This window comes from Hahella sp. NS-SX17 (assembly GCF_057367735.1).
In genome coordinates this window covers 6,522,501-6,579,226 of the sequence record NZ_CM170632.1, presented here as the reverse complement: position 1 = coordinate 6,579,226, position 56,726 = coordinate 6,522,501, and the positions used below count along the sequence as shown (strand labels likewise).

The following is a 56,726-nucleotide window of genomic DNA, read 5'->3' as shown; positions in this document are numbered from 1 at the left end:
TTGGTGAAACCCAAAGCCGCCAGCCTTGCCTCGTTGATGGACAGCACGCGGGCAAGGCCTGAGTAATAAATCGGGGCTGTTAAGTTTAGTCGGAGTTCCCGGCGTAATGAGGGTGGCGAGACTGCGCCTCGGGCGTTCGCGCTGCGCCGGGTCCAGAAACAGATTTTTTGTATACAGTTTAGAGGTTTAGACGCAATGGCGGAGAGACTGAGCAATAACTTTCAGTTCCTCGATGTGGGACGGCAAGATCCTGAAAAGGTTCCGGTTGGGCGTCGTAAGAAGCAGTTTAGAGAAATCTACAAGCCCTTTAAGGAAGAGGAAGTCAAAAACCAGGCGCACCGCTGTCTGGAGTGCGGCAACCCCTATTGCGAATGGAAATGCCCAGTGCATAACTACATTCCCAATTGGCTAAAGCTGGCGTCGGAAGGCAACATCATGGCGGCGGTTGAGCTCAGCCATCAGACTAATACGCTCCCTGAAGTCTGTGGCCGGGTATGCCCGCAAGACAGATTATGCGAAGGCGCCTGTACGCTGAATGATGGTTTCGGCGCCGTGACGATCGGCTCGACCGAGAAATATATTACAGATACGGCGCTGGCGTTGGGCTGGAAGCCGGATATGTCCAAGGTGGCCATGACCGAGAAACGGGTCGCCATTATCGGCGCGGGTCCCGCCGGTTTGGGATGTGCAGATGTCTTGATCCGCAGTGGCGTGAAACCTGTCGTGTTCGACCGCTACCCGGAAATTGGCGGGTTGCTGACCTTCGGTATTCCAGAGTTCAAACTGGAAAAAGAGGTTATGGTCCGCCGCCGTAAGCTGTTTGAAGAGATGGGCATCGAGTTCCGTCTGAACACAGATGTAGGGAAAGATGTGGCGTTTGCGGATTTGTTGAATGAATTCGACGCCGTCTTCCTGGGAATGGGAACCTACAACTATATGAAAGGTGGCTTCCCCGGCGAGGAATTGCCTGGCGTTTATGACGCGCTGCCGTATCTGATATCCAACGTCAACCGTTGCCTGGGGTATGAAAAAGCGCCGGAAGACTTTGTCGACATGCAGGGCAAGCGAGTTGTCGTCCTCGGCGGCGGCGACACCGCAATGGACTGTAACCGGACGGCGATTCGTCAAAAGGCTAAATCAGTAACCTGCGCTTATCGTCGTGATGAGGCCAACATGCCCGGTTCACGTAAGGAAGTCGCCAACGCGAAAGAAGAGGGCGTCAAGTTCCTGTTCAACCGTCAGCCCGTGGCCATCATCGGCGATGAGCGGGTAGAGGGCGTGAAAGTGGTGCAAACTCGCCTGGGCGAGCCGGACGAAAATGGTCGTCGTCGTCCTGAAGTGGTGGCGGGAAGCGAAGAGATACTGCCTGCGGACGCAGTGCTGATCGCATTTGGTTTCCGTCCCAGCCCTTCACCCTGGTTCCAGGAGTTTGGCATTGATGTCGATAACGGCGGACGAGTCATCGCGCCGGAACAGCAGCAATACAAATTCCAGACGACTAACCCGAAAGTGTTCTCCGGCGGAGACATGGTGCGCGGCTCCGACCTGGTGGTCACGGCTATCTGGGAAGGCAGACAGGCGGGAGAAGGCATTCTCGATTATCTGGAAGTATGACGCTGTGAAGTGATTGATTAACAATCAAAAAGCTTCAGACGTATGAAAAGGCATGGTTTTCCATGCCTTTTTTGTTGGGGGCGAACGTGGTATATGTGCTGCTCTCAAATTCTGGAACCCTGGAGACGTCATGTCAGAACTGAAGAATGATCGATTTTTACGCGCGTTAATGAGACAGCCGGTGGACGTGACGCCGGTGTGGATGATGCGCCAGGCCGGACGTTACTTGCCTGAATATCGGGCTTCCAGGGCTCGTGCAGGCAGCTTCATGGACCTGTGTAAAAATGCGGAATTCGCCTGTGAAGTCACGCTTCAGCCACTGGAGCGTTTTGAGCTTGATGCGGCGATTCTTTTCTCTGACATTCTCACTATTCCTGACGCGATGGGGCTGGGCCTGTACTTCGAAACTGGAGAAGGCCCCCGCTTCAAAAAGACGGTAAGAACGGAAGCGGACGTCAACGCGCTGCATATGCCAGACGCGGACACGGATCTCGGCTATGTCATGAACGCCGTGCGCACCATTCGCCGGGAGTTGAACGGCCGCGTCCCCCTGATCGGCTTTTCCGGCAGCCCTTGGACTTTGGCTACTTATATGGTGGAAGGCGGTTCAAGCAAGGACTTCCGTGAAATCAAAAAGCTCGCATACGGACAACCGGAGTTGCTGCATTTGTTGCTGGATAAACTGGCGGATTCCGTAGCGGATTACCTGAACGCGCAAATTCGTGCGGGCGCGCAGGCTGTGCAGATTTTTGATACCTGGGGCGGGGCTCTGACTGCCGCGGGATACCTTGAATTTTCGCTGGCTTATATGAAAAAGATCGTGTCGAAGCTGCAGCGTGAGGCGGACGGGCGTCCTGTACCGGTGATTCTGTTCACCAAAAATGGCGGCCAATGGCTGGAGCATATTGCCGATGCAGGCGCTGACGCGCTAGGGCTCGACTGGACGACGGAAATCAGTGAGGCCAGAAGACGTGTGGGCGACCGGGTTGCTTTGCAAGGCAATATGGACCCGGCTGCATTATATGCGCCTCCCGCTGCGATTCGGGATCAGGTTTCGCGCATTCTGGCGAGCTTTGGTTCTGGCGAGGGGCATGTCTTTAATCTGGGGCACGGGATCACGCCGGATGTGGACCCAGAACACGCGAAAGTCTTTATCGACGCCGTCCATGAGTTGAGCGCGCCTTATCATCAGAATGCCTGATTGCGATTGGCGTTAATGGAGTATTTGTAGGAATGGCGAAGAAACAGACCAGTTACGTCTGCACGGAATGTGGCGCGGATTACCGCAAATGGATGGGGCAGTGTATTCAATGCGGAGCCTGGAATACGGTCAGCGAATTCCGTGAAAGCCGGGTGCCTGTCAAGAGCGCCGCCCGCAGCGGATTTACTGGGCAGCGGGCGCAATTACAGTCTCTGGAAGAGGTTGAACTGGTCGATCTTCCCCGCACATCCACTCTGAGTCCCGAGTTTGACCGCGTGCTTGGAGGCGGTATTGTTCCCGGATCGGTCGTGCTGATCGGCGGTCATCCCGGCGCAGGCAAAAGTACTCTGCTGCTGCAGACGACCTGTCGACTGGCGGAGCGACACAAGATTCTTTACGTCACTGGCGAAGAATCCATTCAGCAGATCGCCATGCGCGCACGCCGCCTGCAGCTTAACAGTCACGGTATGCAGGTGATGTCGGAGACGGATGTTGAAAGCGTCCTCGACACTGCGCGAGAACAAAAGCCGAACATACTCGTTATTGACAGTATTCAAGTCATGCACGTCGCCGAGCTGCAATCTGCGCCGGGCAGCGTCGCTCAGGTGCGGGAAGCGGCTGCGGCGTTGACCCGCTTCGCCAAGCAGTCCGGCGTTGCGTTGCTGATAGTCGGGCATGTCACCAAAGACGGCTCTCTCGCAGGCCCTAAAGTGCTGGAGCATATGATCGACGCCTCCATCATGCTGGAAGGTAACGAAGACAGCCGTTTCCGGACATTACGCGCGATCAAGAACCGTTTTGGCGCCGTGAATGAATTAGGCGTCTTCGCGATGATGGAGACGGGGCTAAAAGACGTTAAAAACCCCAGCGCTATTTTTCTTAATCGCGAGGGTCACACCGCTGCGGGCAGTATTGTGACCGTCGCCTGGGAGGGCACCCGACCATTGCTGGTGGAAATTCAGGCGCTGGTGGATCAAGGCTTCGGCGCGGCCCCCAGACGTTTAGCGATAGGTTCCGACCCCCAGCGTCTGGCTCTGCTGTTGGCGGTTTTACATCGTCACGGGGGCTTGCACGTGGGGGATCAGGATGTGTTCATTAACGTGGTGGGTGGTGTGAAAATCGCTGAAACCAGTGCGGATTTAGCGGTATTGATGGCGATATCCTCAAGCTTTAAGGATCGCGCGGCGCCGAGCGATTGGGTGGTGTTTGGCGAGGTGGGTCTGTCAGGAGAAATCCGGCCGGTCAGCAGTGGGCAGGAGCGTATTGTCGAAGCGGCCAAACATGGCTTCACCAAGGCGATTGTGCCAAAGTCGAATGCGCCCAAGAAAGCGCCGGAGGGCATGCAGGTGATAGGCGTATCCCGTTTGCAGGAGGCGCTTGAACTGCTTTAGCCTGTGCGCCCGCTAGACCGTTTCAATTAGCGCGGCGAGCTCTCTTTCCAGCAATGCGGAACTGCCTAGATTCAACTCTACCAGGCGTCTCAATGTTGAGGCGCTGTCCAGGTCCATGTGCTCGCAGGAAAAACCCAGATGGCCTTTTTCCGCATGGCGCATATGCCCGTTAAAGCTGATCAAGTGTTCCGCGTCCAAGTTGACGCGAAGTTCAAACGGGGAGCGAGTGTCTGCTTCTCCCCAGTCTGCGGGCTCATGCACCAGTGCGCCGCGAAAAGAGATATCCAGTAACTGACTGACCCAGCTGCGGTTGTTTTGTTGAATGGTCACCTCCGCATCAAATGATATACGCTGAAAGCGGCGGCGATCTGAAGAGGACGTTGGCGACATAGTTTTTTATTCCCTGTAGCGATACCTAAACTATAGTCGCTACATGGGAGAACTTCACGTTGAGAGGGGAGGACGGGGCGTTGACCCCGTCCGGAAAGAAAGGCTATCAGGCCAGGCGCTTATATTTCATGCGCTGAGGCACGGCGGCGCTCTCGCCGACGCGTTTCTTGTAGTCTTCGTCGTATTCGGAGAAGTTGCCTTCGAACCAGACCACTTCACTATCGCCTTCGAAAGCCAGGATGTGGGTGGCGATACGGTCGAGGAACCAGCGATCGTGCGAGATGACAATCGCGCAACCAGGGAAAGCCAGCAAGGCCTCCTCAAGCGCTCGTAAGGTCTCTACGTCGAGATCGTTGGTCGGTTCGTCGAGCAGTAATACGTTGCCGCCTTGTTTTAGCAGCTTGGCCAGGAATAAGCGGTTGCGTTCACCGCCGGAAAGTTCCTTGACTCGTTTTTGCTGCTCGCCGCCGCGGAAATTGAAGCGGGACAGATAGGCGCGGGAAGGAGTGCGATAAGAGCCGACTTCAATCATATCCTGACCGTCGCTGACTTCTTCCCATACTGTTTTACTGTCATCCAGCTCCCGCATTTGTCCAACGTAAGAAAGCTGTACGGTGTCGCCAAGGCGGATAGCGCCAGACTCTGGTTGCTCCATGCCTGCGATCAGCTTGAATAACGTAGACTTACCTGCGCCGTTGCCGCCGATGACGCCGACAATGCTGCCTGGAGGCACATTGAAGTTAAGGTTATCGAACAGCAGTTTGTCGCCGAAGCGTTTCTTGACGTCATTAACTTCAATGACGATATCCCCCAAACGTGGTCCGGGCGGAATGTAAATCTCGTTGGTCTCGTTACGGGACTGAAAGTCCTGTGACGACAGCTCCTCAAAGCGGGCCAGACGCGCTTTACTCTTGGCGTGGCGGCCTTTGGGGTTGCTGCGCACCCAGTCCAGTTCTGATTTGATGGTTTTCTGGCGAGCGGCTTCAGTTCTTTCTTCCTGCTCCAGGCGTTTTTCCTTGGCTTCCAGCCACTGGCTGTAGTTGCCTTCGAAGGGGATGCCGCGACCGCGGTCCAGCTCCAGTATCCAGCCGGCGACATTGTCGAGGAAGTAACGGTCGTGGGTAATCGCTACGACAGTGCCAGGATATTCATGAAGGAAGCGTTCCAGCCAGGCGACGCTTTCTGCGTCCAAATGGTTGGTCGGTTCGTCCAGCAGCAGCATGTCTGGCTTGGATAGCAGTAGTTTGCAAAGCGCTACGCGGCGGCGCTCGCCTCCTGACAGGGTGCTCACTTTGGCGTCCCAGGGCGGAAGGCGCAATGCATCGGCGGCGACTTCCAGCGTGCGCTCCAGATTGTGGCCATCGGTGGTTTGCAGTAGCGCCTCCAGCTTGGCCTGCTCTGCGGCCAAAGCATCGAAATCGGCGTCTGGCTCCGCGTAGGCGGCGTATACTTCGTCCAGTCGCGTCATGGCGTTCTTGATTTCTGCGACGGCCTCTTCGACGTTGCCGCGCACATCCTTGCTTTCATCCAGCTGTGGTTCCTGTGGCAGGTAGCCGACATTTATTCCGGGTTGTGGACGGGCTTCGCCGATAATGTCGGTATCTACGCCAGCCATAATGCGAAGCAGGGTGGACTTACCTGAGCCGTTCAGACCCAGTACGCCGATTTTAGCGCCAGGGAAAAAGCTGAGGGAGATGTCTTTAAGAATTTCTCGTTTCGGAGGGACTACCTTGCCCACCCGATTCATGGTGTACACGTACTGTGCCATGAGATTGAAACCTATGCCTTTGATTTGATAATGAAAACGAAAGCGTTTGCCCGCGTTAAGCTGTTTTGGAAATAGTTCTGCGACTCCATCGGTCCTAACGAGTGACGGCTGGAAACTACGTGGGCCTGTCTGGACATTGGCGTAAAGTCCGGCCGCAAGCGTCTGGGCGAATGGAATGGTACTGTGAATGGCCGTTTAAGTTAGCTGAAATCGTTGACTTTGGCAAACAGCGAGCGTTTTTGCGGAGGCTTTGCTCCGCCTTACCGGAAGCGCGGTAAAATGGGGTGAAGAGCAGGGGATAATCGATTAAAATAGCGGCTTTTCTCACCGCCGTACGCTGACTTCACGAAACTACGGTACTCACTTCCTAGAGATAGAGGCGACAGATGTTTACGCGTGACATGACCATCGCAAGTTTTGATCCTGATCTTTGGACCGCCATGCAAGGTGAAACCCAGCGTCAGGAAGAGCACATAGAACTGATTGCATCTGAAAACTACACTAGTCCACGCGTTATGGAAGCCCAGGGCTCCGCGCTTACTAACAAGTATGCGGAAGGTTATCCCAACAAGCGCTATTACGGCGGTTGCGAATATGTTGACGTAGTTGAGCAGTTGGCTATCGACCGCGCCAAAGAGTTGTTCGGGGCCGACTACGCCAACGTGCAGCCTCACTCCGGCTCCCAGGCGAACGCAGCGGTATACATGGCCCTGTGTAAGCCTGGCGATGTGATCCTCGGCATGAGCCTGGCTCATGGCGGCCACTTGACGCATGGCGCATCCGTCAGCTTTTCCGGTCGTATTTATAAAGCGGTGCAGTACGGTTTGAACCCGGAGACTGGTGAAATTGATTACGAAGAAGTCGCCAAACTGGCGCGTGAGAACAAGCCCAAGATGATTGTGGCGGGCTTCTCCGCCTACTCGCGAGTGATTGATTGGGGACGTTTTCGTGCTATTGCGGACGAAGTCGGCGCTTATTTATTTGTCGATATGGCCCATATCGCAGGCTTAGTTGCAGCGGGCGTCTATCCCAGCCCCGTGCAAATTGCTGACGTCACTACGACCACTACACACAAAACTTTGGGCGGTCCCCGCGGCGGTCTGATTCTCGCCAAAGCCAACGAAGAACTGGAAAAGAAGCTTAACTTCGCAGTATTCCCGGAAAGCCAGGGTGGCCCTTTGATGCATGTTATCGCTGCGAAAGCGGTTTGCTTCAAAGAAGCGATGACTGGCGAATTCAAGCAGTATCAGGCGCAAGTAGTTAAAAACGCCCGGGTTATGGCGGACACTTTTATTCAGCGCGGATATGACATTGTTTCCGGTGGTACGGACGACCATTTGTTCCTGGTTGACCTGATCAAGAAAGATATCACCGGAAAAGACGCAGATGCGGCATTGGGGCGCGCCAACATCACAGTGAATAAAAACGCGGTGCCTAATGATCCTCGCTCTCCATTCGTCACTAGCGGCTTACGCATCGGTACGCCTGCTATCACCCGTCGCGGCATGGGCGAAGCGGAAGCAAAAGAGCTGACTGGCTGGATCTGCGACGTTCTGGACGATATCGAAAACGAAGAGACTATCCAGCGCGTCAAGCAGCAAGTGCTGGAGGTGTGCAAAAAGTTCCCGGTATACAAAGGATAAATAAAGCGCTCCCTGCGGGGAGCATTTGCTTTTCTGGACACAGGAATTTGGTGATTTATGCATTGCCCGTTTTGCAGCGCTGCGGACACAAAGGTGATTGATTCCCGTTTGGTCGCCGATGGCAGCCAAGTGCGCCGCCGCCGCGAGTGCGTCTCTTGCTCCGAGCGCTTTACCACCTACGAAGCGGCGGAGCTGGTTATGCCCAGAATCGTGAAACAAGACGGCACCCGCGAACCCTTTGACGAAGATAAGCTGCGGGCGGGCTTTCTGAAAGCGCTGGAGAAGCGTCCGGTGAGCATGGAGGAAATTGAAGCGGCTGTGGATCGCATTAAATTCCGCCTGCGCGCCACCGGGGAGCGGGAGCTTAACTCCCGAGTGATAGGCGAAGAGGTGATGTCTGAATTGCGCGAGCTGGACCAGGTCGCTTTCGTACGTTTCGCCTCTGTCTATCGTCGCTTCCAGGATCTCGACGAGTTCCGCGCCGAAATCGATAAGCTTTCTCGGGATGCCGCCGGTTCTCCCCTGGTATCAGAAAAAGCCGCCAATAAAGACGACGTTCCTACCAAATAATGACCATTTCCACACAAGACTATGCTTATATGGCTCGCGCTTTGCGGTTGGCTGAGCGCGGGCTTTATACAACGGACCCTAATCCCAGAGTAGGCTGCGTTTTGGTGAAGGATGGAAGGATCGTTGGCGAAGGTTGGCACCAGCGTGCAGGAGAGGGGCACGCGGAAGTTAACGCTTTACGTGCGGCTGGCGAGACGGCGAGAGGCGCTGACTGTTACGTTACGCTGGAGCCATGCAGCCATTACGGGCGCACGCCTCCCTGCGCCGAAGCCCTGGCTAAAGCCGGTGTGCGTCGAGTCGTTGCGGCGATGGATGACCCTAACCCCAATGTTGCAGGTAGAGGATTAGCGATTCTGCGAGAAGCCGGCATTGAGGCTGAGTCGGGGTGTATGGCGGTGGAGGCGAATGAGCTCAATATTGGTTTTTTTCAACGCATGCGCGAAGGCCGTCCCTGGGTGCGAGTAAAAATCGCAAGCAGCTTGGATGGAAAGACGGCGCTGCACAATGGCGCCAGCAAATGGATTACTGGCGATGCGGCGAGAGAGGACGTGCAAAAATTACGCGCACGCAGCTCGGCGGTCGTTACGGGTATCGGCACGGTTATCGCTGATAACCCATCTCTTAATGTTCGAGGCCAGGAGCTTGAGCGAAGCAGTAATGGTAAGTTGAGGCAGCCCATTCGCGTTGTGTTGGATTCTCAACTACGGTTTCCCGCCGAGGCCAATATGCTCGGATTACCCGGAAAAATATTACTGGTTACGAGCATAGATGTCTCTGAAGGTTGGCTTGTTCAGCGGCAGAACGGCAAGGCTGAGTTTGAGGTATTGAAACTCATTGGCGAGAACGGGCGTATTGATCTGTCTGCATTGCTTTCCGCTTTGGCCGCCAGAGAATGCAACGAAGTGTTGGTTGAAGCGGGCGCCAGTCTGGCGGGCGCTTTTGTCGCACAAGGGCTCGCCGACGAGATATGGACTTATATGGCCCCGAAGTTGATGGGGGAGGGGCGCTCCGCATTCGTTTTGCCGCGCTATGATCAAATGGATCAAGTCATATCTTTGAAATTGAACGAGGTCCGTCAGGTTGGCGACGATGTGCGCATGATCTGGAGGAAGGGGTGACATGTTTACCGGGTTAGTTGAAGAAGTCGGCGTTGTGAACGCAATCCGCCAACAGGGCGGTGATTGGATGCTGGAAGTTAACGCCTCCGGTAGCTTCATGGAAGAGGTGCGCTTGGGCGATAGTATTGCCGTTAATGGCGTTTGCCTGACTGTGACGGCAATGAGCGGAAAAGGGTTTCGTGCAGATGTGTCGCGGGAAACATCTGCGCACACATCCATTGCTGCATGGCGTGCGGGAATTAAAGTGAATCTGGAAAAAGCGTTGCAGTTAAGCGCGCGGCTAGGCGGCCACTTGGTTTCTGGGCATGTTGACGGCGTCGGCGAGTTGACCTCAAAAGAAGAGGATGCGCGCTCGCTGCGTTTGGCGATTCGGGTTCCTGAAGCAATATTACGTTATGTTGCGGCCAAGGGCTCTATCACTGTCGATGGGGTTAGCCTAACCGTCAATGAGATTGCCGGCTCTGTGATGAGTCTGAATATCGTTCCGCACACAGCCCAGGCGACGACTTTGGGCGAATTGAAAACCGGCGGTTTGGTGCATCTGGAAGTGGATCTGCTGGCCCGTTACACCGAGCGATTATTGTTTTGCGCTTCTGCTGATAGGAGCGATGCGAAGACGTCTACAATAAGTAAAGAATTTCTGGCGCAACACGGCTTTTATAAATCATAGAAGTTGCAGGCGCTGGTGCAGATGTGAGTACGATATTTGAGGCGGAGTATGCAGCTTAACAGCGTAGAAGAACTGATTCAGGATATCCGTCAGGGCAAAATGGTCATTCTGATGGATGATGAGGATCGCGAAAATGAGGGTGATCTCATTATGGCGGCGGAAATGGTGCGTCCGGAAGACATCAACTTCATGGCTAAGCACGCCCGTGGCTTGATTTGTCTCCCAATGACCCGGGAGCGTTGCCAGTATCTTGGCTTGAATCCTATGGTGAACGCCAACAATGCGCAATTCGCCACGGCGTTCACCGTGTCCATTGAGGCGGCGGAAGGCGTTACTACCGGTATTTCCGCTGCAGATCGCGCGCATACCATTCGTGTCGCGGTGGGGCGTAACACCAAACCGTCGGACTTAGTGCAGCCGGGCCATATTTTCCCCCTTACGGCTCAGCCTGGAGGCGTGCTGAGTCGGGCCGGGCATACTGAAGCGGGCTGTGATTTGGCGCGCCTGGCTGGGTGCGAGCCAGCAGCAGTGATCGTCGAGATTATGAATGAAGACGGCACTATGGCGCGCCGCCCGGAACTGGAGGAGTTTGCGCGTGAGCATGGTCTCAAAATCGGTACTATTGCAGACCTGATACACTACCGCGCCACAACCGAGCAGACCATTGAGCGTCTGGAGGAAAACGAGTTGCCGACAGAATACGGCGATTTCAAGTTGGTGACATATAAAGACACGATTCAGGAAAACATCCATTTAGCGCTGGTTATGGGCGAGCCGAGTCCCGATAAGCCTGTGCTGGTCCGGGTGCACTTTGCCGATGTATTAAAAGATTTATTCGGCGCCATACGCCCGGGCTCAGAGAGCTGGCCTATTGGTAAAGCGCTGGCGAAAGTCGCGGAAGAAGGCGAGGGCGTTGTTATTCTGTTGGATAGTGAAAGCGGCGAACAGGATATCAGTGAGAGAGTTCACGATTTCTTTAAGCCCAAGAAGAAGCGGTCGGGCAATGTTTCTCCGGTTTCTGGGGCGTATCTGACTATAGGTACGGGGTCTCAGATATTAAGGGATCTTGGCGTTGGCAAAATGCGTGTCATGAGCGCGCCAATGAAGTTTAGCGCGTTGTCCGGTTTCGACCTTGAAGTGGTGGAGTACGTTCCCTTCTGTGGCGAAAGTGTGTCAGCGAATTAGAGTTAAGTTTGGAGAGTAAATATGACAGTCAAGGTGGTAGAAGGCGATTTCTTGCAAGGTGCGTCTGCAAAGTACGCCATAGTTGTAGGAAGATTTAACAGCTTTGTGGTGGAGAGTCTGCTGGAAGGCGCTTTGGACGCCCTGCGCCGCCATGGTGTTGCGGAAAGTCAAATCACCATTTATAGAGCGCCGGGAGCCTTCGAAATTCCTTTGCTGGCTCAGCAGGTTGCAACCCGCACCAAGCCTGATGCAGTGATAGCTTTGGGCGCGGTGATTCGTGGCGGTACGCCTCACTTTGAATATGTTGCTGGAGAGTGCGCCAAAGGGCTGGGTCAGGTTTCCCTGCAGGCGGGTATTCCTGTCGCATTCGGTGTATTAACTGTCGACAGTATTGAGCAAGCCATCGAGCGGTCAGGCACCAAGGCTGGCAACAAAGGAGCGGAAGCCGCGCTGTCAGCGTTGGAAATGGTTGGACTACTACAGCAGGTAGGTGAATAAGTGAGCGAACAACCGTCTTCAGGACGCCCCATGTCCAAGGCGATGGAAAAGCGTCGCGCCGCCCGTAAACTGGCGTTGCAGGCGCTTTACCAATGGCGCGTCGCCGGCGCCTCCATATCTCAGATCGAAGCGGAGTTCGCTGTGGATAATGATCTGCAACAAGTGGACAGGGATTTGTTCAAGGCGGTTTTGTATGGCGTGCCTTCCAGCGTAAGCGAACTTGACGCATTATTGCAGCCATTCGTTGACCGTAAATTGGCTGATGTGGACCCGGTGGAATTAAGCTTGATTCGCATGGGAGCATTCGAGTTGCGCTCGCGTATCGAAGTGCCATACCGCGTGGTGATTAATGAAGCCGTTGAGCTCGCCAAGCAGTTTGGCGGTACAGACGGCCATAAATTCGTCAACAGTGTGCTGGATAAGCTGGCGCCGCAACTGCGGCAAGCGGAAGTCGCCGCAGCCAAGAGTAAGAAGAAGTAAATTGAGCGAATCATACAGGCAAGGCGATTAAATGGGAGAGTTCGAGTTAATCTCTCGCTATTTTCATACGCCTTTTGCAAACTTCCCTGGTGCTGAGCGCTTCATTGATACTGGCATTGGGGATGATTGCGCTGTATTGGCCCCTCAAGATGGTCGACTCGTGATTTCTACGGATACATGCGTATCCGGCGTCCACTTCCCCATAGGTGCGGCTGCGGAAATGGTCGCCTCTCGCAGTCTCGGCTCCAGTGTCAGCGATTTGGCTGCGATGGGGGCCGAACCTGTTGGGTTCACGCTGGCTCTGACATTGCCCAATCTCGACGAGAAGTGGCTGCAAGCATTTGGCGTTCGATTGTATGAGTCAGCATTAGCATGGCGAATTCCTCTTATTGGAGGAGATACGACGAAGGGGCACCTTGCTGTGACCGTCACCGTATTTGGTCAGGTTCAGAAAGATTGCCTGTATCGCAAAGGGGCTGCTGTTGGTGAAGATATCTGGGTATCCGGGATGCTGGGAGACGCATCTGCTGCGTTGTCCTTGTTGGAGCGGCCGCATTCTTCACTTTCTTCTTCAGAGCTGCAGCTGTATCAACGTTATGAGCAGCCGCAGCCTCGTTTGGAGTTAGGGCGAAAACTGCTCGGAGTCGCGACAGCGGCTATTGATATTTCCGATGGGCTGGCGGCGGATTTAGCGCATATATGTAGCGCATCAAAGTGTGGCGCCTTGCTCGATGCAGAGGCAATTCCCTTATCGCCAGCTTTGGTTGAGACCTGTCAACGAGAAGGCGCTCTGCGCCATGCTCTGCTGGGAGGAGATGACTACGAGCTGTGTTTTACGGCTCCGCAATCTGCTCGAAACCTTATTCAATCACTTTCTGCTGACGCGCCATTGAGCCGTATTGGAGCCACGCGCAAGTCGCCGGGCGTCGCAATGCAAAGGCATGGCGAAGAAGTAATACTGATGTCCAAAGGCGGTTATGACCATTTTAAAGAGAACTCACTAACGTGACCCTCACTACTCGTGCTGAATCTTCATTTAAGCCTCCTGTCATGGCTACGCTTAAATCTCCAACCCACTTGCTTGCCGCGGGGCTGGGCTCGGGGCTGGCTCCATGGGCGCCAGGAACGTTTGGTTCTGCGTTGGCGGTATTCATTTATATGGTGTCTTTGGCGCATCTGGAGTCATGGCTACAGCTATCCATTATTTTTGCTTCCGCGTTGGCTGGCGTTTATTTATGCGGCAGAACGGCGCGCGATTGGGGGGTTCATGACCATAAGGCCATTGTATGGGATGAATTTGTCGGTCAGTGGATAGCACTGCTCCTTTTGCCTTGGAACAGTGTGTTCGTTGTGGCGGCCTTTTTATACTTTCGGTTATTTGATATCTGGAAGCCTTGGCCAATTCGATGGTGCGACCGCCATATTCACGGAGGAAAAGGGATCATGCTGGATGATCTGCTGGCGGGTGTAATGGCGTTGGCGGCGACGCAGCTGACAGTTCACGGCGTCGCATTGTTATAGCGCCTCAGTAGATTCGGTGCGCTCGCATAACCCGGGCGGCATGGCCCTCGGCGGGTAGTAGCTGAGCGACCTTCAAGAAGCGCCGTAATCCCTCTTCCGCGCGCTCTTTGGCGGCGTAGGGGCCGCTGTCGAACCCTTCCCGTGTGGAGAAGTACCACTTGTCGCCGACAGCGAAGAAGCGGTCGCTACGGAACGGCGTCAAGCCATCTTCACCTCTTCTGTTAACAGTATCCATATAAAGTCCCTCTTCTGCATAGATATAGTCTTGTTATTGTTTGATTAAAAAGTGGCACAACTTATCCATTTAGGCAAATGGGTTACCCTCTTCGTTATTTTGCCGGCTTAATAAGTGGCGCTACGAGGTTGCATAAGCCCTTCCGCCGTATGACAATTGGGCCCGTTTTATGAAAGCTCTTAAGGCTTACTACGAAATAAAAGTTAAAGAGGATGATATGAAGGTTATTTGGTCCTGGCTCCGGTCGTCGCTTGTAGTGGCGTTAGCAATCGCCGTCAGTGCGTGTGGAACGACGCGAGCGATTAAAACCTATGACGGTCAAACCCTGGGCGATGGCCAAGTGGCTAAAGTCATGGCGCCGGCTGAAATCGAACTGCTTGAAATCGATGGCGTTTCACAAAAGAGCTTCCTGTTGGAAAACCTTGACTTAACCTATGATGTATTGCCAGGACAGCGCACTCTGGTGTATCGCTATACCAGCATTTGGGCTAAACCCAGAGAAAACGATGATAGCGATGCGGAGCATGTTGATAAGGTGGTATCAGATCGTTTTCAGGTCACAGTTGATATGCAGCCAGGACAGGTCTACACGTTTGGCTTCAATAAGCCTGACTCTAAGCGTGAAGCCGAAGCATTTGTAAAGGCTCCAAAAATAGTGCTGGTCGATAGCGCCAACAGGACTGTCGCTGCTGGTGGCCCCTATCAGCCTGTTGCGGTTGCAGCTACTCAACCTAATGCTTCCCAGCCTTCAGCTGGGGCTGCAGTAAGACCTAACTCGTCTGCGATTGTCGCTGCGCAGGCGGCTCAAAACGCTCCAGTATCCGCTAATGTCGCAGCTTCTCCATCAGATGCCGGCATCTCTCGTATTGAGGCGTTGAAAGTGCTTTGGGAAAAGGCGTCGGCCGAAGAGAAGAAAGAGTTTCTTCGTTGGGCGTTCAAGTAGCGAATGGTGGACCCTTGGGAGTACTGGAGTTGTGTTTCTAAGGGGGTGACAAAGTCACTTTGCAGGTTCAGAATGGTCATTTAGTGAAGCTCTCTGTTTGCCCGTAGCCATGAGAATATTCTTAGCTGCGGGACGTCAAAGGGAGAAGTGAAATGACTGTTCGAGAGCCTGCGGTAAGCGGGTTATTCTATCCCGCTAATGCAGCAGAATTGTCTGAAGCTGTAAATCGCTATGTGGCGGGGACGGCTTCCTACAGTTTTACTCCGAAAGCGATCATCGCCCCTCATGCAGGATATATCTATTCTGGCGCTGTAGCGGGAGCGGCTTATCGCACTCTTTGTGTTTCCGCTGAACGTATCAATAAGGTTGTCTTGTTAGGCCCAAGCCACCGAGTTGGCTTTAAGGGGCTGGCAGTTCCATCGGTGGATTTGTTTTCTACGCCTCTTGGCAATATCGCTATAGACGCTGACAACTTACGGAAGCTGACGCAGCTGTCTCAAGTTGTAACCCTGGACTCGGCGCATGCTCAAGAGCATAGCTTAGAAGTGCATTTGCCATTCTTGCAGCAATGTCTTGGCCGCTTCGAGTTGACGCCTCTTGTCGTTGGCGACGCAGATGCTGATTCAGTGGCTGAAGTTTTGGGACAGCTATGGGGCGGAGACGAAACTTTGATCGTCGTCAGTACGGATCTGAGCCATTATCATGACTACGCTACAGCCCAGGAAATTGACGCAGATACAACCTGTAAAGTTTTGGCTCTCACGCATTGGCTTACAGGAGAGCAGGCCTGTGGCTGCCGGGGCGTAAATGGTCTTCTGCTGCTGGCCAGTCGCAAGAAGCTTCAGATCACATGCTTGGCGCAAGCTAACTCCGGCGATACTGCTGGCGATAAGAGCCGAGTAGTGGGGTATGCCTCTTATGCCCTGTATTAGTCTATCGGATGTGGAAAAGACCTTGCTGTATGAGGTGGCTACCCAGTCGATCGAAAACGGACTGGCCTCAGGTGGGAGGAGGATGGTTGATCTGGCGCTGTTCCCTGGCTCCCTGCAGCGGTTGGCGGCTACCTTTGTCACGGTTCTGAATATGGGGAGGCTTCGTGGTTGTATTGGAGTTTTGGGGGCAATCCGTCCTCTAGTTGAAGATGTGTCGCATAATGCATTTAGTGCGGCGTTTGAAGATCCCCGGTTCGCTCCATTAACGCAGGACGAATGGCGAGACTGTGCGTTACATATTTCCGTCCTGAGTCCTCCTCAGTCATTGCCGGTTAGTTCAGAGCGAGATTTAGCCTCCAAGCTCAGGGTTGGAGAGGATGGCCTGATACTTTCCTGGCGCGGACATCGCGCGACATTTCTGCCTTCTGTATGGGAGCAGCTTTCTGATCCAGTGGATTTTATCGGGGAGCTGAAGCGTAAGGCTGGCCTGGAAAAAGGGTTTTGGGCTGACGACGTGAGGGCTGAAGTTTATCAGGCCACTTATATCTGACGATGGCTTAAAGCTCCGAATTTACGTCCTTTTGTTTGCTGTTGTCTTCTTCTGGCTTTTTACCGTCGGAAAATAAGTTGCTGAAGAGGGCTGTGATATCTCCCAGCAAAGCGGCAAGCATATTAGAGGGGCGCTGCTCTGGCGAGGCCGGCGTGGGCTGAATAGAAGCAAGATCAGTGTGCTTCAAATCATGTTCCAGCTGCGTAAGCGCTTCTTCGAAGTGCTTGGTGAGCTGAGCGGGATTGGGAATGACCTTCGGGCTGCTGGTCAGGGTGAATGTGACCTCGCCGTTGTAGCTTACCACCACGATAGAGAGTCCAAGCCCGTCAAATAGTGGAGCGCTGCCGAGCTGTTTGATGACTTTGGCTCCACGGAAGAACAGGGGCGTCTGCGGGCCCGGAATATTTGTAATAGGTACATTAAATAGAGGCTTGTGTCTTTGGGCGAGCTGAAACTCGGTATAGATGCGAGCCGATAGCCCCAGCATAGAGGACGGTATTAACTGAGTTAAGCGAGCGGCGGATATAGCCTGACCATAAATTTGCGATGAAGATGCATTGTCATGTATTGCTTTAAGGCGGACAGCCAGATTTGGTTCATTGGTGGCGAGTGATATCAGCATGGCCGACAGTTGACTGCCTGTAGGGCTGTCGATGCGCTTAGAGCGAACGGAAATTGGTGAGACTGCAATGAGGGGGCGCTCAATACTTTCCTCAAGTGAATTCAAGTAGCGACATAACACCTCGGAGCATAGCGCCATTACTACATCGTTAAGTGTAATGTCTTCATGCTGTTTCCTCAGTTGCTTGAGCTTCTCAAGTTCGCAGGCGAAATATGCCAGGTTGCGCTCTTTGCCTATGGCGCGATTAAAAGAAGTGAAGGGTGCGCTAAATAGAGCCGGTGGTAGCGCCAGTCTGTGCAGCCTCTGCACCAAGAGTGTGTAGAACACTGACGCTGCGGCATCTTTCGCCATATTGGCCAGACGAAATGGTGTGTTCAGGGCTGAGCCGTAGACATTGCCAATCAGTCGCGCCTTTGAAGGCAGGGGGGCGGGGGTCCAAGTCTGAGGAGAATCTTTCTTTACGGGCTCTGAAGAAAAGTCGAGCAGGGCGCTCATTAGTTCTTCGCCTGTCGCGCCATTGACGACTGAGTGATGAATTTTCACGATCAGGGCGCAGTAGTGACCGTCCTTGATGCCATTGGGTTTGTACCCGCTGACCAGTGTTAGCTCCCAGAGGGGGCGCTCGCGGCTTAAGGGTTCCGCGAGAATCGCGGACGCGAGATTGAGTAGCTGCTCTTCTGCGCAAGGTAAAGGAAGGTGAATGTGGCGAAGATGCATGCCGAGGTCAAAGTCTGGATCGTCTACCCAGTACGGGTGGTCCAGCTTTAGCGGCACCTCCACAAGGCGTTGCCTGAATTGCCTGGCTGCCGGTAAGCGGGATTCTATGTGTAGGCGAAACTCCTCAAAGCTCAGTTCGCCGCCTTGGTCGGAGCAGTCGAGAACATATACCCCTCCGATATGCATAGGGGCGGATTCTGTTTCCAGATATAAAAAGGAGGCGTCCAGTTCGCTTAGCTGCTGCATATCCGCTTGAAGTCCTGTTATAGCCGTACCGCTCACTTTATCAGTACGACGCAGTCAGCGGTAGCGAGTTGTTTTCGCTAGTCCTGGCGTTTCTAACTTACGTTTACTTCGTTCGGTTTACTGCTATTTCGGTCAGGGCAAGCAAGGCGTCTCGATATACGGAATGGGGGAGGCGCTCAAGTCTTGTTGCTGCTTTATTTGCGTAACTTCTTGCAAGCTTGATGGTGTAGTCCAAAGCGCCGGACTCTCTAACCGCAGCCAGAATGGCGTCCAGTTGCCCGAGTCCACCTTCTCTGATTGCTTTCCTGATCAGCTTTCTCTGGGCGTCATCGCCTTGTTGTTGAGCGTAAAGTAAAGGTAGCGTGGGTTTGCCTTCGGCTAAGTCGTCACCTACATTCTTGCCCATTTCTGTTGCATTGCCTTGGTAATCAAGAACATCGTCAATCAGCTGAAACGCAATGCCGAGTTCTAACCCAAACTCTTTCATATGATGGGTTGTTTCCGCGTCAGCCTGACAAAGAATCGCTGCGCTATGTGAAGCCGCCTCGAACAGCATTGCAGTCTTAGCGGTAATAACCTCCATGTATTGTTTTTCTGTTATGTCTGGGTTTTTGCAATTGGTAAGCTGTAGCACTTCCCCTTCGGCAATAACATTAGTGGCGCTCGCCAGTACTGACATCACATCCATGTCACCCAGTTCAACCATCATTTGGAAGGCGCGGGAATAAAGAAAGTCACCTACCAGAACGCTGGGAGCGTTGCCCCACTTTGCGTTGGCGGTGTCCCGACCGCGACGCAGGTCAGAAGTGTCGACAACATCATCATGTAGGAGGGTCGCTGTATGTAAAAACTCGATAATTGCGGCCAGTTTGAGGTAATGCTTTTCGGTGGCGCCCAAGGCATTGCTGACCAGTAAAACTAAGAGCGGGCGCAAGCGCTTTCCGCCAGAGTCAATAATGTACTGGCCAATCTTCTCCACAAGAGGAACCTTGGAGAATAACTGATTTTTGATGAGCCCGTTGACGGACAGAAAGTCTTCGTTAACGGCTGCGTAAATGGTTTCTGCCTGCATGCTTGAATGTTCACCGGGAGGCTGTCGCCCGCTATCGGATATCCGGCGTTATCGCCGGCCGGTTCGCATAAATGCGGCCGATTAAGTGATTACCGATGGGAGCGTGAGTGTCGACACTGGGTTTAGCACCTTACGGGAAGGGAATGCTAGGGGGGAAGTCCCTGCTATGTCAAGGTTTTGCGGGCATTTATAGGAGGGGGAGGCGGTTGGAAGTAGGTGCGCAAGCCCGTAATGGAAACTTAGGGGTATTCTCACATTCTCAGTTGCTCAATCTTTCTGCATTTTGTATAATCTCGCGCCCGCAAAAACCATTCCCTGTCAAAGGGTCACCAAAGAGTTTCCCCTGGCAACAGGCGCTGCGGCGGCATTCTCATTCAGTTTTCGGATGAGGCCGGTATTAAGTAATGGTGATGCATGAACTTCTGTTGGCCTGAGTGGTGATTAGCAATGCAGGCGGCGAAACGTTCATATCTAACCCGTGTGATTGGAGATTTATCTCATGTACGCAGTTATCGTGAGTGGCGGTAAGCAGCATCGCGTCAAAGAAGGCGAGCGCGTTAAGCTGGAAAAAATTGAAGTTGAAACTGGCGGTGTTGTTGAATTCGATCAAGTGCTGCTTGTCGCCAACGGAGACGATGTTAAAGTAGGCGCTCCCGTTGTTGATGGCGCTAAAGTGACTGCAGAAGTTGTGGCGCACGGCCGTCACAAGAAAGTCAACATCATTAAGTTCAGACGTCGTAAGCACCATATGAAGCGTATGGGGCACCGTCAGTGGTTTACTGAAGTTAAGATCACCGGTATTTCCGGCTGATACGGCAACTAATCTAGAGGAGTAATAACATGGCTCACAAGAAGGCGGCGGGTAGTAGCCGTAACGGTCGCGATTCAGAATCCAAACGACTTGGCGTCAAGCGCTTTGGCGGTCAATTCGTTAAAGCTGGCAACATTCTGGTTCGTCAGCGTGGCACCGAGTTTCATCCTGGAGAGAACGTAGGTTGTGGTCGTGATCACACTTTGTTCGCTAAGCAAGATGGCTTTGTTAAGTTCCACGTTGGTGGCCCGTTGAACCGCAGAACAGTCAGTATTGTCGCTGCGGAATAAGGCTGGCTCGTAACGTTTAAGAAGCTCCGCATTTGCGGAGCTTTTTTGTTTGCGCCGCATTCGCGTAGACCCTGTGTTATAAAAAGATGTTTGTAGAAGCTGGCTTGTGATGCTGGCGAAATTGTAATCGTTGGGAGAAAAGGCATGAAATTCGTTGATGAGGCCACAATTTACGTGGAAGCAGGTAAAGGTGGAAACGGCTGTCTGAGCTTTCGTCGCGAAAAGTATGTGCCCAAGGGCGGACCGGATGGCGGAGATGGCGGAGATGGCGGATCTGTTATTCTGGAGGCGGATGAGTCCATAAACACATTGATAGATTATCGTTATACCCGCAAGTTTAAAGCGGCTAACGGCGAAACCGGTAGGGGCGGGAACTGCACAGGGGCCAGTGGTGCGGACTTGGTGTTGAAAGTGCCTGTTGGGACAACCATTATTGATACGGATATAGATGAGGTGCTTGGTGATTTGGTGGAAGTGGGGCAGCAAATAAAAGTGGCTCAAGGCGGTTTTCACGGCTTGGGTAACACCCGATATAAATCCAGCGTTAATCAGGCTCCTCGTCAAACAAAACCAGGTCAGCCTGGTGAGTCGCGAAACATTCGTCTTGAATTAAAAGTGCTTGCGGATGTGGGGCTGCTTGGTTTGCCAAATGCCGGTAAGTCGACGCTAATTCGCGGCATTTCCTCCGCCAAACCTAAAGTGGCGGATTACCCTTTTACGACCCTGGTTCCTAATCTGGGCGTAGTTCGCGTGCAGGCGCATCGCAGCTTTGTTGTGGCTGATATTCCTGGTCTGATAGAAGGCGCTGCTGATGGTGCGGGTCTTGGTATTCGCTTTCTTAAGCACTTGGTTCGTACGCGGTTATTGCTGCACGTCGTTGATGTTTGCCCTTTGGATGAGTCGGACCCTGTTGAGTCTGCGGAAAAAATTGTTGCTGAGTTGGAAAAGTTCAGTCCTGCGCTGGCGTCTCGTGACAGGTGGTTGGTCCTTAATAAGACAGACTTACTGGCGGAAGATGAAAAAGAGGCGGTTTGCGCTGACATATTGAAGCGTTTGAATTGGACTGGGCCTAGTTACGATATCTCCGCCTTAGCGGGAGAGGGTTTGCAGCGCCTATGCCAGGATATTATGACCTGGATTGAGCGAAGGGCAGAGGAGGAGCGAGACAACCCTGAGGTTGCTGAGGCTGATCGCTTGAATCGAGATCAAATGGATCAAGAAGTTCGTGAGCGCATTCAGCATTTAAATGAGCAGCGTAAGCTGGCGCGAAAGAAATCGAAAGATTCGGACGACGATGACGATGATAGTGATGTTGAAGTTTTTTATGCGCCTTGATGGTTTTAGTGAGGGCGCGTGATATATGTCGACTAGGCTGCAACTAGGTCAATTGAACGAATCGCAGGCGCGAGCGCGTCTGCGGGAGACTCGACGCTGGGTAATTAAAATCGGCAGCGCGTTGTTAACTAACGATGGGCGCGGACTGGCCTTGGATGCTATGGGTCTTTGGGTGGACCAGTTAGCTGCCTTGCGCAAAGATGGCGTTGAAGTGGTGATTGTGTCTTCTGGCGCTGTGGCGGAAGGGATGAGTCGCTTGGGCTGGAAGGATCGCCCAAAGTTGTTGGATGAATTGCAGGCTGCTGCTGCAGTGGGGCAAATGGGCCTGGTGCAGGCATGGGAGGCTGAATTCAAGCGTCATGATACGCATACGGCCCAGATACTGCTGACTCATGAAGACCTCTCTGATCGTAAGCGTTACTTAAATGCCCGGGGGGCTCTATGGACATTGATTGATATGGGGGTGGCGCCCATTATCAATGAGAATGATACGGTAGTAACGGATGAAATCCGCTTTGGGGACAACGATACCCTGGCGGCTTTGGTGGCGAATCTGGTGGAGGCGGATCATTTGATTATTTTGACCGACCAGTCAGGGCTTTTTGATAAGGATCCGCGCTCGAATGCTGACGCTAGTCTGGTGGGGGTGGCTAAGGCTAATGACGCCGCATTGGACGGAATGGCTTCCGGTAGTTCTGGGGCGCTGGGACGAGGGGGGATGTATACAAAGTTACGCGCCTCCCGGTTGGCGAGTCGTTCAGGCGCCGCCACGGTCATTGTTGGCGGACGTATCGGCTCGGTGCTGACCCGTTTGCGTAATGGTGAAGAGTTGGGGACGCTTTTGCTTCCAGACCAGGAGCGCTGGGTAGCTCGCAAGCAATGGCTTGCAGGGCATCTTAAAACCCGGGGGCGGTTGGTGTTGGACGATGGCGCTGTTCGAGTGCTGACTCAGCAGGGGCGAAGTCTGTTGCCTGTTGGTGTGAAGTCTGTAGAGGGTGGTTTTCAGCGCGGAGAAATGGTGAGCTGCTTTGACCTGCAAGGTAATGAGGTCGCAAGAGGATTGGTGAATTACGACGTGGATGAAGCTGCGCGAATTGTTGGTGTAACTTCTGAGAAAATCGAGTCGATTCTAGGGTATATCAACGAGCCTGAGTTAATACACAGAGATAATCTGGTTTTGCTGTAGATGGTCAGTATAGAGTAGACAATAAAAAACCGGCATGTGCCGGTTTTTTATTGTTCAGAAGAACTTAGCTAGCCTTCAACGCTTTGATTTTTGCGTTCAGGCGGCTCTTGGTGCGAGCGGCTTTGTTCTTGCTGAAAATGCCTTTGTTGACCATGGAGTCAATGATTGGCGCCGCAGTAGTAAGTGCTTGGGTTGCGCCGTCATAGCTGCCTTGCTCGATCTGGGCGCTAACTTTCTTAATGTATGTGCGTACCATGGAGCGCAGGCTCATGTTGTGAGCGCGGCGTTTTACTTGCTGTCTGGCGCGCTTCTTGGATGAAGGATTGTTCGCCACCTTGAAACTCCTCAATGTTCGAATGCTGTCGGTTAGTGTCGCCGAAATAAATGACGCGGAAATATGCCGCTTTCGTGGTCATTTGTCAACGATTATGGCAAAAAAAATGATTGTTTTTCATTCAATGAAGATGGCGTTCCAGAGTAATTTGTTTTTCCACCAACTATCGCATGATAGGATGTGCCGCCTGTCATTGGAGTTGCCTCTTCGCCTCTCCTTCAAACACAAGTCTCCATTCTCCTTAGGTATGAACTATTTGTGAGCGCATCAGATTCGCATAATGATAAGCCTACACCGTCGCTTTTAAGGTCCAGTGGACTGGTTGGCATGATGACCATGTTTTCCAGGGTGCTAGGGCTCGCCAGAGATATTGTTATCGCCAACTTCTTTGGCGCTGGCGCTGGCGCGGACGCCTTCTTTGTAGCGTTTAAAATTCCAAACTTCATGCGCCGCTTGTTTGCGGAGGGCGCCTTTTCTCAGGCCTTTGTGCCCGTATTGTCCGAATATCGTACGAAGCAGTCGCCAGTGGCGGTGAAGGCATTGGTGGATAATGTCTCTGGCACACTGGGGCTGGTGCTGCTGGTTATTACTGTCTTGGCGGTAATTGCGGCTCCTTTGTTGGCTGCGCTGTTTGCTCCAGGATTTCTGGATGAAAATGATAAGTTTGCTCTGACCGTGGATATGTTGCGACTGACATTTCCCTATCTGCTGCTTATCTCGATGACAGCTTTTGCCGGGGCGATACTGAATAGCTATGACTACTTCGCTGTCCCTGCGTTCACGCCAGTATTACTGAACCTTTCTTTGATCGCGGCGGCTTTTCTGATTACGCCATATATGGATGAGCCAGTGATGGCTTTGGCTTGGGGAGTGTTAATCGCTGGAATGGCTCAACTGCTATTCCAACTTCCTTTCCTGTCCCGCCTGCAGCTGCTCCCTAAACCCAAAATAGACAGAAAGCATGAAGGCGTTCGCAGGATATTGCGCTTAATGACGCCGGCTATGTTCGGCGTGTCGGTCAGCCAAATCAATCTTCTTCTGGATACAATTTTGGCCTCCTTTCTTGTGACTGGAAGTGTTTCCTGGCTTTACTATTCTGACCGTTTGTCAGAATTGCCTTTGGGGGTTTTTGGGATAGCCATTGCGACGGTGATTCTGCCCAGCCTTTCTCGTAAACATGCTTCGGATAATGCTAAGGATTTTTCAGCGACTCTGGATTGGGCGATTCGCGCGGTGCTATTGATTGGCTTGCCCGCAGCGGTGGCTCTCATGACGTTGGCGCAACCAATGATCGCCACACTGTTTCAACATGGGGCGCTAACGGATTTTGATGTGAAAATGTCTGCGCAAAGCTTGCAGGCTTACTCTCTTGGCCTAACTTTTTTTATGCTGGTGAAAGTTCTGGCTCCAGGCTATTTTTCGCGGCAGGACACTAGAACGCCAGTAAAGATAGGGATTGCGGCGATGGTCGCCAATATGGTTTTCAACCTTGCATTGATCTACCCGATGGCCCATGCGGGTTTGGCTTTGGCTACATCTTTGTCAGCAGCGCTCAATGCGGGGCTGCTATGGCGTGGGCTGGTGAAAGCGGGGGTGCTTCAGCACCAATCTGGCTGGGGCTTATTCTTTTTGCGTCTTGTCAGCGCCAATCTCGTCATGGCTCTGGTTCTCGTGGCCTTGTTGCCTGCTGAGAATTTCTGGTTTTCGGCGAATACTGCGACGCGTGCATTTTGGTTGTTGGGAATGTGCTGTGCGGGCGGGGCGAGTTATTTCGCTTCTCTTTATGCGCTTGGCGTTCGTCCTCGTCAGTTTTTCATGCGTGGATAAGGGCCTCGCGTTAAATGAGAGCTCATAGATTGGGCAGGGCGCGCCACATGCTTTATAATCGCGCTTTTGCATGGCCGCTGTAGACGCATGAAACTGATTCGGGGACTGCACAACTTAAAACCATTCGCCTCTGGCTGCGTGGCGACTATCGGAAACTTCGATGGCGTGCATATAGGCCACCAAGTCATAATCAGTCAGTTAAAGTCTCGGGCTGAGAGCATGGGCGTTCCTGCTGTAGTGATGGTATTTGAGCCCCAGCCAAGAGAGTATTTTGAACGGCTAGAAGCGCCTGCGCGCTTGATGCGGTTTCGCGAGAAACTCGACGCCATCTCAGCTCTGAATGTGGACTACCTATTATGCCTTCAGTTTAATCGCCGGTTGCGCGGTCTGACTGCCCAGCAGTTTATCGATGAAGTTCTGGTTTCTGGTCTTCATGTCAAACACCTCGTGGTCGGCGACGACTTTCGCTTTGGGTGCGATCGTTCTGGAGACTTCCGGCTGCTGGAAAAATCCGGTGCTGTATCCGGTTTCAGTGTGGAAAATACGCCCACAGTGGAGGTGGCGGGGGAGCGCGTCAGTAGCACGCGTATTCGCACCACACTGGCGCACGGCGAATTTGAGCGGGCAGAGGATTTGCTCGGGAGGCCCTACAGCATCACTGGGCGCATCGTGCACGGGCGCAAGCTGGGGAGGCAACTAAATGCGCCTACGGCCAATGTTTCTTTGGGGCGCAAAAGGCCTGCATTGTCTGGAGTGTACCTTGTAAAGGCGACGCTGGCTTCGGACCAAGTCCGTTTTGGCGTAGCGAATATCGGCGTTCGTCCTACCATAGATGGTCTGGGGGTAACGCCGGCTCTGGAAGTTCACCTTTTCGAACATGCTGACGATATTTATGGTCAGCGGATACATGTGCAATTTCTTGAAAAGCTGCGGGACGAGCGAAAGTTCAATGGACTGGAGCAGTTGCAGGAACAAATACAAAGAGATATTGAAGGCGCTAAGAAGCTCCTGCAATCTATGCCGCTGCAAACCGTCAGTAGCGCTGGCTGATGTGTGTGGCGTAGGTCTGTAATTGAGCCTTCATCGAGTATGATAGGCCCGCTGTATGGCGGTCGCAGCAAGTGAATTGACCGTCACGAGATGTTATTCAATTGAAATTAGTAAAATGTAAGTGGATGGCAGGCGCAAAATCCTGACTTTGGCATATTTAGGTAAATTATGAGCGACTATAAGCACACCCTTAATCTTCCTCAGACCGATTTCCCCATGCGTGGCAATCTCCCGCAACGCGAGCCGGATATGCTGAAGCGCTGGGGAGATATTGAGCTCTACGAGAAGATTAGAGCGGAGTTTAAGGGGCGTGAGAAGTTCATACTGCACGACGGCCCTCCTTACGCCAACGGTAATATTCACTTGGGGCATGCGGTTAACAAGATACTGAAGGACATCATCGTCAAGTCAAAGACTGTGGCGGGCTATGACGCGCCTTATGTTCCTGGTTGGGACTGCCATGGCTTACCTATCGAGCATAAAGTCGAAACGATGATCGGTCGCGCTGGCGACAAGGTCGGCTATAAAGAGTTCCGGCAGAAATGTCGTGAGTATGCATTGGAGCAAGTGGCCAAACAGAGAGAAGATTTTATTCGCCTGGGTGTTTTTGGCGACTGGTTCAAACCTTATCTGACGCTGGATTTCAAAACGGAAGCGGACATCATTCGGGCGCTGGGCAAAATTGCGACGAGCGGACACCTGCAGAAGGGGTATAAACCCGTCTATTGGAGTGTTGTCGGAGGCTCCGCTTTGGCGGAAGCGGAAGTCGAGTATAAAGATAAGACTTCCAACTCCATTGATGTCAGCTATCCTGCCGAAAATGAGCAAGACGTATTGAACGCGTTTACTGACGCATCTGGAGAAGGGGTCGTATCCATTGTTATCTGGACTACTACCCCTTGGACATTGCCTGCCTCTCTGGCTGTGTCATTGGGAGCTGAGATTGAGTACGCTCTGACGCAGTGCAGCGTTGATGGCCGCCCGCAGCGTTGGATTGTAGCGGAAAAAATGCTTGAGTCTGTGATGTCTCGCTGTGGCGTGGAAGAGTATCAAGTGGTCGGACGGTGCTCTGGCCAGGATCTTGAAGGCAAGACATTCCATCATCCATTCTATGAGCGCAGCATTCCCGTTTTGCTGGGGGATCATGTCACCTTGGAAGCGGGTACTGGTGTAGTCCATACCGCCCCTGATCATGGTATGGAAGACTTTGCCGTTTGTAACAAATACGGCATCGAAACGATCAATCCATTGGATGATCGTGGCGTGTACCGGGATAACGTTGAGCTGTTCGCCGGGGAGCATGTCTACAAAGTCGACGATCATGTTATTGAAATACTGAAAAAGCATGGGCGTTTGTTAAGCCACGGTAAAATCACGCATAGCTATGCGCACTGCTGGAGAACCAAGACGCCTTTGATCTATCGCGCTACGCCGCAATGGTTTATCAGCATGGATAAACAAGGGTTGCGGGATCAGGCGATGGCGGAAATCAAGCAAGTACGCTGGGTTCCGTCCTGGGGACAAAACCGGATTGAAGCGATGATTGAGCAGAGCCCGGACTGGTGTATTTCCCGTCAGCGTACCTGGGGCGTTCCAATTGCTTTCTTTGTGCATAAAGAGACTCAGGAGCTGCATCCTGACACTGCGCGTCTGGTGGAAGAGGTCGCCAAGCAGGTTGAAAAAACAGGTATTGACGCATGGTGGGACATCAATGCGGAAGATCTGCTGGGCGCTGACGCGCAGAATTATGAGAAAGTGACGGACACCTTGGACGTGTGGTTTGACTCCGGCGTCACCCACAGCGCGGTATTGGAGCAAAGGGAAGAATTGGGACAATTTCCTGCGGACTTGTATCTGGAAGGTTCCGATCAGCACCGTGGCTGGTTCCAATCTTCTTTGAAGACGGCTGTGGCGATTAAAGGCAAGGCTCCATATCGACAGGTGCTCACGCATGGCTTCACTGTGGATGAAAAAGGCCACAAGATGTCCAAATCCCTCGGTAATGGAATTGAGCCTCAGGAAGTCATGAATAAGCTTGGCGCTGATATCCTGAGACTCTGGGTTGCGGCGACGGATTACAGCGCGGAAATGGTGCTGTCCAAGAATATCTTGGATCGTACGGCGGATTCTTATCGTCGTATTCGTAATACCTCTCGTTTCTTGCTCGCGAATATCAACGACTTTGATCCGCACAAAGACATGGTGGCGATGGGCGATCTGTTGGCGTTGGACCGCTGGATTGTCGATCGCGCCTGGCTATTGCAGGAAGAGCTGAAGAAAGCCTATGAGCAGTATAATTTCGTTCAGGTATATCAGAAGGTGCATAACTTCTGCTCTGTAGAACTTGGCAGTTTCTACCTGGACGTCATAAAAGATCGTCAGTACACCATGAAACTAGACAGCCTCGGCTGTCGTTCAGCGCAAACGGCGCAGTATCACGTAGTGGAGGCGTTAGTGCGCTGGATCGCGCCAATTCTGAGCTTTACTGCGGAAGAAATCTGGTCTCATATCCCAGGGCCACGTTCAGAAAGCATCTTCCTGGAGACCTTCTATGACGGACTGCAGCCTCTGGCTGAAGGATCTGAGTTGGGGCGTGAATACTGGGCCCGCTTGCTACGAGTCAGAACGTCTGTTAACAAAGCCTTGGAAGAAGCGCGCAACGCAGGAAAAGTAAAAGGCTCGCTTACAACGGAAGTGTCTCTGTTTGCTACGCCAGAGTTGCAGCGTGACTTAAGCGCTCTTGGCGAAGAGTTGCGTTTTGTGTTTATTACGTCTGGAGCGTCTGTGTTCGGTGTGGACGAGGCGTCTGAAGCCAATTCAGTCGCGACGGAAACGGAGGGGCTGCGAGTTGGCATCAAGAGTTCTGAGTACAAGAAGTGCGGGCGTTGCTGGCATCATCGGGAAGATGTGGGGGCTCACAGGTCGCATGAAGATTTGTGTGGACGCTGCATTGAAAACATCGATGGCTCAGGAGAAGAAAGGAAATATGCTTAATGGGTGCGCAGACTAGTGAAGTCAGTCAAGGCGGAGGCGAAATGCAAAAAGTGAATCCGGGCATGCTGCGTTGGCTGTGGCTGACTTTAGCGGTTATCGTCCTTGACCTGGGGACCAAATGGTATGTGAGTGCGAATATGGTTCTGGGCGAGTCTGTGCCTGTTGCGCCCTTCTTCAGTTTTACGCTGTTGCACAATACTGGCGCGGCGTTTAGCTTTCTGGCGAATGCTTCAGGCTGGCAGCGTTGGTTTTTTATCATTCTAGCAGCGGTAGTCAGCGTGGTTTTAGCGCTTTGGCTGGCGCGGCTAAATCGTGAAGAACGCTGGATGGCCTGCGCCCTCAGCCTGGTGTTGGGCGGAGCTCTAGGCAACCTGTATGACCGTGCTGTACTTGGGTATGTTGTTGACTTTCTCCACTTTTTTTATGGGGGGTATAACTTCCCCGCATTTAACTTTGCAGATACCGCCATAACTATTGGCGCTTTTATGATTGCGATCGATGTATTTCGTAATCCTTCTGGTGTGACGGAAGCCAAGTAATTTAAAGAGATAATGCAATGACTGAGATGTTTGTCGGCGCTGGAACCCTGGTAACTCTGCACTTTGAACTTCGGTTAGAGAGCGGGGAGGTCGTCGACTCTACTTTTTCCGGTAAGCCTGGAGAGTTTGAATACGGCGATGGCGTGCTTCCTGTGGGCTTTGAGGAGCTGTTGAGGGGAATGCGGGCGGGAGAGCGCAAGCGCTTCTCCGTCCTTCCTGAGAAGGGGTTTGGTATGCCAAATCCTAATAATGTTCAGGAGTTCCCGTTGGATAGCTTCCCGGACAAAGGCAGTCTGGAAGTGGGAATGGTCATGTCCTTTGCTGACGCCGCGAAGGCGGAACTGCCAGGAGTGATCAAGCTCATTGACGATGGTGTTGTGACCGTGGATTTCAATCATCCGCTTGCGGGGCATACACTGGACTTTGAGGTGGAGATCCTGGCGGTAAAAGAATCACAGACTGACAAACAGGAGGGCGATCATGGAAATTAAGCTGGCCAATCCCCGCGGATTCTGCGCAGGGGTGGATCGCGCTATAGAAATCGTGAATCGCGCTCTGGATGTATTCGGCGCTCCGATTTATGTGCGTCATGAGGTCGTGCACAATCGCTTTGTAGTGGAAGGCCTCAGAACAAGAGGGGCTGTATTTGTGGACGAGCTTGATGAAGTCCCGGACGGCGCGTTGGTGATTTTCAGCGCCCACGGCGTATCTCAAGAAGTGCGTAATGAGGCTGACTCCAGGGGATTGAAGGTTTTTGACGCAACCTGTCCTCTGGTTACCAAGGTTCATATGGAAGTAATGCGTTACTCTAGAGATGGGCGGGAATGTATTCTGATTGGCCATGCGGGGCACCCGGAAGTGGAAGGCACCATGGGGCAATATGACAGCAGTAATGGCGGCGCAATCTACTTGGTCGAAGATGATGAGGATGTCGGAAAGCTTGTCGTTAACGATGCCGGTAATCTCGCCTACGTTACTCAAACGACTTTATCGGTCGATGACACTGCTCGGGTGATCGACGCGTTGCGGCAAAAGTTTCCCGAAATCAAAGGACCGCGTAAAGATGACATCTGCTACGCGACGCAAAACCGCCAGGATGCGGTCAAAGAGTTGGCGGCTACATGCGACGTGGTGCTGGTGGTGGGCTCGGTGAACAGCTCTAACTCTAACCGCTTGCGAGAGTTGGCGGAACGCATGCAAACGCCAGCTTACCTGATAGACGGCGCCCATGAAATTCAGCCGGACTGGTTTGCTGGCGCGGCCAGCGTTGGCGTTACTGCAGGCGCATCCGCGCCGGAGGTGCTGGTCCAACAGGTCGTGCAAAGGCTGAGAGAGCTGGGCGGTGAGGCTCCGGCGGAAATTGCCGGACGCGAAGAAAATATCGTCTTCTCCATGCCTAAAGAACTCAGAATCCCCGTCGTTAACCAGTCATGATTAAACTGGAGCGCAGCCTGACCTGTGCTCCAGTTCACACTTCCCCTCCCGTTGTTACCGTTTATCCCGCAAATGCTCCGTTTATCGTGCGGCGCATGACTATGCTATCCATCTAAATTATTTTTAAGGTGCTGAAGAAGGATGAGAATCTATGAAGCAGAAAGGTTTTACATTAGTTGAGTTGATGCTGGTGCTCTTAATCGTCGGCGTTACATTAGCCTTTGGGCTGCCCGGAATGGGTTATGTTATTGATAGTAATAGAGTTACATCAAGTACCAATGAATTGGTAGGGGCCCTTAATCTTGCCAGGGTTGAGGCCGTAAACCGAGGAGGAATGGTTAGCGTGGCTGCAACCGCAGGAGACGCTGATTGGCAGGGTGGTTATCATGTCTGGTTGGATTCCGATAGCGACGGTGTGTTTGATGCTGGAGAGCAAATACTAAGGACTTTTGAAGCGTTTAAGGATGATTCCACGTTAACAGGCCCCGCTGGAGGCGTGTCCTTCACTGCTTCAGGCTTTTCCCGCAGTACTTCTAATATCAGGTTGTGTAGCGTCAATGACAACATCGTAGATAGAAGGATTAATATATCTCTTGCTGGTCGAGTTACTGTATTTGAAGAGGAGTGTCCCTAATGGTTAATCAAAAGGGCTTTACATTAATAGAGATATTGGTGGCGGTAGTTATTTTAGCTATTGGACTATTAGGCGTCGCAGGCCTTCAAACTCTTTCTGTAAAAGCGGCTACCAACTCAAGCGCCCGCAGTCAGGCAATATATCTCGCGAATGATATGGCGGATAGAATCCGTGCTAATGGTGCGGGTAGAGCAGCAGGAAGTTATGACTCTATTTCCGGCAAGGCCCAAGTTGCGAGTTGCTTCACTTCATCAAAGTGCTCTGCAGCAAATATGGCGTCGAATGACAAATTCGATTGGCTGGCCGAGCTGTCTAATAGGCTGCCTAATGGCTCAGGCGAGCTCAGTAGGAGTGGAAATCTTTATACAATAACGATTACGTGGGATGAGCGAGTTAAGCAGGGCGCTGGCGCCGATGCTAATAGTGCGATTGAGCAAGCGACGCTGAATTATACCTTTGAGCCGTAGGAGTTTGATGATATGACCATGGGAAGACAAAAAGGGTTGTCTATCGTTGAAATGATGGTCGCTTTAGCATTAAGCGCATTATTGATTATCGGTGTTGTTCAGATTTTTAACTCTAATAAGGCTGCATTTCGAGTCCAGGATGCGTACGCGAGAGTTCAGGAAAATGGGCGAATAACCAGTGAGCTAGTCACAAGAGAAATTCGTAGCGCTGCTTATTTAGGCTGTGCAAAAGGGTTGGATTTTACAAATAATGTAGATGCAAGCAAGTATAGTGATGCTGATATAAAACAAGTGCTTTCGTTTGATGGTACTAATATGGTGGAAGCATTTAATAACGTGACCGATACATCTGGTACTGACTTGGCGAACTACGGTTTGACTGTAGGCGCTGCAGCCCAAAATATTGTATCAGGCACAGATGTGCTGATTTTAAGAGGGGCGGGGCCGTGTGAAGGCGGAAAGGTAGTGCAATATAACGCTGGCGGTGCTGGAACTGCACAGTTCAAAATTGAAAGTGCAGAAAGATGTGGGTTAGAACAAAATGATATTATATTAATTACAAATTGCCAGAATTCCGAGTTGTTTGCAATTTCAAATAAGCCAGATGGGTCTGGTTCATCGGGTAAAGATACAATAGCCCATGGCAGTAATGTAAACCTATCCAGTAAGCTGTCCGGAATATACTCTTCAGACGACTCTTATATAATGAAGTATAGAGAAACCATATTTTATGTTGGGAATGGAACGAATGGTAGGCCCTCTCTTTTTCAGGTTCAATTTGTAAAACACGATGCACAAATCCTGGAGCTGGCCGAAGGGGTTGATAATATGCAGGTGCTAATGGGAGAAGATGATAACGAAGATGGCACAGTGGATAGTTATCTGGAGCCAGGGGATGCGTCATTGGAGAACGATAAAGTTGTAAGTGTCAGAACTACATTTACGCTCAGCTCCAGAAACGAGGTTAGTGAAGGCGCTGTAGATCAAGTCGTACAAACTACCCTTCAATCGGTAACCACGGTACGTAATAGGGTCAAGTGAATCAGGAGAGTTTAAATGAGGCGTAAACAGTCTGGGGCTGCGCTTTTTATCAGTTTAATACTGTTGCTAGTCTTAACTATATTAGGGGTGGCTTCTATGAATGATAGTGTCATGCAGGGGAAAATGTCTTCTGCCATTCAGGATTCAAACCTTGCTTTTTATGGCGTTGAATCTGCCGTTAGGCAGGCGGAGTCAAGCCTGGAGGCAATGGCCACAATGCAGGGCTTTGGAACAGTGGCGGGCTTATATTCTGAAACGGACAAACCAGATATTTATGATAAAACATTTTGGTCTGAAGATACCAAGACAATTAAAGCTAATGCAGTGGATCTCAAGAAAGAAGTGGGCCTCAGCGAAGATCCTAGATATATCATTCAGTACGTAGGTGAAGTTGCGGACCCTAACTCTAACACTAATCTGTCCTTGGAAAACTACTCGCACGATAGTGGCGCTGGTGAAATATTAGGCTTTCGTATTATTTCACGGAGCACTGGTGGGTCAGGTAACTCGCAAAGAGTTGTGGAAACATATTATGGGAAGCGTTTCTAGTGCTTACGCGAATAGAGGTATAAGTAAATGAATAAGTTGCAACAAAGACTGTTGTGGTGCGTGTCAGGCTTTGCCACCATTTTTCCTTGCGCAGGATTTGCCGGATCATTAAATTTGGCGAACCAGCCCTTATTTATCGGCGCTAGTGTTCAGCATAACGTAATGTTGGCGATCGATGATTCTGGAAGTATGGATTTTGAGGTGTTGTTTGACAGTGAAAAGAGTGACCTTAATCTAAATAGCAATGGAAACTTTGTAGAGAATGGTGTTTACGCATCAACTAACACTAGATATGTGTATTTATTTCCTAATGGATCAGCTAGCCCATACTACTCAGGCGGTACTGAGGCGGCAGGAAGAGTCATTGACTGGCACGCTATTCCCCCAATTCACGCATATGCCTATACTCGTAGCCCCGATTATAATAAATCCTATTATGATCCTAACGTTACGTATGAGCCCTGGCCTATATATGGAGGGGCTATAAAAGGTTTGGATGGTAAAACTGATATTGCCAGCTTTGGAAATGCATCAATAACATCTACGCCGTATGACCCTCTTGTCCCTAGTAGGACTCTAAATCTTTTTAGCGACTTTACCCCCCCTGCTTCAAAGGATTGGCTGTTTCGTATCGCTGATAACGATATGGTGTGCGACGACAGTGGCAATACAAGGTCTTCATGCTCCGGGTTAAAAACTATTGGTAGTAATCAATACTATGCAAAAGCTTACTATCCAGGCACTTATTATTTAAGGTCTACCACTGGGACATACACATATAGTGCAACGGGCTCGATTGGGACGGTACTGTCTGCAACAGATAGCGAGCTGTTTGAGGCTGAGAACAATATCACTGAAGGAACCGAGTTTAAGAAAGGGACGACCCTTAACGCAGAAGGAAATTTGGGTACATCAACTTCAAGTTTTTCCTATATCGCTAGTGACGCTGCAGGAGGGAACTTTATTGGGTTGCGAAACCTCTATGATGGCACACCCGCTCGAGCAGATTCTGTCCCTCTTTTTACCACTGGGGAAGCTGTTTTTGATCTGAAACTCACTGGCACCGTGAACATATGGATACGACGTTGGTTTCCTAGTGGCTCAAAAGACTCTGTCTGGCTGAGCCTTGATGGATTAGGGAACGATGACTATGACCCGATTAATAATGATTCCGCCAGTAACCATTGGGAAACTGTTGGCGGGCAAGAGTGGAATGAGTGGTATACGCATGACTCCAGCTCTTGGACGTCCTCATGGGTTTGGGAGCGCTGGACTCAAGTTAATTTGGCGAGTGCGCCGAACAAGCTGAGAATGAGGTATAGAGAAAATGGGGGGTTTATTGACCAAGTCATTGTTACAAAGGACTTAACGCTGGTGCCCAGCAATCAGGCAGCTATGGACACTGATACCGGTGTAGCATATTCATGTGGTGACTTAGTGCCCTCGAGATATGACACCTTCTTAAGGAACCCTGGCCGCTTTAAGTTTTCTGCCTCATCCAAGATTGTTGCTTTGGGGCCAGATGGCGCATGCATAAAAAAATATAAAATTGCAGGGACAGACTCTGGCTCTTTTGATAACGGAGCAACAGCGTCTGGTCGAGTTGGTGTTACAGTGGCGCAAGAGAAACAAAACTTTGCTAACTGGTTTACGTACTATAGACGCCGCCATCTTGCTACCAGGGGAGCTATTGGCCACGCATTTCAAAGTATAGATGGGATTAGAGCTGGCTTATTTTGGATTAATAACCGACGCACTGTCTCAATGTATAACATGGATGATGGTGCAGGCAATACCAGTTTTCTATCAGACAACTACAAGCATGTAGGTTCAGGAGGCACTCCGTTGCGTAATGCGTTAAATCACGCAGGAACGCAATACTCTCGTACTGATACTAATGCGCCTATTAGTCAGATGTGCCAGAAGAACTTTACCCTTCTTTTTACGGATGGCTTTAACAACAATACGCTAAGCTCGGAAGTCGGCAATTTTGATGGCACAACTCTAAATAAGGCGAATGATGGCTATTTTAACTACACAGCCAGCGCGCCATTTTCAGACGCTACTTCGGATCTCTTGGCTGACGTAGCAATGAAGTTTTATAACAAAGTGCTAAGAACGGATGACCCTTATCCTAAGGAAGGAAGTGGTATTGTATCCATTCCGTCAGAGTGTAGTGAGACTAAGCCTTCTACGATTTTAGATTGTAACTCCAACTTGCATATGAATACCTATACAGTTGGATTAGGCGCCAAAGGGGAGAAAGTATACGGAAAGGCTTATTCTGGAGGAACGTACACGAAGGTTGAAGATGCGCACATCAAGCCTCCGGCATGGCCTGCTGTAAGTAACAGCGAAGATCCGTCGCAGGTCGATGACCTGTACCATGCTGCTGTAAATGGTAGAGGGGAGATGTTTAATGCTCAAAACCCCGCCGCGTTGACGAAAGTGCTCAGTGACGCAATGCAGGATATTTTGAAGGCAATAGGCTCCGCCTCTACCGTGACCTTTAATACTGCGTCGTTAAAAGAAGAAAGCGCCGTCTATTCCGCCAGCTTTAACTCATCAAGTTGGACTGGTGATTTGCAGGCTCTGGACTTAGATATAAATGGGGATGTCATACCCTATCCCAAGGTCTATGATGCAACCTATCAAGGCTGGTCAGCCGAAGATATTTTGAATGCGCGTTTAAAGAAACTCGCTGATCCGAGTACTCCTGCAAGTGAACGAGATGAAAGAAATATATTCACTTATAGTAATACTTTAGGTGGCGCAATTAACTTTAAGAGTGACGCGGACAACTATAAACTTCTTGAAGCAAATCAAATTACAGACCTGAAGGTGGGAGCTGCTTCTGGCAAGGAAGAAGAAATGGCCAAAAATCGCATAGAGTTTATGCGAGGAAAAGATATAACTGGTTTTCGTTCAAGAAGCAGCTACATGGGAGATGTAATTAATTCTTCACCTGTTTATGTCGGGCAACCGTCTCAAAACTATCCAGATCAAGATCCCTTTGGAGTGGATGACGGTAATAGACGTTATTCTGACTTTAAGTCTAGCAAAAAAGACCGTAGACCTATTGTATATGTCGGCGCTAACGATGGAATGCTTCATGGGTTCAACGCGAACCCTAGAACGAGTAAAGACGATGCGTCCACAATAGTTGATGACCGCGGACGGGAAGTAATTGGATACATTCCTAATTTGATATATTCAAGCGATTCATATAAGGGGCTGCACTACCTGACAGACCCAGATTACAGCCACCGCTACTATGTTGATCAAACTCCAATTGCAGCAGATGTGTATACCGATGATGCCTGGCGTACAATATTAGTGGGCGGATTAAGGTCTGGCGGTAAAGGCATATTTGCTCTAGATGTAACCGATCCGAATCGTTTTGAGTCAGATGATGCCGCAGAGATTGCTAAGATAGCTTTGTGGGAATTTGACGGTGGGGCGAATAAAGTTGATATGGGGCTGCAACTTTCAACTCCTTTGGTCGCCATGATGAATGACGGCAGATGGGCGGTTATTTTTGGAAATGGAACAAATAATGACAGTAATACAACTAAGCTATTTATTGTCTTCGTTGAAAAGGTAGCTGGGAGCTTAACCTATAAAGTGATTGACACGTTGTCTAGTGACTCTACAACTGAGGCTTCGACTATAGGAGGCTTGTCAGGGGTGTCTGTTGCTGACATAGATGGTAACAGGACTGCGGACCGTATATTTGCTGGTGATATGAACGGTAATATGTGGGTGTTTGATGTGTCGTCAAGCGACCCCAATGACTGGAAGTCGGCCTATCGGGCAAATAATTCGCCATCCGCGACGCCAGTTCCTCTCTTCAAAGCGAAGGATGCAAATGGTGTTGCCCAGCCAATTACATCAGCTCCAAATTTATCTTTTCATCCGGAGAAACCAGGTTCAGATAATATTTTAGTGGCTTTTGGTACGGGTAAATATTTGGAGATAAGTGATGCGGGTACTCCGCCAGCGAATTATATGCAGACGCTGTATGTTGTTTGGGATAAAGACAATAACTCCGCTGTCACTGGGCGTACTGCTTCAGTCCCAGATCCTTCGAACTTGGCGAAAGTTTTTCTGAAGCAAGTCAAACAAAATGTCAAAATTGGCACGAACCCTGACGGGACGGACATTATGGAGGAAATTACCGTCCGCTTTGCAACAGAGAAAGATCCCAAAGACTCCACAGGAGCAACAGGCAGCGAGGTCGATTGGAAAACTCAAAATGGATGGTATATGGACTTTGATGCGGTTGACGATAAAGGGACCAATATTTCAGCTGAAGATGGAGAGCGCTTGATAATTAAGCCTCTTATCCGGAACGACCATTTGGTTTTTAACACTCTGATTCCTGAGACTGACCCTTGCGGTAGTGGTGGGCATAGTTGGCTAATGGCTATGTCCATTACAAATGGCTTAACTCCGCCCAAACCAGTTTTTGATTTAAACAATGATGGTGTAATCAACTCAGACGACGCGGCTGTGGCTGGTAAGGGAACATATGATGCAGTGGTTGGAAGCGTCACAGTGATGGGCGATAACCTTTATTTCACTAATGCTAAAGTGGAAGGGGGAAGTGGGGACTCTGTTCCCAATAGAGAACTAACTGACTTTGGCGCAGGTGACCGTGAAGGACGCCTTGGCTGGCGTGAATTGATTGACGATTAGGAGTTAGCAATGTTGTCTGATAGTAAGGGTTTCTCACTCATTGAGTTAATGATTGTTGTCGCAATTATTGGAGTCATCGCAGCATTTGCTTACCCTAGCTATGTCGAATCGACTGCCAAGTCTCGTCGCGCTGACGCACAGTCAGCGCTTATGGGGCTCTCGTCTGCGATGGAGCGGTGGTATACGGGGAATAGCTTTAGTTATTTAGGAGCGGCAACCGGAGGGGGCAATACCGGTGCTCCTGTTGCGACTTTATTTCCGTCACAAGCGCCTCTAGATGGCGGGACAAAGTACTATAACTTGGTTATATCTGCTGCAACCGCTAGTACATTTACATTGCAGGCGCAGCCTATCGGCGCTATGACGGGGGACAGATGCGGCACAATTCAGTTGACGTCGGAAGGTGTTCGTTCGGCAGTTGAGAATGATTGCTGGCGTTAGCTGGAATAGTTGTAGAGGAATAATAAAGGCGCTTAGCGCCTTTATTATTTTGACAGGCTCGCTCATTTTGACGATATTCTAGCCCTCCCTCCGCGATTTATTATTATAGTCGAGCTAGTGTCGCTGAGGACGTTACGTTGCGATAGTGAAAACGTCCCGTTTTGTTTATAAGTTAAACCTGTTGCTTGATATATAAGGTAGTTGCTTCCGCCCCAGGCCTTCCAAGTAATATTAAAATCAGGTAGTGGGGGCATCATTCTTAATACTGGCTCTTCTGAATCTATTTCTTCGTTCTTATTCAAATCAACAAAGACATAGAGTGGATTGTTCCAGTCGGCAACACATGTTTTTGCATTAGGGGATGGACAGAGGGTCGCTTCTCTTCCTACGCTTACAGCTGAGTTGCGAGTAAAGTTAATAATACCAAGCAATTGATTGGTCGCAGAAATAGCTTTTTGACTTTGAATAAATTGAAGAAGTTGGGGATAGCCGATGCCTGCGACGATGCCAACAATGGCGAGAACGGCCAATAGCTCAATGAGGGTAAATCCCTTGCGGTGCATAATTCAGTTCCTTCTGTTTGGGTAAACCGATTCCAATCGGAAGGCGTATTATGCAGATTTTTTGGCGTTTGGCTAGTGATTAATCGATGTGGGTGATTTCTATTCAGTTGAGGCCGGCTTCTCTCTAGTGGGGAAGGATTACTCCATCCCCAGCTTTTTCAGACGGTAACGTAGAGCACGAAAGCTGATCCCCAGCTTTTTCGCTGCGGCTGTTTTGTTCCATCGCGTTTCTTCAAGCGCTTTTTCAATCGCTTGCTTCTCAATATTTTCGAGAAAGTGCTCAAGATTGACTTTGTTTTCGTCGAATTCAGGAACATCCAGCTCCATGCTGTCAGTTACAGAGCCATCTGAGTCTACTTTAGGTAGATGTATGTCATCTTCGTTGATGACATCGTCCTCACATAAGGTGAATGCGCGCTCCATGATATTCTCAAGTTCGCGTACATTGCCTGGAAAATAGTAAGACTCCAGCTTCTGCATAGCGTCTCTACTAATTGAAGCGTTGGAAACCTCACACTCGTCAGCTAATTGTTTAAGAAAATGATTGGCGAGGAGAGGAATGTCTTCTTTTCTTTGGCGTAAGCTTGGGACTCTCAGTTCGATGACATTTATCCGATAGAAAAGGTCTTGGCGAAATCGCCCTTCCTCTACTTCACTGTGCAAATCTTTATGGGTGGCGGAGAGTATGCGTACATCAATAGGGATCTCCTTCTGCTCACCGACTGGGCGTACTGCTTTCTCCTGAATCGCGCGTAAAAGCTTAACTTGCATTGTTAGAGGTAAATCAGCGACTTCGTCGAGAAACAGCGTTCCGCCATTCGCAGCCTGAAACAGCCCCACTTTGTTTTCTACTGCGCCGGTGAATGCGCCTTTCTTGTGGCCGAAGAACTCGCTTTCCATTAATTCGCTGGGAATAGCGCCGCAGTTGACTGGTACGAAGGGTCCTTCATTTCTAGGTCCTTGCTCATGGATAGACTTGGCGACCATCTCCTTGCCGCTTCCTGACTCGCCGCTGATATAAATCGGCGCTTGGCTTCGGGCAAGCTTTCTGATCTGCCCGCGCAGCTTGTCCATCGTAGGTGATTCGCCGAGTAGCTGGGTTACTTGCGGCGTTGATTTGGGGACGTCATTTTTAGACAGTTTCAACGCGCTGTTTACAAGCTCACGCAAGCGGGCGAGATCCACGGGCTTGGAGACGAAATCAAAAGCGCCGGCCTTTAACGCAGAAATTGCCGTATCTATACTGCCATAAGCTGTAATGACTGCTACAGGCGTGCTGGAGGACTGTTTTTGGATATAGGCGACAAGGTCAATGCCGTTTCCGTCCGGCATGTTCATGTCCGTCAACACGAGGCTGAAGCTTTCTTCACTTAATAGCTGTTTGGCTTGCGTAATATTTTCCGCTGCTCGCGTTTCTATCTGCATGCGGGTCAAAGTGATTTCGAGTAGTGCACGAATATCGGGTTCGTCGTCGACTATAAGTACTTTTTTTATCATAACTGATTGTTCTATATGGCTCGTTTCGGATGGGGAAAGGTGATGCGGAAGCAACCGCCCCCTTCCTGTCTTGTGAGATAGTCTAACTGCGCCTGATTAGCTTCACACAGCTCTTTGGATAAGTATAAACCCAAGCCTGTCCCTTTGGGGTCGGTTGTGAAAAAAGGCTCAAATAGATGATTCAATTGCTCCTCATTGATGCCAGGGCCAATATCTATCACGTCAATAAAAGCTTGCCCTGTCTCTTCAACTTCACCCACGATTAGCTTAATCCAAGAGCGTGCGCTTTCCTGTTTACTGTAACGCAACCCGTTGCCTACGAGGTTATTGAGTATTTGGTTTAAGTGATTGGGATCGAAGCGGCCATGAATGTCATCCTTTAAGGGCCGTATTTCAATTTCTGCGTCACGGGTGCCGGCGGCGGTGTAGTCGCAGACAAAGTCCGTTAGCCAGGGAATTAGAGTTAGCATCTGTGGTGAGCTGATTTTTCTGCGTGACAGGCTTAGTACATTTTCAATGATGCCGTTCATGCGAGTGGCGTGTCGTAAAATTATCTCCGCCATTTGTTTGTCGGGAGGCGTTAATTCCTGTGACTCCAATAACAACTGTGCGGCGTGGCTGGCTGCCCCTAGCGGATTTCTGATTTCATGAGCTATTCCCGCAGTCAGTCTGCCCAATGAGGCTAATTTCAGTTGCTGTGCTTGCTGGGCGATTTTTCCGGTGTCTTCAAGGAAAATCAAAATGTCCTGCCCCTCTTCCTTTTGCAGAATAGCGAAATTAGCTTGCAGAGGCGCTCTATTGGCGGAGCCGCGGAATGGGGTGGTTTTTTTACTTGGGTCTTCCTGCCACTCTTGCAATCGGAGTAATAGGTCTTCTGGTAGTGTGGTCAGCTCATGTCTTTCATCTACACTCAACAAGCTCTGTGCGGCCTGATTCGCCATTCTTACTCCACCTTTTTCGTCCGCGACGATAATGCCGGTTAACATTCGTTGAATGATCTGGTGATTGAGTTGCTCAAGCTCCAGGATATTTTGCGCGCGTTTACGCGCAAGGTTTTCGCTGGTGGCAATACGTATGGAGAGGTTTTTAACGAGCAGCGCGGTGGCGAAGTACACGACCCCTAAAATGCCTACGCGGAATACATCGTCCACATCGCTGTATTCGGCGACCATCCGATATATTTCCTGGGAGACAACCCCCAGACTTGCTATGGCCGCCAGCAATGTACCTAACTGTCCTCGTAAAATTATATTGCCGGCGGCGACGCTGATGACCACCATGTTTCCCAGTCCACTTGAAACGCCTGAGCCGAACAAGAGCATTGCAGAAATCAAAAGGAGCTCTAAAACAACTGACACCATGGCATGGCGTATTTCAGGTCTAAAGCCAGCTAGTAATAAAAAGCCCGTAAATACGTGAATCGCCAGATAGCAGATAACGGCGACTTCGAAGTAAAACGGCGAGAGGTATTGGCTGACGCTGGCTGGGCTTTGCAGATACAAGGCGCTTACCAGGATGATGCCCACCGTCACTCGGTAGTGGTTATAAACCCGGAATAGCCGGTTGGTGGTTTGTTCTACATCTATGCTTAAATCGGACATGCGCGGCGCCTGCAACAAAACTATCCTTGAAGAAGTGAGCTATATGTTTAATTCGGTGCTTGCGGAGACGTGTCCGGCTTTGGAATTATTTCGGTATAGTGCTCAGAATTTTAATGAAAACAGTATAATGCAAACTTTCCCAATGTTTGTGTGACAGATGGTAACCAGAATGACGCAGCTTAAAGTCGCTTTTGCTCAGATCGACTGTCTGGTCGGAGATATTCCCGGCAATGTAGATAAAGTAATAGAAGCCGCTGAGACGGCGAAAACTAAATTTAACGCTGACTTGGTGATATTTCCTGAACTGACTTTGACTGGCTATCCGCCTGAGGATTTGCTGTTGCGGGCCAGCTTGCAAGTCAGGGTTGAGAAAGCTTTGGAGCGGATTCTCAGCTCGGTGAAAGATATTGCACTGGTTATTGGCTTTCCCTGGCGTGAGCAGGGCAAGTTGTATAACTGCGCCGCTTTTATAGATGGGGGCGAAATAAAGGCGAAGTACCGCAAGAGGTGTTTACCAAATTACCAGGTTTTTGATGAGAAACGCTATTTCGAGCCAGGCTCGGAAACTGTGGTCTTGCCATGGAGAGGTTTTAACTTGGGCATCTCTATCTGTGAAGATGTCTGGGAGGAAGGGCCTATCGCGGCGACGGCCGCTGCGGGCGCAGACTTTATCGTAAACATAAACGCCTCCCCATATGATATGGCCAAACACCAGCAAAGACGCACGCTTGTTCAGTCTCGCGCTGTCACTAACAACACTCCAATCCTGTACGTGAACATGATCGGGGGGCAGGATGAACTTATATTTGATGGTGGCTCGTTTGCGGTTAATCGGCTCGGACGAGTTTGTTTCAGCGCGCCTCAATTCGAAGAAGGGATTTTTCTACTTGATTTGAATGACGTTATGCATGACGAAGGCCGGGAGACCGCTGAACCAGCGGCCGCAATGACCGTAGAAGAGAGTGTTTATAAGGCGCTGGTGACCGGGGTGAGAGATTATGTGAATAAAAACCGGTTCAAGTCAGTGGTCATTGGTTTGTCTGGCGGCATTGACTCTGCTGTCACCCTGGCGGTCGCAGTTGATGCTATCGGCGCTGACCGGGTGCGGGCAGTGATGATGCCATTTCGCTATACCTCGAAAATGAGTCTGGAAGACGCGGAGGCGGAAGCGAAAGCACTGGGCGTTCAATATGATGTGGTCCCAATCGAGCCTGTTTACGACCAGTTTATGGGAGCCTTGAGCCCCTTGTTCGCAGGCTTGGGTCGCGATACGACGGAAGAGAATATCCAGGCGCGAATACGTGGAGTCATTTTGATGGGGATCTCAAATAAAACCGGCGCACTGGTGTTGACCACTGGTAATAAAAGCGAGATGGCTGTTGGCTATGCGACCTTATATGGCGATATGGCGGGGGGCTATGACGTTCTGAAGGACGTCTTTAAGACCATGGTGTTTCGCCTGGCTTGGTTTCGTAATACGTTATCGCCAGTTATTCCTGAGAGGGTTATTACGCGCCCTCCATCTGCTGAATTGGCTCCGGACCAGAAGGATGAAGATAGCTTACCTCCCTACGAGGTTCTTGATGAAATCCTGTCCTTATACGTTGAACACGACATAAGCGCTGACGGTATTGTTGCGAAGGGCTTTGATAAGGACACAGTTTATCGAGTAGTGCGCTTGGTGGACATCAACGAATACAAGCGACGTCAGGCCCCTGTGGGAGCGAGAATCACTATGCGAGGGTTTGGACGAGACCGACGCTACCCGATTACCTCTGGCTGGAAGTTGGGAGAGTAGGGGCGTTCGTTTAGGTATTAGAAAAGGCCGCATAATCGGCCTTTTCTACATATTAATATGGCAATGTCTTTGGCCTGTTAATAATCAGGCATATGGATGCGCCTGCGCGGCGGCGGGCCTAATTAGTAGTTGAATTGCTCAGTCGCCAAGACCGAAGTCAAAATCGAAAACGCTGCTGATGTCGCGGTCTTCTTCTTTAAACTCAGATCCGCTGAAGCGCATATTCGCGTCGAATGACTTGTGATCCGGGTAGCTTGCGGCGAGCAAGACTAAAGCGTCATCGGCATGGCGTTGCATACCCAGATACCTGTAAAGCTCTACCATTAAGGATAATGCTTCCGGTATAACCGGCGTATCAGGATAGTTTTCAACGACATATTGAGCGCGGGCCACCGCTGCGACATAGGCTTGGCGGCGAATGTAGTAGCGTGCGACGTGCATTTCATATTGGGCCAGACGGTCTTTTATCGCCAGCATGCGCTTTTCCGCGTCAGCCGCGTAGGGGCTGTCTGGAAAGTTAGTGACTAGCGTAGAGAAATCTCTGAAAGCTTCTTTTGCACGCCCTGGGTCACGGGAATTAATGTCGATTGGGAGAAACCTTGGCCCTAACCCCAAATCTGCATAATAGGCGGCCAGCCCTTTAATGTAGTAGGCATAGTCCACATGTGGGCTATCAGGATGGAGACGAATAAAGCGCTCCGCCGCTGACTCGGCCCGTTCCGGATTCAAAGAATTATAATGCGCATAAATTAAATCCAGTTGCGCTTGTTCCGCATAACGTCCAAATGGATGGTAAGTCTCCAAATCCTCCAGATGTCGCGCCGCCTCCAAAAAGTTACCTGAGTCCAGTGCGGATTTGGCCTTGTCGTAGTATTCCTTTTCACTCAACACTTGTGGCGGGGCGGAGGCGCATGCCGTCAGAAGAGCAAAGGTCAGCATGGCAAAAAGGGCGCGAATACGATGCATATTTGAATTAAACTTCACTAGTTTCATAGGATAGAGCAGTCTTGCGCAGCAAGGCTTTCGTGAATATTGGCGCGCCATTATTCCACAACCATAGTTTTGACAACACCCCACAGCCGACGGATTTAATTTATGAGTCATCGCATACAACAGTCATTGATTGTTCCCGCAGAGCTTGGCGAGCAGCGGTTGGATATGGCTGCAAGCGAGCTAATGCCCGAATACTCAAGGTCCAGGATACAAAACTGGATTAAGCAGGGAGCCCTGCGCGTCAATGGAAAGCAGGTTAAACCTAAAGAAAAGGTAATCGAGGGCGACCAGGTTGAGCTGGATGTCGAATTGGAAGCGCAAGGCGATTGGGAGGCGCAGCCAATTGCGTTGGATGTGGTTTTCGAAGACGAGCATCTTCTGGTCATAAACAAACAGGCGGACTTTGTTGTTCATCCTGCTGCAGGACACAGTGATGGAACCGTGGTTAACGCAGTATTACATCACTGTCCCGCATTGGCGGAATTACCCCGAGCGGGCATAGTGCATCGGCTGGACAAGGACACGACGGGGTTGATGGTCATCGCGAAAACACTGGTGGCGCATAGTTCCCTTGTAGAGCAGTTGCAGGCAAGAGAAATGGGAAGAGAGTATGAAGCTGTCGTATACGGCGAGTTAACTGGCGGAGGGAGGGTCGATGCTGCGATTGGCAGGCGCCCGCAGAGTCGCCAGAAGATGGCCGTGACCCGTGGAGGAAAAGAAGCGGTGACCCATTACAGGTTGATAAAACGATGGCGGGGCTTTACGCATTTGAGATTGAAGCTGGAAACTGGGCGAACGCATCAAATTCGAGTGCATATGGCGCATATTAATCACTCTATCTTAGGTGATCCGTTATATGGGAGTCGCCCACGCCTTCCGAAGGGACTGTCGTCGGAAACCATCGAATATCTGCGCTCTTTTGGCAGACAGGCCTTGCATGCAAAAGCGCTTGAGCTGTCGCACCCAACAACCGGCGAGATGCTGAGTTGGGAAGTGGACTTGCCTGAGGACATGAAAAACATGCTAAACCGCTTGGACAAGGAAGAAGAGGACGCTTCATAGATGGAGGGCGATAGACTGCAGTTGATTCAGCCAGATTGGCCTGCCCCCCCTAATATCCGAGCGCTGGCTACGACGCGGCGGGGTGGAGTCAGTCGACGGGAGTTCTCCAGCATGAATCTTGGCGGCCATGTTGGAGACGATACAGATGCTGTCAAAACTAACAGGCGTCTTCTTGCTGAGGAGGTTAGCCTGCCTGTTGATCGCTTCCATTGGTTAGAACAGGTGCACGGCGTTGAAGTGGCTGTGTTGAATGGCGTAAGGCCTTCCCAGCCCCATACTGCTGATGCAGTGTTTACTACCCGGTCGCAGCAGGCATGTTGCATCCTGACAGCTGACTGTCTTCCCGTTCTATTCGCTGCAGCAGATGGCTCCTCTGTGGCTGCGGCTCACGCGGGGTGGCGGGGACTGGCCGCCGGTGTATTGGAAAATGCAGCAAAGTGTTTTAATGAACGGAAAGATGTACTGGTCTGGCTTGGACCTGCGATCAGCCAGGTGGCTTTCGAAGTCGGCCAGGAGGTGAAGGATACTTTTGTAGCGCAAGACCCTGAGTCTGCCGCCTGCTTTATTCCATCCCTTCCTCACGTCGATAAATGGCGTGCGGACTTATACGCTCTGGCCCGGATTAGACTGCACAGGCTTGGAATTACTCGAATCTTTGGAGGCGACTATTGCACCTATACGGATTCAGACAGTTTTTTTTCTTATCGTAGAGATGGCGTAACGGGACGTATGGCCTCGGTTATCTGGCTCGACTCTTCTCCATAGGGCATTGAGGCTTGAGGTAGGTCAATATCCCTCTCACTTTCCTTCTCTTCTTGGCGCATAGCCTTGAAGCTTTCGGCGCGTGGCCCCACATTTTCGGTAATTGAAGCTGCGTCTCAGTGGGCGCGGGTAACATCGGAATTTCGGGGTAATGCAGATGCGATTTGATAAGTTCACCAGCCGTCTCCAGATGGCGATATCAGAAGCCCAGTCGCTTGCCTTGGGCAAAGATCACAACTTCATAGAGCCAGTTCACTTATTCCAATCTCTATTAAGTCAATCTGGAGGTTCTACAGCGCCACTGTTACAGCAGGCAGGCGTTGACGTAACTCGTTTTAAATCCATGTTGGCGCAAGAACTGGGTAAGCTGCCGCAGGTCCAGGGTTCTGATGCGGATGTTCATTTATCCAATGATTTGGGGCGCCTGCTGAACCTTGCAGACAAACTGGCGCAAAAGCGCAGCGATCAGTTTATCTCCAGCGAACTGCTACTTTTAGCGGCTATGGATGACAGAGGTGTCGTGGGGCGCTTGCTGAAAGAATGCGGCGCCGATAAACAAAGACTGGAAAGGGCGATAGAGACTATGCGTGGGGGTGAAAGAGTACAAGATCAGGGAGCGGAAGAGAGTCGACAAGCGCTGGATCGCTTCACCATCGACCTTACCGCTCGCGCGACGGAAGGCAAACTGGACCCTGTTATAGGTAGAGACGATGAAATTCGTAGAACGATTCAGGTACTGCAGCGTCGCCGTAAAAATAACCCTGTACTGATTGGTGAGCCTGGCGTGGGTAAGACTGCGATTGTAGAAGGGCTTGCACAGCGTATTGTGAACGGTGAGGTTCCTGAGGGGCTGAAAAATAAGCGTGTACTGGCCTTGGATATGGGGGCCCTGATTGCTGGGGCGAAGTTCCGCGGTGAATTCGAAGAACGCCTGAAAGGCGTACTCAATGAGCTGGGGAAGCAAGAGGGACAGATCATCTTATTTATCGATGAGCTCCACACGATGGTTGGCGCAGGGAAGGCGGAGGGCGCCATGGATGCGGGCAATATGTTAAAGCCTGCATTAGCTCGTGGGGAGCTGCATTGCGTTGGGGCTACGACATTGGACGAATACAGGGAGTTTATCGAAAAAGATGCGGCCTTGGAGCGTCGTTTCCAGAAGGTGTTGGTGGACGAGCCAAATGTTGAGGATACCATTGCGATATTGCGGGGTTTAAAAGAGCGCTACGAGGTTCATCATGGCGTTGAAATCACAGACAGCGCCATCATCGCAGCGGCGAAGTTATCACATCGCTACATCACGGATAGGCAGTTGCCGGACAAAGCCATAGATTTGGTCGATGAAGCCGCCAGTCAAATTCGCATGGAAATCGATTCAAAGCCCGAGCCGTTGGACCGGCTGGAGAGACGTCTGATTCAGTTGAAGATGCAGCGTGAAGCACTGAAAAAAGAAAAAGATGCGGCATCAAAAAAGAGTGTGGATGAACTGAACACACAAATTGACGAGATGGAAAAAGAATTCGCGGACCTTGAAGAGGTGTGGAGTTCTGAAAAGGCGGCGTTACAAGGTACGCAGCAAATTAAAAGCCAGCTGGAGCAGGCCCGAGTAGATTTGGAAAATGCTCGTCGTCAGGGAGATCTGACTAGGATGTCGGAGCTTCAGTATGGGCGTATTCCTGAGCTGGAGAAGCAGCTGGATATGGCGAGTCAGGCGGAAATGCTGGAAATGCGTTTATTGCGCAATAAGGTCTCCGAAGAAGAAATTGCTGAGATTGTTTCTAAGTGGACCGGCATTCCTGTCGCCAAGATGCTGGAGGGCGAACGCGAAAAGCTGTTGCGTATGGAAGAGGCATTGCATCAACGTGTTATCGGGCAAGACGAAGCTGTAGTGGCTGTCGCAAATGCCGTACGCCGTTCGAGGGCTGGCCTGAGCGACCCCAATCGCCCCAACGGTTCATTTCTGTTTTTAGGGCCGACCGGGGTGGGGAAAACGGAATTGTGTAAATCCCTGGCGAGCTTCCTGTTTGATACGGAAGAAGCGATGGTGCGAATCGACATGTCTGAGTTTATGGAGAAGCACTCCGTCGCTCGACTGATTGGCGCGCCTCCGGGATATGTAGGCTATGAAGAGGGCGGTTATTTGACCGAAGCGGTCAGACGAAAACCCTATTCTGTCCTTCTCTTGGATGAAGTGGAAAAGGCGCACCCGGATGTATTCAACATACTGCTACAGGTGCTTGAAGATGGACGCCTGACGGACGGGCAAGGGCGTACTGTGGATTTTCGCAATACCGTTATCGTCATGACTTCGAACTTAGGGTCTGACCTGATTCAGGCGATGGGCGGGCAGGATGAGAATTATGATGAAATTAAAGACGCTGTACTGGAAGTCGTTGGGAGACATTTCCGCCCTGAGTTTATTAACCGAATCGACGAAGTGGTCGTTTTCCATCCTTTAACAGCTGAACAGATTCACGGTATCGCATTGATTCAGTTGGATATCCTGAATCGCCGTTTGCAAGAGCAGGACCTCAAAGTCGAATTGAGCGCCGAAGCTATGTCGACACTGGCGGAAGTTGGCTTCGATCCGATATATGGCGCCCGCCCACTGAAGCGGGCGATACAGCAGCGAGTCGAGAACCCGCTGGCTCAATCCATCCTTAATGGCGAGTTCCAGCGCGGGGATACGATTGAGGCTGAAGTGACAGGTGGGAAGCTGGTATTTAGCAGAAAGTAGGTCTGAACCCCTGCAGGGTAGAGGAGGGCTATTGCCCTCCGCACTCTTGATCAATTTGTGCTTGAGTATCCTTGCGCCTTTGCAGGATCTCCTCGGGCGTCATAAAGCGCTCGCTTCCGTCAGTTTGTTTTTCACGTATACGCGCGTTGTTCATTAAAGTTTGTAGGTTAGACTTTAATGCTTCGCACCTCTCTTTTTGTTTGGCTTCTGCTGTTGCGTTTTCTTGTAATTGCTGGGCCCGGATTTTCTCTAGTTCTTGTTGCTCGTCTAGTTGTTGGGTCTGCTCCTGTAAGTCACGCCCATCTTTTGTCTGCGAGCCGGTCTGTACGTTGATTTCAGTACTGGACTTAAAATCAGGCTTTTTGTCAGAGTAGTGGATAACGCCATTCTCATCAGTCCACTTATATACGCCACTGGCGAAGGACAGAGAACTGATACTTAACAGAAAAAAGGAAAGGATGGCTGTACGCATAAAATAAGAGGTCTCCAAGCCACTGAAATTCATAAACAACAGAGAATACATAATACCGGAAAGATAGATGAAAGCGCAGCCTTGGTAAAGCTGCGAAGGCCGTGAAATGCGCATTTTCTATTGACAGAGACGGACGGGATGTCAGAATTGTCGATTGCTCGAACATCGGCGCAGCTTTTACGGCAAAACCAGCGAGGCTACGACCGATTATGACCACACGATATCTGCAGACCACAGACTCCTAACACCAGGAGCAGTCTTTGAGTAAATGCCCAACAGGCATGTGTGAGCAAGTCAAGAGATAACCTCTCGCGATAAACAGCTAGTGTGGCGGCGTCCACCATATGTATCCTTTTGGGTCTATATTTGAGTGGAAGTTATTAGCAACCAGCCCTAATTCGCGCTGACGCATTCTGCGCGTATTAAGAGAGGAAGACGTGACGGCAGAAATGTTATCTGGCGCAGATATGATCGTGCGCTTTCTGCAAGACGAGGGTATCGAATACATATACGGATATCCCGGCGGCGCGGTGCTTCATATATATGATGCGCTGTTTCGTCAAAACAAAGTAAAACATATCCTGGTGAGACATGAGCAAGCCGCCGCGCACATGGCGGATGGCTACGCGCGGGCTACAGGTAAACCAGGCGTTGTATTGGTGACCTCAGGCCCTGGCGCCACCAACACTGTGACTGGCATTGCGACCGCCTACATGGACTCAATCCCCATGGTCGTGCTGTGTGGGCAGGTCCCCTCCACTCTGATTGGTGAAGACGCGTTTCAGGAAACTGACATGATGGGCGTCTCTCGTCCTGTTGTGAAGCATAACCTGAGCGTCAGAGATCCCAGTGAAATCCCAGTCGTATTGAAAAAAGCCTTTTATCTGGCTTCCACAGGTCGCCCCGGTCCGGTCGTAGTTGATATTCCCAAGGATATGACTACGCCTAATGAACGGTATGAGTACGTCTATCCCAAAAAAGTGAAGATGCGATCATATAGTCCGCCAACCCGGGGACATGCCGGGCAGATAAGAAAAGCGGTGGATATGATGATGACGGCCAAGCGCCCAATCATATACGCCGGCGGAGGTATTGTTCTAGGGCATGCATCCAAAGAGCTGGTTGAACTATCGCATCAGCTTAACTTCCCGGTTACAACTACGTTGATGGGAATTGGCGGCTTTCCCGCCGATGACAAACATAATCTTGGCTGGCTGGGTATGCATGGCAGCTATGAGTCTAATATGGCCATGCATCATAGTGACCTGATTGTCGCCGTTGGCGCGCGATTTGATGACCGCGTCACCAATGCGACGGAAAAGTTCTGCCCAGGAGCCAAAATCATCCATGTAGATATTGATCCTGCTTCGATTTCTAAAACAGTACAGGTGGATGTTCCCATTGTCGGTCCGGCTGCTTCCGTGCTGCGCGATATGATTGCGTTTGTAAAAGAGGATAACTCACGTCCTGACAAGGAAGCATTGTCCTCATGGTGGAAACAGATTGAGGAGTGGCGCGCTTATCACGGCGGTCGATACCGTACAGACGACAGCGAAATGATCAAGCCGCAACAAGTCATTGAGGTGCTCTGCAAGGTTACTGAGGGCAACGCTTTCGTCACAACCGATGTTGGCCAGCACCAGATGTTTACCGCGCAGTATTACCGCTTTAATAAACCCAATCGCTGGATTAATTCTGGCGGTCTGGGAACCATGGGGTTCGGTTTGCCTGCGGCAATGGGCGTCAAGCTGAGCTTTCCTGACGAAGAGGTTGTATGCGTGACGGGTGAGGGCAGTATTCAAATGAATATTCAAGAGCTCTCAACATGTAAGCAGTTCAATCTTCCGATAAAGATTATCAACCTGAACAATCGCTCTTTGGGAATGGTGCGTCAGTGGCAGGATATGAACTATGAGGCGCGCCACTCACAGTCTTATATGGAATCTTTGCCGGACTTCATGGCGCTAGCTGAAGCCTATGGGCACGTTGGGATCACCATTCGCAAGCCTGAGGAGTTAGAGGAAGGCTTAAGAAAAGCCTTTGCGATGAAAGACCGTCTGGTGTTTGTCGATATATATGTTGACCCTCATGAGCATGTTTATCCCATGCAAGTGGCGCGCGGCTCAATGAAAGACATGTGGCTTAGCAAAACGGAGAGGGTGTAAACGGCATGCGTCGAATTATATCAATGCTACTGGAGAATGAGCCTGGCGCATTGTCTCGAGTAGTTGGACTGTTCTCGCAGCGGAATTACAACATTGAAACGTTGACCGTGGCGCCAACGGAAGATGCGACACTTTCAAGGCTGACTGTTACGACAATTGGCTCAGACCGAGTTATTGAGCAAATTACCAAACAGCTCAACAAGCTGGTGGAAGTCGTAAAAGTGGTTGATCTGACGGAAGGCGCGCATATCGAACGCGAGCTGATGTTGATAAAGCTTAAAGCCAGTGGAGCCCTGAGAGCCGAAATAAAGAGAACGGCAGACATTTTCAGGGGCCAGATTGTTGACGTGACTAGTACGGTCTACACAGTTCAGTTAACCGGCGATAGCGATAAATTAGATGCTTTTATCCAGGCGATTGGGAAAAGCAGCGTGTTAGAAGTTGTGCGCAGCGGAGTTTCCGGCATTGCGCGCGGCGAAAAAACATTATCAGTTTAACGAGTAAGGGCGCGAGCGCGCACAGAAATAGGTGAATAAAATGCAAGTTTATTACGATAAAGATTGTGACCTTTCCATCATTCAAGGCAAGAAAGTTGCGGTTATTGGTTATGGCTCGCAAGGTCATGCTCACGCAAATAACTTGAAGGATTCCGGTGTTGACGTATGTGTAGGTCTGCGCAAGGACTCTGGCTCTTGGGCCAAGGCTGAAAACGCAGGGCTTGCAGTCAAGGAAGTGGCGGATGCGGTTGCTGACGCAGATGTCGTGATGATCCTCACTCCAGACGAGTTTCAGGCGAAACTATACAAGTCTGAAATCGAGCCGAATCTCAAGAATGGGGCAACGCTGGCGTTCGCTCATGGTTTCAGCATTCATTACAATCAGGTTGTCCCACGTGCAGATCTGGACGTCATCATGATCGCCCCTAAAGCGCCAGGGCATACCGTTCGCTCAGAGTTCGTAAAAGGTGGCGGCATTCCCGACCTGATCGCTATTTTCCAAGATGCTTCTGGTTCAGCGAAAGACTTGGCTCTTTCCTATGCCAGCGGTGTTGGTGGCGGTCGTACCGGTATCATCGAAACTACCTTTAAGGATGAAACCGAAACTGACCTGTTTGGTGAGCAAGCTGTGTTGTGCGGTGGCGCCGTAGAACTGGTGAAAGCCGGTTTCGAAACGCTGGTGGAAGCTGGTTACGCGCCTGAGATGGCGTACTTTGAGTGTCTGCATGAGTTGAAGCTTATTGTCGACCTGATGTACGAAGGCGGTATCGCCAACATGAACTACTCCATTTCCAACAACGCGGAATATGGTGAGTATGTCACTGGCCCTGAGGTCATCAATGACCAGTCTAGAGCAGCCATGCGCAATGCGTTGAAGCGCATTCAGGATGGAGAGTACGCCAAAATGTTCATTGCGGAAGGCGCTCATAACTACCCATCAATGACAGCTTATCGTCGTAATAACGCAGCTCACCCGATCGAACAAGTTGGTGAAAAACTGCGTAGCATGATGCCTTGGATCGCCTCCAATAAAATCGTAGATAAGTCCAAAAACTAATCGGCGATAATGCTATAGACCTGAAAGCGCGGCGTAAGCCGCGTTTTTTTTGGACTGGTTGTCTAATCCTGCTCTCATGTATAGTTGTTTGCTCTATTGGAAATTATTGAGTGATATATGACCTCTTCAAACTCTAAAAAAGAAGTCGAGCTTGCTGACATCAAGGCTGATGCTTCCCGCAAAAAAGATGAAACGGTTGCTGGTGCGGAAGTCGTTGAAGAAGAAGTTGTCGGTGGGGCCAAGGTGCGGCGGAGAGGGGTATACCTGTTACCCAATCTTTTTACTACAGGATCCTTATTTTCAGGCTTTTACGCCATTGTCGCCGCAATGCATGGAAACTTTGAGAATGCCGCTATTGCGATATTCATTTGTATGATTCTTGATGGTCTGGATGGGCGAGTGGCGCGCCTGACTAACACGCAAAGCGCGTTTGGCGCCGAATACGACAGTTTGGCCGATATGGTGGCCTTTGGTGTGGCTCCTGCGTTAGTGGCCTTCACTTGGACATTGTCTGACCTTGGAAAGATTGGCTGGGTCGCTGCTTTTATATATGTGGCCGGCGCAGCGTTACGATTGGCCAGATTTAATACTCAAATAGGGTCGGTGGATAAAAAGTATTTTGTTGGTTTGCCCAGCCCCTCTGCCGCGGCAGTCGTTGCAGGAACGGTTTGGACGCTGCACACATTAGAGCACTCCATTTGGCTGTCGTACGGCGCAGTGCTGATTGTCGCTGGCGCAGGTGTGCTGATGGTCAGCAACATTCTGTTTTATAGCTTTAAGGAGTTCGACCTTAAGGGACGGGTGCCTTTTGTCGCCATACTGGTCGTTGTATTGATCTACGCAGTTATTGCCACAGCTCCTGCGCAAGTGCTATTGGGTGGCTTTTTGCTGTACACCGTTTCTGGTCCGTTCCAGGCGCTGCAGCGCTGGAGAAAAAAGAAACGGCAGGCTAATTGAATTTTTTCTGCCCCCTGCGGTCTAACCTTGGTGTGAATTAATAATTCAGTTGTTACACCTTGTTGGAAGGACCGCTTCAATGCTCATCAAAACCTCTTCAGACATTCCCTCATCAGAGATAACCGACGAAAAAGTCTACCTGTCGCGCCGTAGTTTTATGAGGAGCGTGGCGGTTGCGGCAGTATCAAGCTCCGCTGCTGGGTCACTAATTGGTTGTACGAGTTCTGCGAGTGCGGCGGTTACTCCTTCAAGGCAAGCATGGGAAAAGTTGGTGGCTCCCCAGTTTCAAAATATTAAAGTTGGCTCTTTCAGTACAACTGAAGAGCAAACTCCCTACGAAGACATTCTTCGTTATAACAACTTTTATGAGTTTGGTACTGATAAAACTGATCCGTCCAGCTATGCAGACCAGTTGGATATTCAGCCATGGTCTATCAAAGTGGATGGCGAATGCGGGAAGCCTGGAAGCTATCAACTTGAAGACCTTCTCAAAGAAAATCAGCTGGAAGAGCGTGTGTATCGTCTCCGCTGTGTTGAGGCATGGTCGATGGTGATTCCTTGGGTGGGAATACCCATGGCGACTATTCTGAAAAAGTTTGAGCCTAACTCTAATGCGAAGTATGTCGCTTTTGAGACGGTGGTCAGACCAGAGCAAATGCCGGGGCAACGCTCACTATTCAGCAGCATTGAGTGGCCCTATAGAGAGGGGTTGAGAATTGACGAGGCTATGCATCCTCTTACTCTGGCGGCAGTTGGTCTATACGGCAAAATACTACCAAATCAAAACGGCGCCCCGATACGGTTGGTGATTCCATGGAAGTATGGTTTTAAAAGTATTAAGTCGATAGTTGGGATTAAGTTTATGAGAGAGGAGCCATATACAACATGGAGTGCTTTAGCTCCTAATGAGTATGGTTTTTACGCCAACGTAAACCCCAATGTAGACCACCCCCGCTGGAGCCAGAAATCTGAGCGGCGTTTACCTGGAGGACTCTTCGGTCCAAAACGCATAGACACCTTAATGTTCAATGGCTATGCGGATGAGGTTGCGAGTCTTTATGCGGGCTTGGACCTAAGGAAGAATTACTAATATGGCGGCAGATAAGTGGGGCATTGCCCGTTGGTGGGGAATATTTTTACTGTCTCTAGGGCCTCTGGCGTATTTGATTTATCGGGTCGTTTCTCGAGACTTAGGACCGGATCCAGGTGAAGCGATTACGCGTTTTTCGGGTCTTTGGGCTTTGAACTTCCTGTTGATAACGCTCGCGGTCACTCCAGTAAATCAATGGCTAAAGCTGCGTTGGCTGGTTCGCTACAGGAGAATGCTGGGGCTCTATTCCTGGTTCTATGCGACATTGCACTTTGCTGCGGGCTTTTTGCTGGTGCTGGACATTCAAAACTTTGCCCAAGAAATAACTCAGCGTCCTTATATAACTGTAGGCTTTGTGGCTTTTGTGATTTTGGTGATGCTTGCTGCGACATCTCCTAAATTCATGGTCCGTAAATTAGGAAGAAACTGGAAGAAGTTACACAAGCTGGTTTATCTAAGTGGCGTTCTCGCGATTGTGC

The 56,726-nt window shown here is 50.8% G+C and carries 53 protein-coding genes (2 of these 53 cut by a window edge); 42 read left to right on the top strand and 11 right to left on the bottom strand.

Annotation, left to right across the window (positions count from 1 at the left end; translation table 11 throughout):
- From gltB to radA, 4 genes are all read left to right on the top strand, one after another.
- Window positions 1-66: the 3' end of a glutamate synthase large subunit gene (gene gltB / locus AC2IBB_RS29435; protein WP_486330224.1), read on the top strand. 4,386 nt of this gene lie to the left of the window's left edge; 66 of the gene's 4,452 nt are visible here — the last part of the coding sequence; the start codon falls outside the window, past its left edge; the stop codon is at window positions 64-66.
- Window positions 67-195: 129 nt separating this feature from the next.
- On the top strand, window positions 196-1,614 hold the full coding sequence (locus AC2IBB_RS29430) for an FAD-dependent oxidoreductase (RefSeq protein ID WP_486330223.1): 1,419 nt from the start codon (window positions 196-198) through the stop codon (window positions 1,612-1,614).
- Between the two features lie 130 nt (window positions 1,615-1,744).
- Window positions 1,745-2,815, top strand: coding sequence for a uroporphyrinogen decarboxylase (hemE, locus tag AC2IBB_RS29425; protein WP_486330222.1), 1,071 nt, complete (start codon window positions 1,745-1,747; stop codon window positions 2,813-2,815).
- A gap of 32 nt (window positions 2,816-2,847) precedes the next feature.
- The gene (gene radA, locus AC2IBB_RS29420; RefSeq protein WP_486330221.1) at window positions 2,848-4,206 is read left to right on the top strand and encodes a DNA repair protein RadA; all 1,359 of its coding nucleotides are present in this window, start codon (window positions 2,848-2,850) and stop codon (window positions 4,204-4,206) included.
- A 12-nt stretch (window positions 4,207-4,218) separates the two neighbouring features.
- Here radA and AC2IBB_RS29415 read toward each other — a convergent pair whose 3' ends face one another.
- Together AC2IBB_RS29415 and ettA are read right to left on the bottom strand one after the other, a co-directional pair.
- Window positions 4,219-4,596, bottom strand: a complete 378-nt coding sequence (locus AC2IBB_RS29415) for a PilZ domain-containing protein (RefSeq protein ID WP_486330220.1) — start codon at window positions 4,594-4,596, stop codon at window positions 4,219-4,221.
- A gap of 106 nt (window positions 4,597-4,702) precedes the next feature.
- Complete coding sequence (ettA, locus tag AC2IBB_RS29410; RefSeq protein ID WP_486330219.1) at window positions 4,703-6,364, bottom strand: energy-dependent translational throttle protein EttA; 1,662 nt, start codon at window positions 6,362-6,364, stop codon at window positions 4,703-4,705.
- Between the two features lie 386 nt (window positions 6,365-6,750).
- Between ettA and glyA the strand changes: the two genes are divergently transcribed.
- Genes glyA through AC2IBB_RS29365 form a run of 9 tightly spaced genes read left to right on the top strand, consistent with a single transcriptional unit; the run spans window position 6,751 to window position 14,049 of the window.
- Complete coding sequence (gene glyA, locus AC2IBB_RS29405; RefSeq protein WP_486330218.1) at window positions 6,751-8,007, top strand: serine hydroxymethyltransferase; 1,257 nt, start codon at window positions 6,751-6,753, stop codon at window positions 8,005-8,007.
- 57 nt (window positions 8,008-8,064) lie between these two features.
- Window positions 8,065-8,577 (top strand): transcriptional regulator NrdR, encoded by a 513-nt coding sequence (gene nrdR / locus AC2IBB_RS29400; RefSeq protein ID WP_486330217.1) that lies wholly within the window; start codon window positions 8,065-8,067, stop codon window positions 8,575-8,577.
- Window positions 8,578-8,606: 29 nt separating this feature from the next.
- On the top strand, window positions 8,607-9,695 hold the full coding sequence (gene ribD, locus AC2IBB_RS29395; protein WP_486330216.1) for a bifunctional diaminohydroxyphosphoribosylaminopyrimidine deaminase/5-amino-6-(5-phosphoribosylamino)uracil reductase RibD: 1,089 nt from the start codon (window positions 8,607-8,609) through the stop codon (window positions 9,693-9,695).
- A gap of 1 nt (window position 9,696) precedes the next feature.
- Complete coding sequence (locus AC2IBB_RS29390) at window positions 9,697-10,365, top strand: riboflavin synthase (RefSeq protein WP_486330215.1); 669 nt, start codon at window positions 9,697-9,699, stop codon at window positions 10,363-10,365.
- A 48-nt stretch (window positions 10,366-10,413) separates the two neighbouring features.
- Entirely contained in the window at window positions 10,414-11,550 is a 1,137-nt protein-coding gene (gene ribBA, locus AC2IBB_RS29385) for a bifunctional 3,4-dihydroxy-2-butanone-4-phosphate synthase/GTP cyclohydrolase II (protein ID WP_486330214.1), read from the top strand.
- A 21-nt stretch (window positions 11,551-11,571) separates the two neighbouring features.
- Window positions 11,572-12,048, top strand: coding sequence for a 6,7-dimethyl-8-ribityllumazine synthase (ribH, locus tag AC2IBB_RS29380; RefSeq protein ID WP_486330213.1), 477 nt, complete (start codon window positions 11,572-11,574; stop codon window positions 12,046-12,048).
- 30 nt (window positions 12,049-12,078) lie between these two features.
- Entirely contained in the window at window positions 12,079-12,528 is a 450-nt protein-coding gene (gene nusB / locus AC2IBB_RS29375; RefSeq protein ID WP_305906260.1) for a transcription antitermination factor NusB, read from the top strand.
- Between the two features lie 31 nt (window positions 12,529-12,559).
- Window positions 12,560-13,537, top strand: a complete 978-nt coding sequence (thiL, locus tag AC2IBB_RS29370; RefSeq protein ID WP_486330212.1) for a thiamine-phosphate kinase — start codon at window positions 12,560-12,562, stop codon at window positions 13,535-13,537.
- A 41-nt stretch (window positions 13,538-13,578) separates the two neighbouring features.
- A complete protein-coding gene (locus tag AC2IBB_RS29365; RefSeq protein WP_486330211.1) occupies window positions 13,579-14,049 on the top strand; it encodes a phosphatidylglycerophosphatase A family protein in 471 nt (156 codons plus the stop codon).
- Between the two features lie 4 nt (window positions 14,050-14,053).
- Here the strand turns inward: AC2IBB_RS29365 and AC2IBB_RS29360 are convergent, their stop codons facing one another.
- A complete protein-coding gene (locus AC2IBB_RS29360; protein WP_486330210.1) occupies window positions 14,054-14,284 on the bottom strand; it encodes a DUF6316 family protein in 231 nt (76 codons plus the stop codon).
- A 169-nt stretch (window positions 14,285-14,453) separates the two neighbouring features.
- On the opposite strand from AC2IBB_RS29360, the gene AC2IBB_RS29355 reads away from it, so the two are divergent.
- The 3 genes from AC2IBB_RS29355 (at window position 14,454) to amrA (ending at window position 16,709) form a co-directional block, all read left to right on the top strand.
- On the top strand, window positions 14,454-15,227 hold the full coding sequence (locus tag AC2IBB_RS29355; protein ID WP_486330209.1) for a YccT family protein: 774 nt from the start codon (window positions 14,454-14,456) through the stop codon (window positions 15,225-15,227).
- Between the two features lie 152 nt (window positions 15,228-15,379).
- Window positions 15,380-16,159, top strand: a complete 780-nt coding sequence (gene amrB, locus AC2IBB_RS29350; RefSeq protein ID WP_486330208.1) for an AmmeMemoRadiSam system protein B — start codon at window positions 15,380-15,382, stop codon at window positions 16,157-16,159.
- Window positions 16,146-16,709 carry an AmmeMemoRadiSam system protein A gene (amrA, locus tag AC2IBB_RS29345; protein ID WP_486330207.1) on the top strand — a complete coding sequence of 188 codons (564 nt, stop codon included), beginning with the start codon at window positions 16,146-16,148 and terminating at the stop codon, window positions 16,707-16,709. Before amrB ends, amrA begins: the two co-directional genes overlap by 14 nt.
- Before the next feature lie 7 nt (window positions 16,710-16,716).
- Here the strand turns inward: amrA and AC2IBB_RS29340 are convergent, their stop codons facing one another.
- Together AC2IBB_RS29340 and AC2IBB_RS29335 are read right to left on the bottom strand one after the other, a co-directional pair.
- On the bottom strand, window positions 16,717-18,294 hold the full coding sequence (locus tag AC2IBB_RS29340) for a WS/DGAT/MGAT family O-acyltransferase (RefSeq protein WP_486330206.1): 1,578 nt from the start codon (window positions 18,292-18,294) through the stop codon (window positions 16,717-16,719).
- A gap of 103 nt (window positions 18,295-18,397) precedes the next feature.
- Window positions 18,398-19,366: a polyprenyl synthetase family protein gene (locus AC2IBB_RS29335; RefSeq protein WP_486330205.1), complete on the bottom strand. Its 969-nt coding sequence runs from the start codon at window positions 19,364-19,366 to the stop codon at window positions 18,398-18,400.
- Window positions 19,367-19,865: 499 nt separating this feature from the next.
- On the opposite strand from AC2IBB_RS29335, the gene rplU reads away from it, so the two are divergent.
- The 4 genes from rplU to proB all read left to right on the top strand — a co-directional run bounded on the left by rplU (window position 19,866) and on the right by proB (window position 22,988).
- Complete coding sequence (rplU, locus tag AC2IBB_RS29330) at window positions 19,866-20,177, top strand: 50S ribosomal protein L21 (protein WP_486330204.1); 312 nt, start codon at window positions 19,866-19,868, stop codon at window positions 20,175-20,177.
- Window positions 20,178-20,206: 29 nt separating this feature from the next.
- Window positions 20,207-20,467, top strand: coding sequence for a 50S ribosomal protein L27 (gene rpmA, locus AC2IBB_RS29325; RefSeq protein ID WP_279506315.1), 261 nt, complete (start codon window positions 20,207-20,209; stop codon window positions 20,465-20,467).
- A 144-nt stretch (window positions 20,468-20,611) separates the two neighbouring features.
- Window positions 20,612-21,802, top strand: a complete 1,191-nt coding sequence (cgtA, locus tag AC2IBB_RS29320) for an Obg family GTPase CgtA (protein WP_486330203.1) — start codon at window positions 20,612-20,614, stop codon at window positions 21,800-21,802.
- A 25-nt stretch (window positions 21,803-21,827) separates the two neighbouring features.
- The gene (gene proB / locus AC2IBB_RS29315) at window positions 21,828-22,988 is read left to right on the top strand and encodes a glutamate 5-kinase (RefSeq protein ID WP_486330202.1); all 1,161 of its coding nucleotides are present in this window, start codon (window positions 21,828-21,830) and stop codon (window positions 22,986-22,988) included.
- A gap of 64 nt (window positions 22,989-23,052) precedes the next feature.
- Here proB and rpsT read toward each other — a convergent pair whose 3' ends face one another.
- Window positions 23,053-23,322 carry a 30S ribosomal protein S20 gene (gene rpsT / locus AC2IBB_RS29310; RefSeq protein WP_011399647.1) on the bottom strand — a complete coding sequence of 90 codons (270 nt, stop codon included), beginning with the start codon at window positions 23,320-23,322 and terminating at the stop codon, window positions 23,053-23,055.
- A 327-nt stretch (window positions 23,323-23,649) separates the two neighbouring features.
- Here rpsT and murJ point away from each other — a divergent pair, with 327 nt between their 5' ends.
- The 12 genes from murJ to AC2IBB_RS29250 all read left to right on the top strand — a co-directional run bounded on the left by murJ (window position 23,650) and on the right by AC2IBB_RS29250 (window position 38,996).
- Window positions 23,650-25,149 (top strand): murein biosynthesis integral membrane protein MurJ, encoded by a 1,500-nt coding sequence (murJ, locus tag AC2IBB_RS29305; RefSeq protein WP_486334008.1) that lies wholly within the window; start codon window positions 23,650-23,652, stop codon window positions 25,147-25,149.
- 87 nt (window positions 25,150-25,236) lie between these two features.
- Window positions 25,237-26,199, top strand: a complete 963-nt coding sequence (ribF, locus tag AC2IBB_RS29300; protein WP_486330201.1) for a bifunctional riboflavin kinase/FAD synthetase — start codon at window positions 25,237-25,239, stop codon at window positions 26,197-26,199.
- Window positions 26,200-26,367: 168 nt separating this feature from the next.
- On the top strand, window positions 26,368-29,193 hold the full coding sequence (gene ileS, locus AC2IBB_RS29295) for an isoleucine--tRNA ligase (protein WP_486330200.1): 2,826 nt from the start codon (window positions 26,368-26,370) through the stop codon (window positions 29,191-29,193).
- A complete protein-coding gene (gene lspA / locus AC2IBB_RS29290; RefSeq protein ID WP_486330199.1) occupies window positions 29,193-29,732 on the top strand; it encodes a signal peptidase II in 540 nt (179 codons plus the stop codon). The genes ileS and lspA overlap by 1 nt, the downstream gene beginning before the upstream one ends.
- A gap of 17 nt (window positions 29,733-29,749) precedes the next feature.
- Window positions 29,750-30,223: an FKBP-type peptidyl-prolyl cis-trans isomerase gene (gene fkpB / locus AC2IBB_RS29285; protein ID WP_486330198.1), complete on the top strand. Its 474-nt coding sequence runs from the start codon at window positions 29,750-29,752 to the stop codon at window positions 30,221-30,223.
- A complete protein-coding gene (gene ispH, locus AC2IBB_RS29280) occupies window positions 30,213-31,166 on the top strand; it encodes a 4-hydroxy-3-methylbut-2-enyl diphosphate reductase (protein ID WP_486330197.1) in 954 nt (317 codons plus the stop codon). The genes fkpB and ispH overlap by 11 nt, the downstream gene beginning before the upstream one ends.
- Before the next feature lie 151 nt (window positions 31,167-31,317).
- The gene (locus tag AC2IBB_RS29275; protein WP_486330196.1) at window positions 31,318-31,800 is read left to right on the top strand and encodes a GspH/FimT family pseudopilin; all 483 of its coding nucleotides are present in this window, start codon (window positions 31,318-31,320) and stop codon (window positions 31,798-31,800) included.
- On the top strand, window positions 31,800-32,267 hold the full coding sequence (gene pilV / locus AC2IBB_RS29270; protein WP_486330195.1) for a type IV pilus modification protein PilV: 468 nt from the start codon (window positions 31,800-31,802) through the stop codon (window positions 32,265-32,267). The genes AC2IBB_RS29275 and pilV overlap by 1 nt, the downstream gene beginning before the upstream one ends.
- A 12-nt stretch (window positions 32,268-32,279) precedes the next feature.
- Window positions 32,280-33,308: a PilW family protein gene (locus AC2IBB_RS29265; protein WP_486330194.1), complete on the top strand. Its 1,029-nt coding sequence runs from the start codon at window positions 32,280-32,282 to the stop codon at window positions 33,306-33,308.
- A gap of 15 nt (window positions 33,309-33,323) precedes the next feature.
- Window positions 33,324-33,857, top strand: a complete 534-nt coding sequence (locus AC2IBB_RS29260; RefSeq protein WP_486330193.1) for a pilus assembly PilX family protein — start codon at window positions 33,324-33,326, stop codon at window positions 33,855-33,857.
- A 27-nt stretch (window positions 33,858-33,884) separates the two neighbouring features.
- Entirely contained in the window at window positions 33,885-38,555 is a 4,671-nt protein-coding gene (locus AC2IBB_RS29255) for a pilus assembly protein (protein ID WP_486330192.1), read from the top strand.
- 9 nt (window positions 38,556-38,564) lie between these two features.
- Complete coding sequence (locus AC2IBB_RS29250; protein WP_486330191.1) at window positions 38,565-38,996, top strand: type IV pilin protein; 432 nt, start codon at window positions 38,565-38,567, stop codon at window positions 38,994-38,996.
- Window positions 38,997-39,058: 62 nt separating this feature from the next.
- Here AC2IBB_RS29250 and AC2IBB_RS29245 read toward each other — a convergent pair whose 3' ends face one another.
- The 3 genes from AC2IBB_RS29245 to AC2IBB_RS29235 form a co-directional block, all read right to left on the bottom strand.
- On the bottom strand, window positions 39,059-39,559 hold the full coding sequence (locus tag AC2IBB_RS29245; RefSeq protein WP_486330190.1) for a GspH/FimT family pseudopilin: 501 nt from the start codon (window positions 39,557-39,559) through the stop codon (window positions 39,059-39,061).
- A gap of 138 nt (window positions 39,560-39,697) precedes the next feature.
- Window positions 39,698-41,056 (bottom strand): sigma-54-dependent transcriptional regulator, encoded by a 1,359-nt coding sequence (locus AC2IBB_RS29240; protein ID WP_486330189.1) that lies wholly within the window; start codon window positions 41,054-41,056, stop codon window positions 39,698-39,700.
- A gap of 11 nt (window positions 41,057-41,067) precedes the next feature.
- Window positions 41,068-42,672: a sensor histidine kinase gene (locus AC2IBB_RS29235; protein WP_486330188.1), complete on the bottom strand. Its 1,605-nt coding sequence runs from the start codon at window positions 42,670-42,672 to the stop codon at window positions 41,068-41,070.
- Between the two features lie 154 nt (window positions 42,673-42,826).
- Here AC2IBB_RS29235 and AC2IBB_RS29230 point away from each other — a divergent pair, with 154 nt between their 5' ends.
- Window positions 42,827-44,455 (top strand): NAD+ synthase, encoded by a 1,629-nt coding sequence (locus AC2IBB_RS29230; RefSeq protein ID WP_486330187.1) that lies wholly within the window; start codon window positions 42,827-42,829, stop codon window positions 44,453-44,455.
- 138 nt (window positions 44,456-44,593) lie between these two features.
- On the opposite strand, the gene AC2IBB_RS29225 is transcribed toward AC2IBB_RS29230, so the two are convergent.
- On the bottom strand, window positions 44,594-45,499 hold the full coding sequence (locus AC2IBB_RS29225; RefSeq protein WP_486330186.1) for an outer membrane protein assembly factor BamD: 906 nt from the start codon (window positions 45,497-45,499) through the stop codon (window positions 44,594-44,596).
- A 51-nt stretch (window positions 45,500-45,550) separates the two neighbouring features.
- Here AC2IBB_RS29225 and rluD point away from each other — a divergent pair, with 51 nt between their 5' ends.
- The 3 genes from rluD (at window position 45,551) to clpB (ending at window position 50,009) form a co-directional block, all read left to right on the top strand.
- Window positions 45,551-46,510 carry a 23S rRNA pseudouridine(1911/1915/1917) synthase RluD gene (rluD, locus tag AC2IBB_RS29220; RefSeq protein WP_486330185.1) on the top strand — a complete coding sequence of 320 codons (960 nt, stop codon included), beginning with the start codon at window positions 45,551-45,553 and terminating at the stop codon, window positions 46,508-46,510.
- A complete protein-coding gene (pgeF, locus tag AC2IBB_RS29215) occupies window positions 46,511-47,275 on the top strand; it encodes a peptidoglycan editing factor PgeF (protein WP_486330184.1) in 765 nt (254 codons plus the stop codon).
- Between the two features lie 154 nt (window positions 47,276-47,429).
- A complete protein-coding gene (clpB, locus tag AC2IBB_RS29210) occupies window positions 47,430-50,009 on the top strand; it encodes an ATP-dependent chaperone ClpB (RefSeq protein WP_486330183.1) in 2,580 nt (859 codons plus the stop codon).
- 28 nt (window positions 50,010-50,037) lie between these two features.
- Here clpB and AC2IBB_RS29205 read toward each other — a convergent pair whose 3' ends face one another.
- The gene (locus tag AC2IBB_RS29205) at window positions 50,038-50,481 is read right to left on the bottom strand and encodes a DUF4124 domain-containing protein (protein WP_486330182.1); all 444 of its coding nucleotides are present in this window, start codon (window positions 50,479-50,481) and stop codon (window positions 50,038-50,040) included.
- Between the two features lie 449 nt (window positions 50,482-50,930).
- Between AC2IBB_RS29205 and AC2IBB_RS29200 the strand changes: the two genes are divergently transcribed.
- The 6 genes from AC2IBB_RS29200 to AC2IBB_RS29175 form a co-directional block, all read left to right on the top strand.
- The gene (locus tag AC2IBB_RS29200; RefSeq protein WP_486334007.1) at window positions 50,931-52,646 is read left to right on the top strand and encodes an acetolactate synthase 3 large subunit; all 1,716 of its coding nucleotides are present in this window, start codon (window positions 50,931-50,933) and stop codon (window positions 52,644-52,646) included.
- Between the two features lie 5 nt (window positions 52,647-52,651).
- Complete coding sequence (gene ilvN, locus AC2IBB_RS29195) at window positions 52,652-53,143, top strand: acetolactate synthase small subunit (protein ID WP_011399624.1); 492 nt, start codon at window positions 52,652-52,654, stop codon at window positions 53,141-53,143.
- 40 nt (window positions 53,144-53,183) lie between these two features.
- On the top strand, window positions 53,184-54,200 hold the full coding sequence (gene ilvC, locus AC2IBB_RS29190) for a ketol-acid reductoisomerase (RefSeq protein ID WP_486330181.1): 1,017 nt from the start codon (window positions 53,184-53,186) through the stop codon (window positions 54,198-54,200).
- A gap of 117 nt (window positions 54,201-54,317) precedes the next feature.
- The gene (gene pssA / locus AC2IBB_RS29185; protein WP_486330180.1) at window positions 54,318-55,157 is read left to right on the top strand and encodes a CDP-diacylglycerol--serine O-phosphatidyltransferase; all 840 of its coding nucleotides are present in this window, start codon (window positions 54,318-54,320) and stop codon (window positions 55,155-55,157) included.
- A 79-nt stretch (window positions 55,158-55,236) separates the two neighbouring features.
- Entirely contained in the window at window positions 55,237-56,247 is a 1,011-nt protein-coding gene (gene msrP / locus AC2IBB_RS29180) for a protein-methionine-sulfoxide reductase catalytic subunit MsrP (protein WP_486330179.1), read from the top strand.
- A 1-nt stretch (window position 56,248) separates the two neighbouring features.
- Window positions 56,249-56,726: the 5' portion of a protein-methionine-sulfoxide reductase heme-binding subunit MsrQ gene (locus AC2IBB_RS29175; RefSeq protein ID WP_486330178.1), read on the top strand. It continues 137 nt past the right edge of the window; the window shows 478 of its 615 coding nt (coding positions 1-478); it begins with the start codon at window positions 56,249-56,251; its stop codon lies off the right edge, out of view.

Excerpts from the sequence above, each read along its gene's own strand:
- ispH (WP_486330197.1), top strand. The coding sequence starts at position 30,213 with ATGGAAATTAAGCTGGCCAATCCCCGCGGATTCTGCGCAGGGGTGGAT.
- ilvC (WP_486330181.1), top strand. The coding sequence starts at position 53,184 with ATGCAAGTTTATTACGATAAAGATTGTGACCTTTCCATCATTCAAGGC.
- AC2IBB_RS29255 (WP_486330192.1), top strand. The coding sequence starts at position 33,885 with ATGAATAAGTTGCAACAAAGACTGTTGTGGTGCGTGTCAGGCTTTGCC.
- rluD (WP_486330185.1), top strand. The coding sequence starts at position 45,551 with ATGAGTCATCGCATACAACAGTCATTGATTGTTCCCGCAGAGCTTGGC.
- ettA (WP_486330219.1), bottom strand. The coding sequence starts at position 6,364 with ATGGCACAGTACGTGTACACCATGAATCGGGTGGGCAAGGTAGTCCCT.
- AC2IBB_RS29205 (WP_486330182.1), bottom strand. The coding sequence starts at position 50,481 with ATGCGTACAGCCATCCTTTCCTTTTTTCTGTTAAGTATCAGTTCTCTG.
- lspA (WP_486330199.1), top strand. The coding sequence starts at position 29,193 with ATGGGTGCGCAGACTAGTGAAGTCAGTCAAGGCGGAGGCGAAATGCAA.
- pgeF (WP_486330184.1), top strand. The coding sequence starts at position 46,511 with ATGGAGGGCGATAGACTGCAGTTGATTCAGCCAGATTGGCCTGCCCCC.
- AC2IBB_RS29360 (WP_486330210.1), bottom strand. The coding sequence starts at position 14,284 with ATGGATACTGTTAACAGAAGAGGTGAAGATGGCTTGACGCCGTTCCGT.
- cgtA (WP_486330203.1), top strand. The coding sequence starts at position 20,612 with ATGAAATTCGTTGATGAGGCCACAATTTACGTGGAAGCAGGTAAAGGT.
- radA (WP_486330221.1), top strand. The coding sequence starts at position 2,848 with ATGGCGAAGAAACAGACCAGTTACGTCTGCACGGAATGTGGCGCGGAT.
- ilvN (WP_011399624.1), top strand. The coding sequence starts at position 52,652 with ATGCGTCGAATTATATCAATGCTACTGGAGAATGAGCCTGGCGCATTG.
- pilV (WP_486330195.1), top strand. The coding sequence starts at position 31,800 with ATGGTTAATCAAAAGGGCTTTACATTAATAGAGATATTGGTGGCGGTA.
- nrdR (WP_486330217.1), top strand. The coding sequence starts at position 8,065 with ATGCATTGCCCGTTTTGCAGCGCTGCGGACACAAAGGTGATTGATTCC.
- AC2IBB_RS29200 (WP_486334007.1), top strand. The coding sequence starts at position 50,931 with ATGTTATCTGGCGCAGATATGATCGTGCGCTTTCTGCAAGACGAGGGT.
- AC2IBB_RS29415 (WP_486330220.1), bottom strand. The coding sequence starts at position 4,596 with ATGTCGCCAACGTCCTCTTCAGATCGCCGCCGCTTTCAGCGTATATCA.
- ribD (WP_486330216.1), top strand. The coding sequence starts at position 8,607 with ATGGCTCGCGCTTTGCGGTTGGCTGAGCGCGGGCTTTATACAACGGAC.
- AC2IBB_RS29250 (WP_486330191.1), top strand. The coding sequence starts at position 38,565 with ATGTTGTCTGATAGTAAGGGTTTCTCACTCATTGAGTTAATGATTGTT.
- hemE (WP_486330222.1), top strand. The coding sequence starts at position 1,745 with ATGTCAGAACTGAAGAATGATCGATTTTTACGCGCGTTAATGAGACAG.
- AC2IBB_RS29245 (WP_486330190.1), bottom strand. The coding sequence starts at position 39,559 with ATGCACCGCAAGGGATTTACCCTCATTGAGCTATTGGCCGTTCTCGCC.
- ribH (WP_486330213.1), top strand. The coding sequence starts at position 11,572 with ATGACAGTCAAGGTGGTAGAAGGCGATTTCTTGCAAGGTGCGTCTGCA.
- ribF (WP_486330201.1), top strand. The coding sequence starts at position 25,237 with ATGAAACTGATTCGGGGACTGCACAACTTAAAACCATTCGCCTCTGGC.
- AC2IBB_RS29340 (WP_486330206.1), bottom strand. The coding sequence starts at position 18,294 with ATGCAGCAGCTAAGCGAACTGGACGCCTCCTTTTTATATCTGGAAACA.
- clpB (WP_486330183.1), top strand. The coding sequence starts at position 47,430 with ATGCGATTTGATAAGTTCACCAGCCGTCTCCAGATGGCGATATCAGAA.
- glyA (WP_486330218.1), top strand. The coding sequence starts at position 6,751 with ATGTTTACGCGTGACATGACCATCGCAAGTTTTGATCCTGATCTTTGG.
- AC2IBB_RS29260 (WP_486330193.1), top strand. The coding sequence starts at position 33,324 with ATGAGGCGTAAACAGTCTGGGGCTGCGCTTTTTATCAGTTTAATACTG.
- AC2IBB_RS29355 (WP_486330209.1), top strand. The coding sequence starts at position 14,454 with ATGAAAGCTCTTAAGGCTTACTACGAAATAAAAGTTAAAGAGGATGAT.
- rpmA (WP_279506315.1), top strand. The coding sequence starts at position 20,207 with ATGGCTCACAAGAAGGCGGCGGGTAGTAGCCGTAACGGTCGCGATTCA.
- AC2IBB_RS29390 (WP_486330215.1), top strand. The coding sequence starts at position 9,697 with ATGTTTACCGGGTTAGTTGAAGAAGTCGGCGTTGTGAACGCAATCCGC.
- AC2IBB_RS29240 (WP_486330189.1), bottom strand. The coding sequence starts at position 41,056 with ATGATAAAAAAAGTACTTATAGTCGACGACGAACCCGATATTCGTGCA.
- thiL (WP_486330212.1), top strand. The coding sequence starts at position 12,560 with ATGGGAGAGTTCGAGTTAATCTCTCGCTATTTTCATACGCCTTTTGCA.
- AC2IBB_RS29265 (WP_486330194.1), top strand. The coding sequence starts at position 32,280 with ATGACCATGGGAAGACAAAAAGGGTTGTCTATCGTTGAAATGATGGTC.
- nusB (WP_305906260.1), top strand. The coding sequence starts at position 12,079 with ATGTCCAAGGCGATGGAAAAGCGTCGCGCCGCCCGTAAACTGGCGTTG.
- ribBA (WP_486330214.1), top strand. The coding sequence starts at position 10,414 with ATGCAGCTTAACAGCGTAGAAGAACTGATTCAGGATATCCGTCAGGGC.
- AC2IBB_RS29275 (WP_486330196.1), top strand. The coding sequence starts at position 31,318 with ATGAAGCAGAAAGGTTTTACATTAGTTGAGTTGATGCTGGTGCTCTTA.
- ileS (WP_486330200.1), top strand. The coding sequence starts at position 26,368 with ATGAGCGACTATAAGCACACCCTTAATCTTCCTCAGACCGATTTCCCC.
- AC2IBB_RS29335 (WP_486330205.1), bottom strand. The coding sequence starts at position 19,366 with ATGCAGGCAGAAACCATTTACGCAGCCGTTAACGAAGACTTTCTGTCC.
- rplU (WP_486330204.1), top strand. The coding sequence starts at position 19,866 with ATGTACGCAGTTATCGTGAGTGGCGGTAAGCAGCATCGCGTCAAAGAA.
- AC2IBB_RS29225 (WP_486330186.1), bottom strand. The coding sequence starts at position 45,499 with ATGGCGCGCCAATATTCACGAAAGCCTTGCTGCGCAAGACTGCTCTAT.
- pssA (WP_486330180.1), top strand. The coding sequence starts at position 54,318 with ATGACCTCTTCAAACTCTAAAAAAGAAGTCGAGCTTGCTGACATCAAG.
- fkpB (WP_486330198.1), top strand. The coding sequence starts at position 29,750 with ATGACTGAGATGTTTGTCGGCGCTGGAACCCTGGTAACTCTGCACTTT.
- proB (WP_486330202.1), top strand. The coding sequence starts at position 21,828 with ATGTCGACTAGGCTGCAACTAGGTCAATTGAACGAATCGCAGGCGCGA.
- AC2IBB_RS29365 (WP_486330211.1), top strand. The coding sequence starts at position 13,579 with ATGGCTACGCTTAAATCTCCAACCCACTTGCTTGCCGCGGGGCTGGGC.
- amrB (WP_486330208.1), top strand. The coding sequence starts at position 15,380 with ATGACTGTTCGAGAGCCTGCGGTAAGCGGGTTATTCTATCCCGCTAAT.
- amrA (WP_486330207.1), top strand. The coding sequence starts at position 16,146 with ATGCCCTGTATTAGTCTATCGGATGTGGAAAAGACCTTGCTGTATGAG.
- murJ (WP_486334008.1), top strand. The coding sequence starts at position 23,650 with ATGATGACCATGTTTTCCAGGGTGCTAGGGCTCGCCAGAGATATTGTT.
- AC2IBB_RS29430 (WP_486330223.1), top strand. The coding sequence starts at position 196 with ATGGCGGAGAGACTGAGCAATAACTTTCAGTTCCTCGATGTGGGACGG.
- msrP (WP_486330179.1), top strand. The coding sequence starts at position 55,237 with ATGCTCATCAAAACCTCTTCAGACATTCCCTCATCAGAGATAACCGAC.
- AC2IBB_RS29230 (WP_486330187.1), top strand. The coding sequence starts at position 42,827 with ATGACGCAGCTTAAAGTCGCTTTTGCTCAGATCGACTGTCTGGTCGGA.